The sequence below is a fragment of the Paraburkholderia jirisanensis genome, assembly GCF_054782355.1.
The window spans coordinates 176,485-222,683 of the sequence record NZ_BAAGSQ010000005.1; the positions used below are offsets into that span (position 1 = coordinate 176,485).

General features: G+C 60.9%; 42 protein-coding genes and 1 pseudogene (1 of these 43 running past the window's edge). 18 read left to right on the top strand and 25 right to left on the bottom strand.

Annotated elements, in window-relative coordinates:
• Both ACYVNQ_RS04050 and ACYVNQ_RS04055 read right to left on the bottom strand, forming a co-directional pair.
• Nucleotides 1–1,045: the 5' portion of a UxaA family hydrolase gene (locus ACYVNQ_RS04050; RefSeq protein WP_460900984.1), read on the bottom strand. The gene continues 503 nt to the left of window position 1, outside the view; the window shows 1,045 of its 1,548 coding nt (coding positions 1–1,045); the start codon lies at nt 1,043–1,045; its stop codon lies beyond the left edge, outside the window.
• A 96-nt stretch (nt 1,046–1,141) separates the two neighbouring features.
• Nucleotides 1,142–2,074 carry a 3-hydroxyacyl-CoA dehydrogenase NAD-binding domain-containing protein gene (locus tag ACYVNQ_RS04055; protein ID WP_460900985.1) on the bottom strand — a complete coding sequence of 311 codons (933 nt, stop codon included), beginning with the start codon at nt 2,072–2,074 and terminating at the stop codon, nt 1,142–1,144.
• 196 nt (nt 2,075–2,270) lie between these two features.
• On the opposite strand from ACYVNQ_RS04055, the gene ACYVNQ_RS04060 reads away from it, so the two are divergent.
• Nucleotides 2,271–3,038 carry a hypothetical protein gene (locus ACYVNQ_RS04060; protein ID WP_460900986.1) on the top strand — a complete coding sequence of 256 codons (768 nt, stop codon included), beginning with the start codon at nt 2,271–2,273 and terminating at the stop codon, nt 3,036–3,038.
• Nucleotides 3,039–3,070: 32 nt separating this feature from the next.
• Here ACYVNQ_RS04060 and ACYVNQ_RS04065 read toward each other — a convergent pair whose 3' ends face one another.
• A complete protein-coding gene (locus ACYVNQ_RS04065; protein ID WP_460900987.1) occupies nt 3,071–3,910 on the bottom strand; it encodes an EamA family transporter in 840 nt (279 codons plus the stop codon).
• A 112-nt stretch (nt 3,911–4,022) separates the two neighbouring features.
• Here ACYVNQ_RS04065 and gcvA point away from each other — a divergent pair, with 112 nt between their 5' ends.
• On the top strand, nt 4,023–4,919 hold the full coding sequence (gcvA, locus tag ACYVNQ_RS04070) for a transcriptional regulator GcvA (protein ID WP_460900988.1): 897 nt from the start codon (nt 4,023–4,025) through the stop codon (nt 4,917–4,919).
• Nucleotides 4,920–5,105: 186 nt separating this feature from the next.
• Entirely contained in the window at nt 5,106–6,137 is a 1,032-nt protein-coding gene (pstS, locus tag ACYVNQ_RS04075) for a phosphate ABC transporter substrate-binding protein PstS (RefSeq protein ID WP_460900989.1), read from the top strand.
• A 25-nt stretch (nt 6,138–6,162) separates the two neighbouring features.
• Here the strand turns inward: pstS and ACYVNQ_RS04080 are convergent, their stop codons facing one another.
• Nucleotides 6,163–6,987 carry a TauD/TfdA dioxygenase family protein gene (locus ACYVNQ_RS04080; RefSeq protein ID WP_460900990.1) on the bottom strand — a complete coding sequence of 275 codons (825 nt, stop codon included), beginning with the start codon at nt 6,985–6,987 and terminating at the stop codon, nt 6,163–6,165.
• Nucleotides 6,988–7,194: 207 nt separating this feature from the next.
• On the opposite strand from ACYVNQ_RS04080, the gene ACYVNQ_RS04085 reads away from it, so the two are divergent.
• The 4 genes from ACYVNQ_RS04085 (at nt 7,195) to ACYVNQ_RS04100 (ending at nt 13,262) form a co-directional block, all read left to right on the top strand.
• Nucleotides 7,195–8,265, top strand: coding sequence for a DMT family transporter (locus ACYVNQ_RS04085; protein WP_460900991.1), 1,071 nt, complete (start codon nt 7,195–7,197; stop codon nt 8,263–8,265).
• A gap of 109 nt (nt 8,266–8,374) precedes the next feature.
• A complete protein-coding gene (locus tag ACYVNQ_RS04090) occupies nt 8,375–8,797 on the top strand; it encodes a hypothetical protein (RefSeq protein WP_460900992.1) in 423 nt (140 codons plus the stop codon).
• A gap of 281 nt (nt 8,798–9,078) precedes the next feature.
• Nucleotides 9,079–10,323 (top strand): ABC transporter substrate-binding protein, encoded by a 1,245-nt coding sequence (locus ACYVNQ_RS04095; protein WP_460901028.1) that lies wholly within the window; start codon nt 9,079–9,081, stop codon nt 10,321–10,323.
• Nucleotides 10,320–13,262, top strand: coding sequence for a bifunctional diguanylate cyclase/phosphodiesterase (locus tag ACYVNQ_RS04100; RefSeq protein ID WP_460900993.1), 2,943 nt, complete (start codon nt 10,320–10,322; stop codon nt 13,260–13,262). Before ACYVNQ_RS04095 ends, ACYVNQ_RS04100 begins: the two co-directional genes overlap by 4 nt.
• A 14-nt stretch (nt 13,263–13,276) precedes the next feature.
• Here ACYVNQ_RS04100 and ACYVNQ_RS04105 read toward each other — a convergent pair whose 3' ends face one another.
• From ACYVNQ_RS04105 to ACYVNQ_RS04120, 4 genes are all read right to left on the bottom strand, one after another.
• Nucleotides 13,277–14,062, bottom strand: a complete 786-nt coding sequence (locus ACYVNQ_RS04105) for an SDR family oxidoreductase (protein WP_460900994.1) — start codon at nt 14,060–14,062, stop codon at nt 13,277–13,279.
• Between the two features lie 43 nt (nt 14,063–14,105).
• Nucleotides 14,106–14,426, bottom strand: coding sequence for a non-heme iron oxygenase ferredoxin subunit (locus ACYVNQ_RS04110; protein WP_460900995.1), 321 nt, complete (start codon nt 14,424–14,426; stop codon nt 14,106–14,108).
• 44 nt (nt 14,427–14,470) lie between these two features.
• Nucleotides 14,471–15,475: a 2Fe-2S iron-sulfur cluster-binding protein gene (locus ACYVNQ_RS04115; RefSeq protein ID WP_460900996.1), complete on the bottom strand. Its 1,005-nt coding sequence runs from the start codon at nt 15,473–15,475 to the stop codon at nt 14,471–14,473.
• Nucleotides 15,476–15,593: 118 nt separating this feature from the next.
• Nucleotides 15,594–16,538 (bottom strand): LysR family transcriptional regulator, encoded by a 945-nt coding sequence (locus tag ACYVNQ_RS04120; protein ID WP_460900997.1) that lies wholly within the window; start codon nt 16,536–16,538, stop codon nt 15,594–15,596.
• A 116-nt stretch (nt 16,539–16,654) separates the two neighbouring features.
• Between ACYVNQ_RS04120 and ACYVNQ_RS04125 the strand changes: the two genes are divergently transcribed.
• The 5 genes from ACYVNQ_RS04125 to ACYVNQ_RS04145 all read left to right on the top strand — a co-directional run bounded on the left by ACYVNQ_RS04125 (nt 16,655) and on the right by ACYVNQ_RS04145 (nt 22,125).
• Nucleotides 16,655–17,911 (top strand): aromatic ring-hydroxylating oxygenase subunit alpha, encoded by a 1,257-nt coding sequence (locus ACYVNQ_RS04125; RefSeq protein WP_460901029.1) that lies wholly within the window; start codon nt 16,655–16,657, stop codon nt 17,909–17,911.
• A 3-nt stretch (nt 17,912–17,914) separates the two neighbouring features.
• On the top strand, nt 17,915–18,397 hold the full coding sequence (locus ACYVNQ_RS04130) for an aromatic-ring-hydroxylating dioxygenase subunit beta (protein WP_460900998.1): 483 nt from the start codon (nt 17,915–17,917) through the stop codon (nt 18,395–18,397).
• Nucleotides 18,398–18,426: 29 nt separating this feature from the next.
• Complete coding sequence (locus ACYVNQ_RS04135) at nt 18,427–19,458, top strand: aldo/keto reductase (RefSeq protein ID WP_460900999.1); 1,032 nt, start codon at nt 18,427–18,429, stop codon at nt 19,456–19,458.
• Nucleotides 19,459–19,600: 142 nt separating this feature from the next.
• Entirely contained in the window at nt 19,601–21,001 is a 1,401-nt protein-coding gene (locus tag ACYVNQ_RS04140; RefSeq protein ID WP_460901000.1) for an MFS transporter, read from the top strand.
• Between the two features lie 44 nt (nt 21,002–21,045).
• The gene (locus tag ACYVNQ_RS04145; protein ID WP_460901001.1) at nt 21,046–22,125 is read left to right on the top strand and encodes a porin; all 1,080 of its coding nucleotides are present in this window, start codon (nt 21,046–21,048) and stop codon (nt 22,123–22,125) included.
• Nucleotides 22,126–22,311: 186 nt separating this feature from the next.
• Here the strand turns inward: ACYVNQ_RS04145 and ACYVNQ_RS04150 are convergent, their stop codons facing one another.
• From ACYVNQ_RS04150 to ACYVNQ_RS04175, 6 genes are all read right to left on the bottom strand, one after another.
• On the bottom strand, nt 22,312–22,851 hold the full coding sequence (locus ACYVNQ_RS04150) for a hypothetical protein (protein WP_460901002.1): 540 nt from the start codon (nt 22,849–22,851) through the stop codon (nt 22,312–22,314).
• A gap of 492 nt (nt 22,852–23,343) precedes the next feature.
• Complete coding sequence (gene ppnP / locus ACYVNQ_RS04155; RefSeq protein ID WP_460901003.1) at nt 23,344–23,664, bottom strand: pyrimidine/purine nucleoside phosphorylase; 321 nt, start codon at nt 23,662–23,664, stop codon at nt 23,344–23,346.
• Nucleotides 23,665–23,986: 322 nt separating this feature from the next.
• Nucleotides 23,987–24,298, bottom strand: coding sequence for a DUF4148 domain-containing protein (locus tag ACYVNQ_RS04160; RefSeq protein WP_460901004.1), 312 nt, complete (start codon nt 24,296–24,298; stop codon nt 23,987–23,989).
• Between the two features lie 350 nt (nt 24,299–24,648).
• Nucleotides 24,649–24,972 carry a DUF4148 domain-containing protein gene (locus ACYVNQ_RS04165; protein WP_460901005.1) on the bottom strand — a complete coding sequence of 108 codons (324 nt, stop codon included), beginning with the start codon at nt 24,970–24,972 and terminating at the stop codon, nt 24,649–24,651.
• Nucleotides 24,973–25,134: 162 nt separating this feature from the next.
• Entirely contained in the window at nt 25,135–25,455 is a 321-nt protein-coding gene (locus ACYVNQ_RS04170; RefSeq protein ID WP_460901006.1) for a hypothetical protein, read from the bottom strand.
• Nucleotides 25,456–25,506: 51 nt separating this feature from the next.
• Nucleotides 25,507–26,604: an AbrB family transcriptional regulator gene (locus tag ACYVNQ_RS04175; RefSeq protein ID WP_460901007.1), complete on the bottom strand. Its 1,098-nt coding sequence runs from the start codon at nt 26,602–26,604 to the stop codon at nt 25,507–25,509.
• Between the two features lie 311 nt (nt 26,605–26,915).
• Between ACYVNQ_RS04175 and ACYVNQ_RS04180 the strand changes: the two genes are divergently transcribed.
• Nucleotides 26,916–27,461, top strand: a complete 546-nt coding sequence (locus ACYVNQ_RS04180) for a TetR/AcrR family transcriptional regulator (RefSeq protein ID WP_460901008.1) — start codon at nt 26,916–26,918, stop codon at nt 27,459–27,461.
• A gap of 105 nt (nt 27,462–27,566) precedes the next feature.
• Here the strand turns inward: ACYVNQ_RS04180 and ACYVNQ_RS04185 are convergent, their stop codons facing one another.
• Both ACYVNQ_RS04185 and yghU read right to left on the bottom strand, forming a co-directional pair.
• Nucleotides 27,567–28,433, bottom strand: a complete 867-nt coding sequence (locus ACYVNQ_RS04185; protein WP_460901009.1) for an NADPH-dependent oxidoreductase — start codon at nt 28,431–28,433, stop codon at nt 27,567–27,569.
• Nucleotides 28,434–28,466: 33 nt separating this feature from the next.
• A complete protein-coding gene (yghU, locus tag ACYVNQ_RS04190) occupies nt 28,467–29,342 on the bottom strand; it encodes a glutathione-dependent disulfide-bond oxidoreductase (RefSeq protein WP_460901010.1) in 876 nt (291 codons plus the stop codon).
• A gap of 353 nt (nt 29,343–29,695) precedes the next feature.
• On the opposite strand from yghU, the gene ACYVNQ_RS04195 reads away from it, so the two are divergent.
• Nucleotides 29,696–29,830 (top strand): hypothetical protein, encoded by a 135-nt coding sequence (locus ACYVNQ_RS04195; RefSeq protein ID WP_460901011.1) that lies wholly within the window; start codon nt 29,696–29,698, stop codon nt 29,828–29,830.
• 173 nt (nt 29,831–30,003) lie between these two features.
• Here ACYVNQ_RS04195 and ACYVNQ_RS04200 read toward each other — a convergent pair whose 3' ends face one another.
• The 3 genes from ACYVNQ_RS04200 to ACYVNQ_RS04210 form a co-directional block, all read right to left on the bottom strand.
• Nucleotides 30,004–31,989 carry a PhoX family protein gene (locus ACYVNQ_RS04200; protein ID WP_460901012.1) on the bottom strand — a complete coding sequence of 662 codons (1,986 nt, stop codon included), beginning with the start codon at nt 31,987–31,989 and terminating at the stop codon, nt 30,004–30,006.
• A gap of 208 nt (nt 31,990–32,197) precedes the next feature.
• Complete coding sequence (locus ACYVNQ_RS04205) at nt 32,198–33,781, bottom strand: Na+/H+ antiporter (protein ID WP_460901013.1); 1,584 nt, start codon at nt 33,779–33,781, stop codon at nt 32,198–32,200.
• Nucleotides 33,782–34,140: 359 nt separating this feature from the next.
• Nucleotides 34,141–35,433, bottom strand: a complete 1,293-nt coding sequence (locus ACYVNQ_RS04210; protein ID WP_460901014.1) for an MFS transporter — start codon at nt 35,431–35,433, stop codon at nt 34,141–34,143.
• A gap of 311 nt (nt 35,434–35,744) precedes the next feature.
• On the opposite strand from ACYVNQ_RS04210, the gene ACYVNQ_RS04215 reads away from it, so the two are divergent.
• Both ACYVNQ_RS04215 and ACYVNQ_RS04220 read left to right on the top strand, forming a co-directional pair.
• Nucleotides 35,745–36,725, top strand: a complete 981-nt coding sequence (locus ACYVNQ_RS04215) for a Gfo/Idh/MocA family protein (protein ID WP_460901015.1) — start codon at nt 35,745–35,747, stop codon at nt 36,723–36,725.
• Between the two features lie 50 nt (nt 36,726–36,775).
• Nucleotides 36,776–37,477, top strand: a complete 702-nt coding sequence (locus tag ACYVNQ_RS04220; RefSeq protein ID WP_460901016.1) for a GntR family transcriptional regulator — start codon at nt 36,776–36,778, stop codon at nt 37,475–37,477.
• On the opposite strand, the gene ACYVNQ_RS04225 is transcribed toward ACYVNQ_RS04220, so the two are convergent.
• The 3 genes from ACYVNQ_RS04225 to ACYVNQ_RS04235 form a co-directional block, all read right to left on the bottom strand.
• On the bottom strand, nt 37,474–38,379 hold the full coding sequence (locus ACYVNQ_RS04225) for a LysR substrate-binding domain-containing protein (protein WP_460901017.1): 906 nt from the start codon (nt 38,377–38,379) through the stop codon (nt 37,474–37,476). The two genes, ACYVNQ_RS04220 and ACYVNQ_RS04225, sit on opposite strands and share 4 nt — an antisense overlap.
• A 20-nt stretch (nt 38,380–38,399) precedes the next feature.
• Nucleotides 38,400–39,056: a hydrolase gene (locus ACYVNQ_RS04230; RefSeq protein ID WP_460901018.1), complete on the bottom strand. Its 657-nt coding sequence runs from the start codon at nt 39,054–39,056 to the stop codon at nt 38,400–38,402.
• A 187-nt stretch (nt 39,057–39,243) separates the two neighbouring features.
• Complete coding sequence (locus ACYVNQ_RS04235; protein ID WP_460901019.1) at nt 39,244–40,185, bottom strand: LysR family transcriptional regulator; 942 nt, start codon at nt 40,183–40,185, stop codon at nt 39,244–39,246.
• A 483-nt stretch (nt 40,186–40,668) separates the two neighbouring features.
• On the opposite strand from ACYVNQ_RS04235, the gene ACYVNQ_RS04240 reads away from it, so the two are divergent.
• Nucleotides 40,669–41,532: a DMT family transporter gene (locus ACYVNQ_RS04240; RefSeq protein WP_460901020.1), complete on the top strand. Its 864-nt coding sequence runs from the start codon at nt 40,669–40,671 to the stop codon at nt 41,530–41,532.
• Nucleotides 41,533–41,753: 221 nt separating this feature from the next.
• Nucleotides 41,754–42,956: an L-dopachrome tautomerase-related protein gene (locus ACYVNQ_RS04245; RefSeq protein ID WP_460901021.1), complete on the top strand. Its 1,203-nt coding sequence runs from the start codon at nt 41,754–41,756 to the stop codon at nt 42,954–42,956.
• 561 nt (nt 42,957–43,517) lie between these two features.
• Here ACYVNQ_RS04245 and ACYVNQ_RS04250 read toward each other — a convergent pair.
• The 3 genes and pseudogenes from ACYVNQ_RS04250 to ACYVNQ_RS04260 all read right to left on the bottom strand — a co-directional run.
• Nucleotides 43,518–44,303, bottom strand: a complete 786-nt coding sequence (locus ACYVNQ_RS04250) for a hypothetical protein (protein ID WP_460901022.1) — start codon at nt 44,301–44,303, stop codon at nt 43,518–43,520.
• Nucleotides 44,287–45,687, bottom strand: coding sequence for an N-acetylmuramidase family protein (locus tag ACYVNQ_RS04255; protein WP_460901023.1), 1,401 nt, complete (start codon nt 45,685–45,687; stop codon nt 44,287–44,289). Before ACYVNQ_RS04255 ends, ACYVNQ_RS04250 begins: the two co-directional genes overlap by 17 nt.
• Nucleotides 45,684–46,199: pseudogene (locus ACYVNQ_RS04260) on the bottom strand (hypothetical protein); the annotation flags it as partial. The pseudogene ACYVNQ_RS04260 and the gene ACYVNQ_RS04255, both read right to left, overlap by 4 nt.

Here is a 46,199-nt window from a genome sequence, read left to right on the forward strand (position 1 = left end):
CCGAATACTCCTCTTTCCACCAGCGGATCCGTTCGACCAGCTTTTCGCCGACCGTGCGACTGGCCGCGCGGCGCGTCAGCGTATGTTCGACGCCGTAGATTTCCGGGGTCTCCGACAAGATCGCGGTGCCGCCATGCCGCACCAGAATATCGACCGCAGTGCCCAGCGCAGGATTGGCGGTGATCGACGAGAAGCCGTCGGAGCCACCGCATTGAAGGCCAACTGTCAGGTGGCTGGCGGACACCGTTTGCCGCGTCATGCGATTCGCGTCGGGCAGCATCTCGCGCACCGCAGCGATGCCTGCTTCGATCGTTTCGCGCGTGCCGCCGGTATCCTGCATCACGAAACTGCGCAGCATGCCGCCGATCGGCAAGCGCTCGGCTTCGACCAGGCCGCCGATCTGGTTGCGCTCGCAACCGAGTCCGACGATCAACGCGCCAGCCAGGTTCGCGTTGCGCGCATAGCCGGCGATCGTGCGGCGCAGCAGCGCCATCGGTTCACCGGTCATTTCCATGCCGCAGCCAATCGAATGGCTGAATGCAACCACGCCGTCGACGTTCGGATAATCGGCGAGCCGTTCCGGCGTGAACCATTCGGCGATCTTGCGCACCACCGTCGCCGAGCAGTTGACCGTGGACAGGATGCCGATGAAATTACGGGTCGCGACGCGGCCGTCGGCCCGCACGTATCCCTGGAAGCTTGCGCGTTGCGCGTCGGGCAGCATCTGCACCGGCCGATATTCGCTGGCGTGCGCATAGTCGCGCTCGAACTCGCGGAACTCGGTGTTGTGACTGTGCACCAGCGCGCCGGGTTCGATATCCGCGGCGGCGAAGCCGATCACGACGTTGTATTTGCGGATCGGCTCGCCACGGGCAATCGCGCGCGCGGCGATCTTGTAGCCGGCCTGCACCTGGGCGCGGCTGACGATGTTTTCGCCGGGAATGGCCTCGCCAAGGCCAACGTCGACGCGCGCCACGACAACGTTGTCGTCCGGATGCAGCCGGATTGCGGAGCCGCTTACGCGTTTCTTCGAAGTCTCGATCATGATGGGAAGAGGGTTGCTTGCTGTGGCCTGCGCGGTTTGGGCGCGGAATAGATCTGTTACTGCGAGGTCCGTACTACGAGGTCCGTGCCGCGCGATTCAGGATGCTTCCTCGTCGCGCAGGATCTGCATTGCCTTGCGCAGCGCGGTCTCATACCGGGCACGCGCTTTGGCGATCGACGCGTCGTCCCATTCGTAAAAGCCGCGCCTCGTGGGCGACTTGACGCCGGTGTCGCCGCGTTCGACGAGTTGCTGCATCAACGGCGACGGTGTGGTGTCGGCATTCAGGTACGGGTACATCGTGGCGGCTGCCGCGCAGTGAATGTCGATGCCGGCCAGATCCTTCTGCAATAGCGGCCCCGCTGCGATATAGCGAAAGCCGAAGCCATAGCGCACTGCCAGGTCGACGTCTTCCGCCGACGCGAAGCCTTGCTCGACCAGCGAAATTGCCTCGCGCATCAGCGCATGCTGGATCCGGTTGGCGAGAAAGCCCGGCACATCTCTCTTGACCTGCACGGGTTTCTTGCCGACCCGCCGCATGATGTCGCTGACCTCGAGTGCCACGGCCTCGTCGGACACGTCGCTGCGCACGACCTCGACCGCCGGCACCAGATGCGCCGGCATGAAGAAATGCAGGCCCAGCATGCGCGCGCGCGTTTTGAGTCCTGCGCCGATGCTGCTGATCGGAAAGCTCGACGAATTGCTGGTAAGCGGCAGGTGCGCGGGCGCTAGCGACTCCAGTTCGGCGAACACGCGCTGCTTGATCTCGAGCTTCTCAGGCGCGCATTCGATCACGATCGACACATCGGACCAGACGATATCGCCGAGCCGGGCCAGCACGTCGAGCCTGCCTTGCGGCTCATCGTGACCCAGCGCATGACACGCTTGCATGCAGCGGTTTTGCAGCGTGTTGCGCGCAGCCGCCGCCGGTTCGACGATCTGCACGTCGCAGCCATTCGTCAGAAAGATCGCCGCGACATCGCAACCCATGATGCCGCCGCCGATCACGACCGCGCTGTCCACCTGTTCCATGCCTGGTCTCCACCATGATTGAGCTTGTCGAGATTCTATTGACCCGGCGGTATTTAATAAAATTGAATGATGCGCACACAGTGATCGCGTTTTACGATAACTGATGCCGTCCGCGGCGTGGTTGCGTGTGCGTTGCATTACCATGAGCCGGACGAATGCCTGGTTGCATGATTTCCTTCGATGGATGGGAGGCGACATGAATACCTTCAATGCGCGAAGCGCGCGGCCCGCACTTGCATCGCTTTGTGTGGCCGCCTGTGTTGTGCTGGGCAGTTGCGGGGGCAGCTTCTGTGTCGGGCTCAACGGATGTACGGGGACCTTCGTGCCGCCGAACGTAACGCTCGCCGGTACGGCTGCGACAGGTAAAGCGCTGGCGAGCGCCACAGTAAGTGTGAATTGTGCGCAGGGAGCAGGCTCCACGCTTTCAGATGGTGGCGGCAACTACAGCATTACGCTCAGCGCGACACTGCCTTGCGTTCTGACGGCGGTCTCCGGCGGCACGACGCTGCATTCGGTAGCGTTTGCAGGCGGCACGTTCAATGTGACGCCGCAGACTGACTTGCTGCTGGTCTATCTCGCCGGACAATTGAATACGACAGAAGCGGGCTTGCTCGCGGGTTTTCAGAGCAACTTTGGGTTTGCGCAGGTATTGGCAAATCAAGGCGACGTGCTGGCCGCGCAAGCGGCAGTGGTTGCGAATCTGCAGCAACGCTATGCAGTTACGTTGACGGTGCCCGCCTTCCTGACGACGCGGTTCGTAGTGGGGCAGGCAGGGGTAGATAGCGATCTCGAAGCACTGGCCGCGGCCGGGGCGATCGACGTCAACGGCATGCCCAACGCGGCCGCGGTTTCGTTGCTGGCCGCAGCCGGGGCGGCGCATCCGCTTGCTACGGTGTCGCCGGCGCCTATGCCGTCATCGGGTGGGAGCGGCAGCACGAGTGGGGCAAGCGGCGGCATGATGTGATGCGATGAACACGCGGCGAAAATTTTTGACACTCACGTCAACTTGAGCGTCGCCACTCCCAGCAGGATCACCAGCGCAGCGAGCGGACGGGCGATGCCACTGCGCTCTTTCAGAATCAGCATCGAAATCGCGATGCCGAACAGGATTGCCGTTTCCCGCAACGCGGCGACCATCGCGATCGGCGCTTGCGTCATGGCCCACAGCACCAGCGCATAGGAGGCCACGGTGCAGGCGCCGCCCGTCAATACGAGATGCCAGCGGGCCCGAAAATGGCGCAACGCAGCGGCGCGCCGGCGTATCAGCACCCACAGCAGAACCGGCGGCCCTGCCAGCACGAACATCCACATCGTGTACGAAGCGGGATGCCCCGCGAGGCGCACCCCGGTGCCGTCGACCAGCGTATAGGCCGCAATGATCAGCGCGTTGCACAGGGCAAGACGAGTGGTGCGCGCCGTATTGCCGGTTGCCGAATGCACCAGCAGCAAACCGAAGATCCCGCCGCAGATCAGCAGAATGCCGCCCCATTCGCCCGCCGTCAGACGTTCGCCGATCAACGGTCCGCTTGCCAGCGCGACGATCAACGGCGGCGCGCCGCGCATCAGCGGGTAGGCATGGCTCATGTCGCCGCTGCGATAGGCGGCGCCGATCAGCAGGAAATAGACAACATGGATCACCGACGATGCCACCATGTACGGCCAGCTGGCCATGGCCGGCAAGGGCAAGAACGGCACCGTGAGCGCACATAGCGCAGCCGCGCTGGCGGTGACGAACACGACGTCGAACCAGGTGTCCGGACTCGACTTCACGAGCGCGTTCCAGCTCGCATGCAGCAAGGCCGCGAATAAAACGAGCAGCATCACGCCAGTAGACATCGATAGCCTCCACTTAACATGTCAGCAGAATATCTATCTTGAACCGGCGTGACAAACCAGATAAATTGGCCTGTTAGGTTAATTTAACTATCGTGATGCGTAGAGAGCGCAGATGAAACGCGTATTGCCTCCCCTCAATGCATTGAGAGCCTTCGAGGCCGCTGGCCGGCTCGGCAGCTTCAAGGACGCAGCCGTCGAATTGCACGTCACGCATGGCGCGATCAGCCAGCATATTCGTCAACTCGAAATGTGGCTTGGGGCACCGTTGTTCGAGCGGCACAACCGGCGCATCGTGCTGACGCCTGCAGCCAGACGCTATCTGGGCGAAATTGCGCCGTTGTTCGAGCAGATGTCGCAGGCCACCGCTCAATACGGTGTGCCGGCGGCGGTGTCGCGTACGCTCAACATCAATGCGGTGGCCTCCTTCACATTGCGATGGCTGGTGCCGAGACTCGCCGCATTTCACCTCGAGCATCCCGGCGTGCATGTGAAAGTGGAAACGTCGAGCGAGTCGGTGGAGAGTTTGCAAGGCAACTACGACGTCATCATCCGGGGCGGCCCCGACACGTTCTATGGTTACGCGATGCGGCCTTTCCTCGCGGAACAGCGTGTGCCTGTCTGCAGCCCGGCGCTGGTGCGGCGCGTACCGCTGCGCGAGCCGAACGATCTGCGCATGCATACGCTGCTGCACGCATCGAGTTTGCCCCGGCTGTGGCCGGACTGGTTTGCCGGCGCGGGTATCGCCGAACTCAACCCGGGCGCTGCGCTGACCTTCGATCATTTCTATCTGACCTTGCAGGCGGCCATCGACGGCTTAGGCGTAGCAATGGGCCCGACCGCACTGATCGCCGACGATCTCGCCGCCGGCCGCCTGATCATGCCGTTCGACGCGCCGCGCTTGCCGTCGCGCAGCTACTGCACCTACATTCCGGACGACAGGTCGACGGACCCAATGGTGCTGTTGTTCCGCGCATGGCTCGAGCACGAAGGCGCATGTGCAACGGCATAGCGGTGCCGCGCCAAGCCTGCAGCCGATAGGCCGATTCAATTGGCATCCTGACTTTTGCCCACCTGTAATTTGGACTACGCGAATTCATTTGGGCAGACGGCAGTGACGGGATGCGGCCATGCTTAGGCCACATCGAATGGCACGCCTCGCTCGACGAATCAACAACAATTCGAAAGCGAGGCATTCGTGAGACCATTTCCCGTCCTGATTGCCGCTTTGACCGGCGCGCTTGTCTGCGTCGCGTCTGAAGCCGCCGACATCTCCGGTGCCGGCAGCACCTTTGCCGCACCGCTGTACAACCGATGGGCCGCCGATTATCAGAAGGCCGGCGGCGGCAAGGTCCGCTACCAGGCGGTCGGCTCGTCGAATGGTCTGAAGCTGGTGCTGGCGAAGCAGGTCGATTTCGCCGGCTCGGATGCGCCGCTTACCGATGACGAACTCGCAAGGGAATCGTTGCGGCAGTTTCCGACTGTGATCGGTGCGGTGGTGCCGGTGGTCAATCTGCCTGGCATCAAGGCGGGGCAGCTGACGCTATCGGGCGCGGTGCTCGGCGATATTTTTCTCGGCAAGATTCTCTTCTGGGACGACCCCGCGATTGTTCAGCTCAATCCGAAGCTCAAGCTGCCCGATACGCCGATCGCCGTGGTGCGCCGGCAGGACGGTTCCGGCACTACGCTGATCTGGACGCACTATCTTTCGCAGGTCAGCCCGGCATGGAAGCTCAAGGTGGGCGAAGGCACCAGCGTGCACTGGCCGCTTGGCATCGGCGGCAAGGGAAACGAGGGCGTGGCGACTTATGTCGGCTATCTGCCCGGCGCGATTGGCTACGTTGCGTGGGACTTCACCAAGCAGAACCACATGACCTACATCGCGATGCTGAATGCTGAAGGGGTGAGCGTTCAACCGGGCGTGCCGAGCTTCAAGGCAGCCGCTGCTGCCGCCGACTGGTCGTCGCTGCGGCAGACCGGCACCAATCAGCCGGGCAAGGAGGCCTGGCCGGTGATGGGCGCCACTTACGTATTGCTTCACACCTCGCCAGACGATGCGGCGCAGCGCGCCGCGACGCTGAAATTTTTCGACTGGGCATTCGAGCACGACGGACAGGCTGTGCGCGAGCTGGACTACGTGCCGTTGCCGGAAGCCGTGGTAGCGGGCATCCGTTCGCAATGGCGTGCAAACGCCAGCGATGCCGGCACACACAAGCTGTCGGGCCAATGACGCGCGAACGCGTCACGGCGACGCATTAGCGCGGCCGGTCGCCTTTTAGCGTGATGCGATGCATCACACGTCTGAAGCCGTGATAGTCGTTGACGGGATTGTGCTGCGCCGAGCGGTTGTCCCAGAACGCGATCGCATTCGGCGTCCACGCAAAGCGGCAGGTGAATTCCGGTTTCACCTGATGCCGGAACAGAAACTCGAGCAGCGGCGCACTCTCTTCGCTGGTCATTCCCTTGATGCCGACCGTATGCGCAACGTTCACGTAAAGACCTTTGCGTCCGGTTTCCGGATGTGTGCGTACCAGCGGATGCTCGGCGACATAGACTTCGGCGCGGCTGTCCTTGCCGTCGCTGCGGATACGGTCTTCACGCGTGCGCGACACGTCCGCCTTTGCGGACGAACTGATACCGGTCAAGCCATCGAGCAGGCGCTGCATGGTGCCCGATAGTGCGTCGTACGCGAGCTGCTGATTGGCGAACAGCGTGTCGCCGCCATACGGCGGCACTTCGCGCGACAACAGCATCGAGCCCATCGGCGGCTCGTCGAGGTAGGTCGTGTCGGAATGCCAGATGCCGCCGAAATTGACGCGCTCGTCTTCCAGCTTTTTGACTTCGATAATGGCGGGAAAGCCTGCGATGCCCTTTACGAACGGATACTCGATTGGTTCGCCCATCGTGGTGGCGAAATCGAGGAACTGTTGTGGGCTGAGTGGCTGGTCGCGCAGAAAAATGACCAGGTGTTCGAGTAGCGCCGCGCGTATCGCGGCGGCTTGTGCACGGCTCAATCCGGCGGACAGTTCGACGTTGGAGATTTCAGCGCCGAGTGCACCGGCAATTCTGCGTATCTGCATTTGCGCTCCCTCGCGTGGCGTGCATGCGCCGCGGCTCTATCAGCGGTCAGATCGGAAGAGCCGTCATGTTACGCGCGAATGCGGCGGCGCGTTGCGGAACTACCATGATGTCGTGCGGGTTGCCGGCACGCGAGCGGCAATGGCCGATACACTGTGCGTTCATCAGGTATGCATCAAGCACGCACGAAGCAAAGGTCCCCGTTTCCAATGAACTCCCGGTTCAATGCGATATTCACCGCGCTTGCCGCCGCAGCGCTATTCGGCGCAGCGACGCCGCTCGCCAAGGCGTTGCTTGGGTCGATGTCGGCCTTCATGGTGGCCGGGTTATTTTATCTGGGCAGCGGGCTCGGTCTTGGCGCCTGCATCGTCGTGCGGCGGCTGCGTCAGCCTGCCGCGCAACACGTTGGGCAACACGCCGGGCAGCGGATCGACCGCAGCGGTTTGCCATGGCTGATCGGTGCGATCGCCGCGGGCGGCGTTGCCGGCCCCGCGCTGCTAATGCTCGGCCTGTCGGGTACGCCGGCGGCAAGCGGTGCGCTGCTGCTGAATCTCGAAGGCGTGTTGACGGCGGTCCTCGCATGGGTGGTGTTTCGCGAAAACGTCGACAGGCAGGTGCTGCTCGGCATGCTGGCCATCATGGCGGGCGGCGTGCTGTTGTCATGGCAGCCGGGGCAGGCCGGCATGCCGGTGGGCGCGCTGCTGATCGTCGCGGCGTGTCTGTGCTGGGCCATCGACAACAATCTCACGCGCAAGGTGTCGACCAGCGATGCGATGATGATCGCGTGTGTGAAGGGGCTGGCCGCGGGCCCGGTCAATCTCGCGATCGCGTTTGCCAGCGGTGCGTCGCTGCCCGGTGCCAGTGCGGTCACCGCCGCGATGGCAATCGGATTCGCCGGCTACGGGGTGAGCCTCGTGCTGTTCGTGGTCGGGCTGCGCCATCTCGGCACCGCGCGCACCGGCGCGTATTTTTCCGTTGCGCCGCTGTTCGGCGTGGCGCTATCGCTGATCATGTGGCCTGAGCGGCCGCAGCTGTCGTTCTGGGCGGCTGCCGCGCTGATGGCGCTGGGTATCTGGCTGCACGTACGCGAGCGGCACATGCATGCGCACACACACGAATGGCTGGAGCACGCGCACCGGCACCGCCACGACGAACATCATCAGCATTCTCACGACTTCGACTATGCGGGCGACAAGCCACATTCCCATCCGCATGTGCACCTGCCTATTACACATTCGCATGCGCATTTTCCGGACGTGCATCATCGACATGCGCACTAGTATCCGCGCAATGCACACAGGTCCGCGCACTTGATCCTGCACTTGGAAGCGGCTGTAAAGAAACGTATAGTTTGCGTCTGAACGTCAATCAGGGCGCTTGCAGACAATCATGCCGATGGACTGGAAACGCCGCGTCATGCTGTTTCTCAGGCGGCTGTGGCATCCCACCTGTGCCTGCATGACCTGCATGCCGGGCAGCTGGAGCCACTTTGCGAGTCTTCCGCATTGGACTATCGCCTTCAAGACCGGCATCGCCACCGGGCTGCTCGCCGTTATTCTGACTTTCACGCCGGCCGTCAGGCTGTACGCAAACCGGTACACCAATGCGCTCGTGGTGGCTGTTCTGACGGTGCTGGGCGACGTCTACTCGCATGAAAACCACTACGGCCCGCCTTTTGCCGAGGCTATCGTCACCGGCGTGACCGCAGGTCTGCTGGCAATCGTCGCGTCGTACCTGTTCGAGGACCGCGCGCGGCGCCTGCGGCAGGCGTGGACGCGCGTGTTCGGCGCGCGCCGCAAGCGCGACGCGTGACCCGGCTTCAACTGACACGGCGCTTTCAGCGCGCTACCCGCTGTCGCTAAAGTATTGGCGACGCCTGCCGATATGCCGTACTGGCATTGCCTCGTTTTGTTGGATTTTCCGTCACGGCAGCGACACCGTCCCCCTTGACTATCGGCACCATCGCGATGCAGGTCCCATCGGTTCTCTTCTCCTGCGTGCAACGCACTACGAAGTCACAGCGCGAACCTCAAGTGCGGCGGTGCGCGTTCGTGTCGCTGCTGGCCGGCCTCGTGTGCGCGCTCGTGCTGTCCTTGTGTGGTTGCGGGCAACAGGACGCAGCGTCGCTCGCGTCCGCGCCGGCGGCGACCACCGCGGTTACCACGATCAACGCGCTGATATGGGCGCCCGATTGGCCCGACCAGATGCTGCAGATTGCCGCCGAATTCACCAGGCTCAATCCTGACATTCGGGTCAACGTGCAATTCATGATCGGCAATTCGGTCGAGGAGAATATCAAGCCGCGCATCGCGTCGGGCAACCTGCCCGATGTGATGAGCGTCAACCCGAACGCGTACGCGGCCGATCTCGCCGATCAAGGCGTGCTCGCGGATGTCGGCGGCACGGCGGCATGGCATAACATGCTCGCGCCGCTGAAGGCGGACTGGACCAGCCGCAACGCGAAGAGCTTCGGCATATCGGGCGGCGTGGCTTCGACGCTCGTGTACTACAACGAAGACATCTTCGCGAAGGCCGGCATCAAACAGCTGCCCACCAATTTTGCGGAATTCCTGCGGGTTTGCGAGCAATTGAAGCGCGCCGGCTTTACGCCGGTGATGCTAAACGGCGGCTTTCCGAACATGCTCGGCAACGGACCGTTCAGCTTTGGCTTTGCCGAAGACGTCGTCGCGCGCGAGCCCGCGTGGAAACGGAAAATCGGTGACGGCACGCTGGACCTGAACACGCCGCAGGTCGCCGATATCTTTGCGAGAATGGACACGCTGGTCGAGCGCGGCTACGTGCAGGAAGGCTTTATGGCGACCGATTACGACGGCGGCATTCGGCTTTTCAAGGAAGGCAAGGTGGCGATGGCATTTCACGGCAGCTGGGCAGCGGGTTTGATGCTGCACGGCAACCGGTTTGCAGCCGGCGTGATGATCCCGCCGTGGAACGGGCCCGGCGAGCGGCCGGTGCCGGTCATCGGCAGCGAAACCGGCTTCGCGGTGTGCGAAACGGCGCATAAGGCGGCGGCGCTGCGCTTCCTCGAATTCATCGCCGGCAAGGGCTTCACGATATTGCAGCGTAAGCGCCGCAATATTTCGCCGTTTACGCTGGCCGCGGCAAGCGAGATCAGCGATCCGCAAATCGTCGCCTATACCGAAACGGTGAGCCGCTACCCGGTGACCGCGAGTCCATACTATTCGGCTTTGCCGTCCAACTCGATCGAGCGGTTGCATCGTCTGTTGCAGGACGTGCTGCTGCAAAAGGTCTCGCCGCGCGAGGCGGCAAGGCTTCTGGACGAGTCTGTCAAAAATGAAGCGCGGATGCATTACAAATGAACTCGATCATCGCTGCGCTGTGCCGCGCGTTCGACTATCTTTCGCTGGACCTGCTGCGCCGGCTCGAAATCCGCTATCGGCTGATCGCTGCCTTCATTCTGCTTGCGCTGCTGCCGGTACTGATTTCAGGGTACATCTCGGATGTCGAGTCGACCACGGCGATCAAACGTAATGCCGAAATGTTCTCGCGCGAGGTGGTCAAGCAGGTGTCGAAGAGCGTGTTGCTGCGCATGCAACAGGTCGAAGGCGAAAGCAGCCTGCTGGTGCTGTCCGACCGCGTGCAGAACGGCTTGCTGCGAGTCGCGGCCGGCAGCCCGAAAGAACAGGGCGAGGCGCGCCAGGACATGACGCGGCTGCTGCTCGAGCATTACGGTTCGGCTGATTTCATCAACCAGAAGTATCTGCTCGACAAGAACGACCGGATCATGGACACCCAGGCGTTCGCGCAACTGACGCGTGGTGTGCTGCGTCTCGTGCAGCAAGCGCCCAGCGGCAATGGCCGCCCGTATTGGGGCAGCTACGACAACGGCGCCGGACAACAGAACCTGGGCATGGTGCGGTCCATTTTCGGCAAGAGCAACAACCAGCAGATCGGCACGCTGGTGCTGGTGATCAGCCCCGCGTACTTCTCGACGATCTTCAACGACGTCGCGCTAGGGCGCGGCGCGGAGATTTTCGTACTCGATGCGCGCAACAACCAGTTGATCGTGCGTGCCGACGGTGCGGCGGCGAGCGCCGACGCAGCGGCTGACCCAGGCCTGATCGCGGGCATCGCGCGCAACGGACCGGCGGGTACGCCTGCGGGTGTCATCACGGTGAAGGATCCGCGTCGCGGGCGCTATCTCGCTGCGTATCGAAGCATTCCGGGGACCACGTGGTATGTGGTCAGCACGATTCCTGAAGGCAGGCTGATTGCGGAAGCGCAGTCGGTGCGTGAAGAGATCGTACTGGTGGGCATTTCCGGATTCTTGCTGTCGATCTTCCTTGCAGTTTTTATTTCGCGCAGCATTTCTGCGCCGCTGAAACAACTGGTGCGCAGGATGCACGACACCGGCAGCGCGGCGGGCGCTGAACCGGAAGCCGGCGCGCTCGCGGCCGTGCGCGGCCAGGATGAACTTGGCCGACTGGCTCAACGCTTCGAATCGATGCGCGATGCGATCGGGCAGAAGATCCAGAAGATCAACGAGATCAACGCGTCGCTGGAGCAGGCGGTGATCGATCGAACCGCCGAACTCGTCACGCGCGAACATGATTCACGCACCTTGATCGAGAATTCGCCGGATACGATCACGCGCTACGACCGCGAGTTGCGCCGTATTTACGCAAACCCTGCTTTTTGCGCGTCGACCGGACGTAGTTTCGCTGAACTGCTTGGCAAGCGGCCGTCGGAAATTCCGGGTGGCCCGGAAGCATTGATGTGCGAAAAGAAAATCCGCGAGGCACTGTCGAGCGGCGCAAGCGCACAGTTCGAGCTGAAAACGGTGGGCATGAACGGACGTGAGCACTGTACCCATGTGCGGCTGACACCGGAAATCGACGTGGTGGGCAACGTGACATCGGTGCTGGTGGTAGGGCGCGATATATCGGAGCGGATGGCGTTCGAAGCGACCATCTGGAAGCAGGCCAATTTCGACGCGCTGACGCATCTGCCGAACCGCCAGATGTTTCACGACTGCCTTGAACGCGAGGCGCGCCTTTCGCAGCGCCTGGGTCAGCGGATGGGGCTGATGCTGATCGACCTCGACCGCTTCAAGGAAGTCAACGATACGCTCGGCCACGATACCGGCGATATCCTGCTGATCGAAGCCGCGCGGCGCATTTCCTCCTGCGTGCGCGAAGCGGATACGGTCGCGCGACTCGGTGGCGACGAATTCACCGTGATTCTGCCCAACCTCGACGAGATCGGCTGCATCGAACGGATTGCGAAGGCGATTATCGCCAGGCTCGCCGAGCCTTTCACGCTGGGCCAGGACGAAGCATTCATTTCGGCAAGCGTCGGCGTCACGCTGTATCCGGACGACGCGAGCCAGCTCGACGTGCTGTTCAAGAATGCGGACCAGGCAATGTATGCGGCCAAGAATGCCGGCCGCAACCGCTTTAGCTATTTCACCGCGGATTTGCAGGTGGCCGCCGAAAAGCGCCTGCGGCTCACCAGCGATTTGCGTGCGGCGCTGCCCGGCGAACAGTTCCGACTCTACTATCAGCCGATCGTCGATCTGGTGTCGGGGGAAGTCTATAAAGCCGAGGCGCTGCTTCGCTGGATGCATCCTGAACGCGGCATGATCAGTCCGCTCGAGTTCATCCCGCCCGCTGAGGATACCGGGCTGATCGTGCCGATCGGCGATTGGGTATTCAGGCAAGCCGTGCAGCAGGTGCGGCGCTGGAGGGACCGGTTCCATCCCGCGTTTCAGATCAGCGTCAACATGTCGCCGGTGCAGATTCGTCAGGAAAACCCGGTAGCAGTGCAGTGGTCGGAATATCTGGCTCAAGAGGGCGTGCCGGGTCAGAGCGTCGCGGTCGAAATCACCGAAGGGTTGTTGCTGCACGCCGAGTCGGATATCGACAAGAAGCTGCTGACGTTTCGCGATGCCGGCATTCGTATCTCGATCGACGATTTTGGCACCGGTTATTCGTCACTCGCGTATCTGAAGCGCTTCGATATCGACTACCTGAAGATCGACCGCTCGTTCGTGCAGAACCTCGGCTTTGATCGCAACAGTCAGGCGCTTTGCGAGGCGATTGTCGTGATGGCGCACAAGCTGGGCCTGAAGGTGATTGCCGAAGGCGTCGAGACCGTCGAGCAGCGCGATTTCCTGATTGGCGTCGGATGCGACTTCGCACAGGGGTTTCTGTACGCGCAGCCGGTGCCGGCCGAGCGCTTCGAAGCGCTGATGTGGCCGGGTGTCGATGCGAACCTCGATACGTATGCGACGACCTGAACGCGCGTTACGCATCAGATCGTGTGCGTTTCGCCGCCGTCGATGTCGAGAATCGCACCTTGTGCAAACGACGCCGCTGATGAGGCCATAAACGCCACCGCCTGACCGATCTCGTCGGGCGTGCCGAAACGGTTGATACCGCATTCCTTCAGCAGCATCGCGGTGGCTTCTTCCGGCGTGACGCTCAAGCCCTGCGCAATACGCTGAATGTTGCGCTCGAGACGATCGGTTCGAATCCGCCCTGGGTTGACCGCGCACACGCGAACGCCATCGCGTTTGCCGAGATCGGCCATGGCCTTCGTGAAGTTCATCAGCCCCGCGTTGACCACGCCGCCGATCGTGAATTCGCCGATGCCGGTCCATGCGCCGACGCCGACAATATTGACCAGCGTGCCATGGGTTTTCATCAGATGCGGCCACGCGGCGCGTGTCATGCGCACATAGCCGTGCAGCTTCAGTTCGAGGCCGTCGTGCCAGTCGTCGTCGCTGAGCGTGAAGAAATCGCCGCGTTTAGTCGCGCCCGCGTTGTTCACCAGCAGATCGAGTTGGCCGAACCGCTTGATGGTTTGCTCCACTACTTGCGCGGCGCAAGCGCGTTCGCGCAGATCGCATGCGTGCGTGACGACCGTGCTGCCGCTGTGCTGGCGAATTGCACCGGCCGTTGCCTCGAGTCTTTCGGCGTCGCGTGCGACCAGCACGAGCTGCATGCCTTCCTGCGCGAGCTGACGTGCGACGCCCGCACCGATACCGCGGTTCGCACCGGTAACGAGCGCGACCTTGTGATTCAGATTCAATTCCATGCGCTTTCCTTGTATGGACCTTGCGGACCTTGCGTGCCGCGCGTCAGTCGGCCTGCACCTGAATCAAAACCCGCGCATCGACGATCTTGACCGGGAAGGCTCGCAGATCTTCAGTCAACGGTGCGCACATCGCACGGCCGCTGCGTACGTCGAAGCGCCCCTGGTGTAGCGGACATTCGATCTCGTGGCCTTCGAGAAAACCATCGCACAGGCGTGCATGGCCGTGCGTGCAGATGTTGTCGGTGGCGTACACGTCGCCGTTCACGGTATAAAGCGCGATTTCGCGCGCGCCGATCCTGACGGCAGTGACGTCGTTGTCGGGCAGATCGCTTTGCGCGGCCACGTCGATCCAGCCTTCGCTCATGGGAATGCTCTCCTGGTTCTGGTTAACAAAGTGCGGTGAGGGTGTTATATGGGCTGCGGTGTTGCTTGCTGTTGCGCGAAGAATGCGTCGGCATAGATATGTGCAGTGTCGAGGCCTTTTGCAGCGAGCACGGCATTCACCGCGTCGACCATCGGCGGCGCGCCGCAGACGTACCCGCGAAAATCGCCCAACGCGTACGGATCGGGCCAATCGGCAGCAATTGCATCGGGCACCAGACCGGCGCGGTGTCCGGCGTGCGCCGGCCCGCTCGCAATCACGATATGCACGGTGAGGTTCGAATAACGCTGTTGCAGTTCACCTAGCGTTTGCGCGCCATACAAGTCCGCTTCCGAACGCACGCCGAAATACAGATGCACGGGCTGGCGATTGCCTGCTTCGAGCGTGGCGCGCACGATCGACAGCACGGGTGCGAGCCCCGTGCCGCCGCCGACGCAAATAATCGGACCGGTATGCGTGCGGCGCAGATACGAGGTACCGAGTGGTCCGCTGATGCGCACGGTGTCGCCGCATTTTAGCTTGTGCGCAACATGTTGTCCGGCAGCACCGTCAGGCACGAGGCGAATATGGAATTCGAGCAGCGCGTCAGCTTCCACGGATGCCATCGAATAAGGACGCTCGAGCCCCGGCGCAAACTGGACGGTCGCGAACTGGCCCGGCGAAAACGACAACGGACGATTGGTCCGCATACGCACGATGCGCACATCGTGCACCGGCGCTTCGATCGAGTCGATCGTGCCTTTGAGGATGCGCGCCGGATGCACGACGATTTCGTCGGGCTCTGGAATTTCAATCGTGCAATCGCCGCCGCTTAGCGTCGCCTGACAGGCGAGCACCGTCGGCGTTGCGCGATCCACGGGTTCATCGCCTACCTGCAGCGATCCGTCGACCACCTTGCAGCGGCACGTGCCGCAACGGCCCGCCATGCAGCTGTACGAGATCGGCACATTGGCTTGCCGCAACAGGTCGAGCAGATTGTCGCCGGCTGCGCAGTCGATCGACTGCCCGGTTGGTTGCACGTGCAACTGCATCAGTGTCTCCCGCTTCAAGATCTGTTTTGGGTGATCTTAAGGGGATGAAAGACGTGAAGGAACCATGCGCCGGCAATGGACGATATTGCCGTGCTGAATATCTATGCGACGCGTGAGCTCAGGGAGTGGGTACGGTCATCGCAGGCGGCACGTGCGGCGCGCCTTCGCTAAACGAATCGAACAGCATCGCGCGCAGCCACTGGTTGGCGGGATCGCGGTGATATTTGGCGGACCAGAAAACGTTCAGCGGAATCGGCTCGAGCTTGACCGGCAGCGGCGCCCACGCCAGATTGAACGGCACGATGCTGCGGTTGACGAGGCGGCCCGGCAGCGTGGCGATCAGGTCGGTTTCGCCGAGAATATGGCCCACGGCTGCAAAGTGCGGGATGCGCAGCTTCACGTTGCGGCGAATGCCCATGCGCTCGAGGTCATGCTCGACCATCGTGTGGCCGGTGTTCACGGAAACCACCGCGAGGTGGTCGGCCGCGGTGAATTCGGCCAGCGTGACGTGGCCTTTGTCGAGCGGGTGCCCTTTGCGAAACGCGCACACGTGTTGGCTCGATGTAAGGCGACGCTGGAAGATGCCCGCGTTCAGATCGGGCAGCCAGCCGATCGCGAGATCGACCTCGCCCGATTCGAGTTCGCTTTTCAGGCCGGCCGCGCCTTTGCGCACGGTGCTCAAGGTAACGTCCGGTGCGACGCGCTCGAACGCGCGTGTCAGATTCGGCAGAAAGTCGATCTCGCCGATATCTGTCATTGCAATCGTGAAGTTGCGATTGCTCGACGCCGGATCGAACTCCATCTCCAGATTGACGACCCCGTGAATCAGCCGCAAGGCATCGTTCAACGGGCCCGCGAGCCGCTCCGCGTACGGCGTGGGCTGCATGCCGCGGCCGGTGCGCAATAGCAGTTCGTCGCCAAGCAGCGTGCGCAGCCGGCTTAACGCATTGCTCATGCCGGGCTGCGACATGCCGAGGTTTTCCGCTGCCCTGGACACGCTTTTCTCGCGGATGAGTTCGGCGAATACCAGCAGCAGGTTGAGGTCGAGATCCCGTAGTTCCATGCGTCGTCCTGATATTGCTGGCGATTATATCGTGCATTCGCGTGCCTTTATTGGTCCCGCTCCGCGTCTCGCTGATCATGTGCGCAGCAAGAACGACCTGGAGACAACGCATGAGCATGGAACCTGTTCCGATCTCGTTCGTCCCGAAGTGGAAGGACGAAGGGCAGAGCCGCATCCCATTCTGGGTTTACACCGATGAGTCGGTGTATCGCCGCGAGCTTGAACTGATTTTCTACGGCAAGCACTGGAGCTTTGTCGGCCTCGAAGCCGAACTGCCGAACCACGGCGATTTCAAGCGCACGTGGGTGGGCGAACGCTCGGTGATTCTGGCGCGCAACGAAGATGGCACGATCAGCTGCGTCGAAAATATCTGCGCGCATCGCGGTGCAGCGTTTTGCCGCGAGCGTACCGGCAATCGCAAGGAATTCCTCTGTCCGTATCACCAGTGGACTTACGACCTCAAAGGCAACCTCGCGGGCGTACCGTTTCGCCGCGGCCTGAAGAAGGATGGCGAAGTGCGCGGCGGCATGCCGGCCGATTTCAATCCGGCGAACCATGGCCTGAACAAGCTGAAGGTGGCGGTGCGCAACGGTGTGATCTTTGCGTGCTTCGATCACGAGGTCGAGCCGCTCGAAGATTATCTCGGGCCGCAGATTCTGCCGTACTTCGATCGCACGTTCGACGGCCGCAAGCTGAAAATTCACGGCCATGCGCGTCAGCGCATTCCGGGCAACTGGAAGCTGATGCAGGAGAACATCAAAGACCCGTATCACGTCGGCCTGCTGCATACGTGGTTCCTGATGTTCGGCCTGATCCGCGGCGACCAGAAGTCGCGCATCGTGATGGACGCGACCGGCCGGCACGGCGCGATGGAATCGACGCGCGAAGCGGTGGGCAAAGGCGACGTCAGCGAAGGTCTGTCGAGCTTCAAGGAGGACATGCGCCTGAACGACGAGCGCATCGTCGACATCAAGCGCGAGGAATGGTGGAAGGGCCCAACCGTGGTGATGCTGACGCTGTTTCCGAATCTGATCGTGCAGCAGCAATCGAACAGCATGTCGGTCCGGCAGATCATTCCGCGCGGCACTGGTGCGTTCGATTTCGTGTGGACCCACTTCGGCTTCGAAGAAGACGACGCCGATATGGAGACCCGCAGAATGCGCCAGGCCAATATGTTCGGCCCCGCCGGCTATGTGTCTGCCGACGACGGCGAAGTGCTCGAGTTCTGCCAGGAGTCGTACGACCATGGCGACAGCGCGCGCGTCACGATAGCCGAGCAGGGCGGGCGCGACTGGAGCGAATCGACCCATACGATCACCGAAAACGTGCTGCGCGGCATGTACGCGTACTGGCGCAAGCTGATGGAGATCTGATAGATGCAGCGCACCGATTTGACCCGAGACTTTCTCGACGTAATGGCATTGCACGGCGAATACAGCGCGTGTGTCGACGCAGGCGACTTCGACCGCTGGCCCGGGCTGTTCGTCGATCAATGCGACTACCGCGTGCAGTCGCGCGAAAACTTCGATGCAAAACTGCCGTTGTGCGTGATGTGGCTGGAAGGCAAGGGCATGTTGCTGGACCGCGTGTATGGGATTCGCGAGACGCTTTATCACGATCCGTACTATCAGCGGCACATCGTTTCGGCACCGCGGATTGTGTCGTCGGATGCCGAAGAGATCCGCGCCGAAACGAACTACGTGGTGGTTCGCACCAAGCGCGATTCGTTTTCCGAGCTGTTTAACGTAGGCCGTTATATCGATACACTCCAGCGCACTTCCGACGGCCTGAAGTTCAAGACCCGCGCTTGCATATTCGATAGCGAGTGGATTCGCAATTCGATCATCTATCCGATCTGACCAGACAGAAGTCGAAAGGAAACCTCACAATGAAATACGTCAAACTGGGCGACAGCGGCCTGACGGTGTCGCGTATTGCGTTGGGCATGATGTCGTACGGCTCGTCCGAATGGCGGCCGTGGGTGCTCGACGAGGCCGAGGCGCGGCCGATCGTCGAGCGTGCTGTCGATCTGGGTATCAACTACTTCGATACCGCCGATATGTATTCGGCGGGCTGGTCTGAAATCGTGACCGGCAAACTGGTGCGCGCGCTGTGCCGCCGCGAAGAAGTGGTGGTGGCCACCAAGGTGTTCTATCCCGTCGAAATGGGCTTCAAGGGCGGTGCGGCGGGCGGTGCAAAGCCGCCGCTGCGGCCCAATGCCGACGGCCTGTCGCGCAAGCGCATTTTTCAGGCGGTCGACGACAGCCTGATGCGCCTTGGCACCGACTATATCGATCTGTACCAGATCCATCGCTTCGATTACGACACGCCGCTCGAAGAGACGATGGAAGCGCTGCATGACATCGTGAAGTCCGGCAAGGTGCGCTATCTGGGCGCAAGCAGCATGGCTGCATGGCAATTCGCCAAGGCGCAGCAGATCGCACGCGAGAACGGCTGGACGCGCTTCGTCAGCATGCAGAACCACTACAACCTCGCATACCGCGAAGAAGAGCGCGAGATGATCCCGCTATGCCGCGATCAGGGCGTTGCCGTGGTGCCGTGGAGTCCGCTCGCGCGCGGCTTCCTCGCCGGCAATCGGCCGGCGGATCTTGCCGCTGCATCGCAAGCGACCCTGCGTGCGCAAACCGATGACGTCGCGCGCAAATACTACTGCCGCGACGGCGATACGCGTGTGCTTGCGCAGCTTGGCGAGCTTGCGGTACGCAAGGAGGTCAGCAACGCGACGCTTGCTTATGCATGGCTGTTGAACAGGAAGGGCGTGACGGCTCCGGTGATCGGCGCAACGAAAGCCGCGCATGTGGAAGAAGCCGTGCGGGCGCTGGAGATTGCACTCTCCGCCGAGGACATGCAAAAGCTCGAGGCGCCGTATGAGCCGCATCCTGTGATTGGACATAGCTGACCCATAGCACAAGCAGTAGCAGAAGGAACACTTGCGGGCTGCTCACGCACCTCGTCAGAAGGACGTGGCCCGCGGGTAATAGCGAGCGTTGCACGCCGTTATCGCGCAGCGCGCGGCATTAAAAAAACAAAGGAGACAAACGATGCAACAACCCGCAGGCGACGCCGGCCGGAATGCGCCCGAGATTGCGCCGCTCGCTGCAGAAGCGGCATCGGCAGCAGGTGCTTCGCAGGCCTGGTATCGCTCACTCAATCGTCAGCAGTGGAACGCGTTGTTCGCTTCCAATCTCGGCTGGCTGTTCGACGGCTACGAAACCTATACGCTGATCCTGACGGTAGGCATCGCACTGCGCCAACTGCTCGTGCCGGAGCTGCACGCGCAGATTCCGTTTTATGCGGGGCTCGTGATCGCACTGACGCTGCTCGGCTGGGGCGTCGGTGGGCTGGTCGGCGGCGTGCTGACGGATTACATCGGCCGCAAGCGCATGATGATGTTCGCGATTCTCGCGTACTCGCTGACCACTGGCCTGTCCGCGTTCGCGTGGAACTGGGAGTCGTTCGCGGTGCTGCGCTTTATCGTCGGCCTTGCGATGGGCTCCGAATGGGCTACCGGCACTGCGATGACCGCTGAACTATGGCCTGATCGCCATCGCGGCAAGGGCGCGGGCCTGATGCAATGCGGGCTCGGTATGGGCTTCTTCGTCGCCTCGCTGGTGTGGTTGTTCATGAGCCAGACCGGCGAACTCGCATGGCGCTACATGTACGTGCTGGGCGTGTTGCCAGGCCTCGTCACGCTATGGATGCGCTCCGGCATTCCCGAGTCGGAACAATGGCAGCGTGTGAACCAGGACCGTCGCAAGATTCGCGCGCTCAAGCGTAACGGCGCGGCATTGTCCGGTCATCAGCAGGCCTTGAGCCGCTTTACGCTGGTCGATCTCTTCTCGGAACCTGCGCTGCGCCGGCGCACGCTGCTTGCCGTCTTCATGTCGTTGACGACGACGCTTGGCTGGTGGGGTATTTCGACGTGGGTGCCGCCGTACATCGGCGCGGTCGCTGCGCATGCGGGGCTATCTGCGCCTCGCTGGGCCAGTTTTGCTGGTATGGCCTACAACGTCGGGGCCATTGCCGGCTATATCGGGCTGGGCTTTCTCGCTGACGCTTTTGGCCGCAAGCGTGTGACGTTTGCGTTTTTCGGCATGGCGCTGCTGATGACACCCGTGTTGTTCCTGTGGACGCATGACATTGGCATGTTGCTGCTGGTGTCGGCCGTTACCGGTTTCTTCAGTCTCGGGCAATACACGTGGATGCCGACGTGGCTGCCGGAACTGTATCCGACGCGTATTCGCGGCACCGCGATCGCGTTCTGCTTCAACGTACCGCGTTTGCTCGCATGGTCCGGCCCGCTCGTCGCCGGCACGTTGATCGCGCGCTTCGGCGGTTATGGACATGCGGCGGTGACCGTCGGCTTTATCTATCTGATCGGTTTGTCGCTCACGCCGTTTTTACCGGAGACCAATGGCAAACGGCTGCCGGAAGACGTGTGACGCACGTGCTGTGAAGGAAAAAAATAACAAGGAGACGGTCGACCATGAAAAAGCATGTATCTGCAATGCTCGCCACGGCGCTGCTGGCAAGCGGTGCTCAGGCGCAAAGCAGTCTCACGTTCTACGGCAGTATCGACGAAGGTGTGACGTACAACACCAACAACCTCGGCAGCGGCACTGCTACGGCAGGACCGGTTGCGGTGCCGGACTTCTATGGTATGCGCGGCACAGAGGATCTGGGCAGTGGCCTGAAGGCGGTTTTCGCGCTGCAAAACGGCTTTAAGTCGAATACCGGGCAGGGCACCGTTGCAGGCGAGATGTTCAGCCATTTCGCGTGGGTCGGTTTAACGAGCCCGAGCTACGGGACGCTGACGCTCGGGCGTCAAGTCGATCTGGCCACGGATGCGTTGCGCGTCAATTCGAACGGTAGCCTGCAATTCACGTTCTATCTGTTTCATCCGGCGAATCTCGACAATCTGGGCATCGTCGGCGATTCGATCAACAACTCGGTGAAGTACACGACGCCTTCGCTGCATGGATTGACTGCCAGCGCGCTGTACGGATTCGACGATACGACGACGCAGCCCGGGCGTGTCGTGAGCGCGGATATCGCTTATGCGCAGGGACCTGTGCGCGCGTCGGTGGTGTACAGCAGCTGGCGCAATCACGCGATTCCGCTGGTGTCGGGGCTTGGCTTGAGCTCGTTCGTCGGGCAGTCGTTGGCGGGCGGCGCGACGTTCGTCGCGCGTACGCAGGACATTTTCGGTTTGTCGGGGTATTACCGCGCTACGTCGCAGCTCGAATTGCACGGTCTGCTGACGCAGGTGAATCTGTCGACCGATGTCCAGTCCGCGCGGATGCGTACCGCGGAACTCGGTGTCGATTATCACGTGACAGTGGCCAATACCGTGAACCTTGGCGGCTTCGTGTCATGGCTCGCGCACGCGCGCTATGCCGAATTGGGAATCGGCGACACATATGCGCTATCGAAGCAGACCGTCGTCTACGCGCAGGTGACGTGCGAGCATACGGATGGCGCAGGCAAGGCGGCTATGCCATTGCTTGCGCCTTCGGACGGTCCGAATCAGACTGCGTTTCGCGTCGGGGTGCATCACTATTTTTGACGCTGATGCCGGTATGTGCGGCTGAGCGGATGGGCTGCCGGCGAAAGCCGTGGAAGTGGAGCGGGTTCGGCCCAGCGCAATCGTCGGGCCGGCGCCGAGCGGCCAAGATACTTACGGTCTCCCTCGCGGATCGGAGCGTCGCGGCGCATTCCAGCACGCGACGGCAATGATGCTTTTGCGACTACGCTAGTCAGAGACCGTCAATACCGCCTGCGGTATCGGCTTGCCACTGGCGAGTCCGCGCATCACCGCTATTCGGTGTGCCGCTCGCGCGCAGCCGAGCCCTGCTGCCGAATAACTTCCGCCACAGAAGAGTTGCGCGGATGCGCAGCGCAAGTCCGGCACGTCTATAACCTGTCTGGACGCGCGCAGTATGCGGGTCGCGAGCAGCATCGGTGCGGACAAACCGTAACCTCGCCATTCGGGCGCGAGACTCACGACGTCGCAGCCCTCAGGTTTGCGCGCAACGAACCCGACGCGGCTTGTGCCGCTCATCAGCACGGTCGTCAGGCGGATATGTGTTGCATCCGACTTCAACAGATGAAGCGTCAGGCTGCTGTCGCACGGCAGCGTTGCCGCCGCGAACCGGTCGATTGAGAATCGTTGATGTTCGCGCTTGAGGCGCTCAAACGGATCGAAATCCGCGAGGCGTACTTCGCGGGTACCGAGAAAGTCGTTCAGGCTGACACACCAGCCCTCTGCCACCTCTTTCCAGGAGTACGGCATGATGCGTTCCCACGCTAATCGACGGAAAGATAGCGTAGGCGTGCGCACATAAACTTCACGCAAAAAGACAGCCGGCAAGCGAAAACGCCGTGTAATGAAGCGCTTTGTATCGGCGGTCACAACGAGTAACACGTGTAAGCGGTACGGAAACCCAGGCCAGTTAGCCGCGCACTACACTCGATTCACCGTTTGCAATGCGCATCGACGCCTGACCGGCGTGCGTGCCGCTTGTGAGCGCTTACCTGTTCATTACGTCAGGGCAAATCGATGAAACGAGTGTTCATTACTGTCGCTTTGATCAGCGGCTTGTGCGGTTGCGTGGTCGCTCCGCCGTATGGCTATGCGCCTGCCTACTACGGTTATGCGCCGGGATACTACGCACCACCGGTTAGCGTGGGTATTGGCGGGTCGTTTCATATTCGCTAGCGGTAGACGAGCCGCTTCGCATTGTGCGATGCCGCTGGCAGCCCGCGCGCGGGTTGCCAGCAGTCGTTACAGATAGCTGCAGACGTAGTCGAGCGTCTCGAGCACTTCGATGTCGAAACGGCTCTTGCCCGGCACCGAGAACGACTCGCCCGCGCGATACGTTTTCCACTCGTCGGTGCCTTCAATCCGGATACGGCACTGGCCTGCCTGCACTTCCATCAGTTCTGCCGCGTCCGTGCCGAAGTTGAGCGTACCGGGCAGGATCACGCCAAGCGTCTTGCGCGAGCCATCGGCGAACAGGACGGTGTGCGACACACACTTGCCGTCGAAATAGACGTTGGCTCGTTTGACAACAGAAACCTGATCGAATTGCGTAGCGGCCGTCATGGCGGTGTTCCTCTGGATCATCGTGAATGGTTGTGCTGGGGCCTGCAGCACTGCCGTGGACGGTGCGGCAGTTGGGCAGACAACCGGCGCGAACTCGCGGCCTGGCGCCGGACCGCCATGATACAGGCAGTCGCGTGGCGCCCGCCAACCCGCCAACCCGCCAACGATGCAGCAACTGCAACACGGCGCGGGGTTCTCGCACGTTGTGCCTGCGAGCAATACACCGGAGACAAAACAAAACAGGCTCACGTTAAAAACGTGAGCCTGTCGGCGGGTTTCGATCAACGAGCTCCAGTACATTACACCGCTGAAGCTCATCAACTTACGAATGGTTATACGGTGAACCGAGAAACTGGTTGTACACCGGCGCGTGCGAAATCGAACCTGCTTGCGATGTGCCTGCAGTCGACGGGCCGTAGCCGGTTGTATCAGCCGCTACGCGTGCCTCGGCTTTCTGGATCGCTGCAGGGTAATGCGCGTCGCTCGAATCGGTCGGGTTGTAACCGTTCTTTTCCAGTTGGATGAGTTCGGCGCGGACTTGTGCGCGGGTCACCGGCTGGTTCGATTGTGCGAACGACACGGCCGGGATAGCGAGAACAGCAGCAACAGCGACAGCCTTGATGAGCGACTTCATGGTGTTACCTCCGGTATTGGTTTCTGTTTTGTTGCGAGCTGCTTGTTTGCAGCCAGTAATGCGAGTCTAGGCGCCTCGGCCGACCGGAAAAACCCTGATGTAAGGAAATGATCATTCCAGCTGAAGCGACAATTTCGGTGGAATATGTCGCCGCTCCAGTGCACAGGCGAAAAAAAACCCAGTCGTGCAGGCTGGGCGGGGAAGTCGCCGGCGAACCGGCGATGGGAGGTTCTTTAAACGGTGCGTGTGCGCAGGAGCCGCACTTACGCGCAACTGCCAATGCGTAGCATGTGTGCTTCAACCGGATGACGTGTGCGATTCGTCGCGATCACGCCACCCGTTGCAGCAACTCAGTGATGTTCGAAGACCGGGCGCGACACGTTGCTCAACGCCGCGTCGCTATGTTGGCCGGATTGCGACGTGCCGTTTGTCGAAGCCCCATAGCCGCTGTCTTGCGCCTTCGCATGACTCGCGGCCACCCGTGCCTCAGCGGCCTGAAGTTCTACGGGATACGTGGTTTGATCCGATTCACCGGGGTTGTAGCCGGCCTTTTCCAGTTGAACCAACTCTGCGCGCACTTGAGCACGCGTGACAGGTTGATTCGATTGAGCGAACGACAAAGCGGGGATAGCAAGAACAGCAGCAACTGCAACAGCCTTGATGAGCGACTTCATGATCATTACCTCCAGAATTGATTTTTCGTATCTGCAGGCCTTGGTGCGTCTGGTTGTCTGCAGCGGGTGAATGAAGTCTAGGGGGCTAGTGAATCCGGGTAAACGCTCGAATCGCCAAATGTTTGTTGCGCTGGTTACGACAATAGGCTCAGTTGCGATGTGTCAGTTTGCACGTGGCGCACTTCGCTCGCGTTGCACGCTGCCGAAATGAAGCGCAAGGTAAATGCCGATCGCCAGCGCGCCTGCGAGCGCCGCGACTGCGTGTCCGTCGAGCACATTCATCTGTAGATGGTGAGCGGCCAGCAACACGCCAATTGCGAGGTTGAAAAAGCCCCACAGCACGTTGATCAGCGGCGAAGAATTGCCGACGCCTCGCGGCTTCGCGAATGGCGTTGGAAACGCCAGCCCCTGCAAGCCTGAAGCGAGATGCGGAATACTGTTGCATAACAAGGCGCCAGCGAGGAAAGACCAGACGTATGGCATTTGAAGACTCATGTGGGTAAGGAAACGGATGGACGTGCGAAAGCGCCGCAATCAATTGCGGTGGAGGGGCTCGATACGTCGTGCAAGGAATCGTGAAGCCACAGGCCCGACGATCAGAACGACAACGAAACGGATCATCTGCATCGACATCACAAAGCGGACGTCGACGTTGCTCGAAGCCGCAATGATTGCCACGGAATCGGCCCCGCCGGGACTGGTGGCGAGGTAAGCAGTGAGCGGGTCGATTCCAGCCAGCGCAACGAACATCGCGCCGATGCCTGCGCACGCGGCGATCAGCGCAAGCGTGCACATGAGGATGCGTGGCAAGACCCGTAGTGCGTGCGCGAGCAGCGGCCGCGTAAATCGAAGGCCGATTCGCCAGCCGACGAACGCATAGGTGATGGCGAGCAACCAGCGCGGCAACTCGATGGTCAGCCAACCATGGTGGGCTAACAGCACGCCGGCCACGAGCGGCACGATCATCGGGCCCATCGGAATACGCAGGCGCGCGCCGATCAGCGCGCCGCCCAGCGCAAGGACGAGCGTTTCGATCAATGGCCGCCAGGCAAGCGCGGGAAACCAGGTGGCGATCGCATGATGTGCGCTGACGCCAAATGCCTTTGCTATGACCGATGCAATCGCGGCAACCAGCAGCACGCGCAGATACTGCATAACCGCGACCAGTTGCGCATCCGCACCGTGGGCCTCGGCCATCAACGTCATGGCGGTGGCTGCGCCGGGGCTGACGCCCCACAGTGCGGTCGTGCCGGGCAACACGCGCATGCGTACCAGCATCCATCCAACGACGATGCTTGCCGCGATAACCGATATCACGCCAGCAGCGAGCAGCGGCCAATGGACCGCGACCCCGCCCGCGGCCGACGCCGACGCCGGCAACATTCGCGCAATCATGCAGCCGATCAGTCCTTGCACTGGGACGAAGGCGCGACGTGGGATCTGCAAGCGGGCGCCGGTACCGCTCACGACGATGCCGGCAAGCAATGGCCCGATCAGCAGCGCTGCGGACACACCAAGCCAATAGAAGAACGCGCCGAAGGCGAGTGACAGTGCGATCAGCCCGATCCATTGCGCTGCTGGCGGCGCGCGTTCGATCCATCCGGGCTGGTGGTGAAGCGTTTGCTGGGTCATGTTTCCGGTGAATCGTGCGTGTACCGCCGTGCAGCAGGTGGGCTGCATGCTGACGTGGCCGCTCTGAGTTTTGAGAGGATGTCCTCGCAAAAATACTAGAGGACACCCTCTCATAAGTCAACGATAAAGAAAAGCATAGCGCCTACGGAGCGCTAGATTGGCTTCAATACAGCTTGTGATAATATTTGAGGAATTGCTTTCAAATCCTCGCATTTTTGACCATCACGGTAACCTTGCTCATGCCGACCGAAGATTCCAGCGGCGCAAACGCGCCCAAACGGGAAAGAGGGCGTCTGCGCGTCGCGGCCATCATGAAGACCGCTGTTGAGGTGTTTGCGGAAAAAGGCTACGACGTCGCCACCATGACGGAGATTGCAGCGCGCTCGGGAACCGCGATCGGTTCGCTTTATCGGTTTTTTCCGTCCAAAGAGGCGCTGGCCGATGCGCTGTTGTTGCAGTATGCGCAGCACGTCAAGCATGCGCTTGCGGAGCTCGAGCAACAGGTGCCACACATGAAGCCCGACAACGTTGCCGATGCATTGGTCGATTTCATGCTTGCGCTGCAGTCGCAACGCAGCTTCGCGGTCTCGCTGATCGATGCGCGCGGGCTCGAAGCGAACGAGCGCAAGCGGTTTCGCGAAATGATGCGTGGTGCGATAGCGGATATCGTGCGCAAGACGATTCCCGGCGTGACCACGGCAAAGGCGAAGGTGATGGCGGCGGTGCTGCTTCTGATGTTAAAGGGGCTAAGCGGAGCGATGAGCGAAGAGCCCGCGGTGCGCGCAATGCTGATTGCCGAAATGCGCGAACTGGTCCGCATGTATCTGGCGTCGGCGGCAGGGCGCAAGCGCGCGTAGGCTGCGCTGCAGATGCTGGCTGACGCAATCCCGCATCAGCCAGCCAGCCAGCTAGCTTGCCAGCCACAGCAGGCAATACGAACTGCTTTACTTCAATTACTTCAATTACTTCAAGCCAAAGCCAAGCGTTCGCAAGGCTTCAACCAGCCGGTCGCGCCCCGACAGTGCCTCGGGCCCGCGCACGCGGCGCGATGCCTGCGCAGACCACTTCCATTCCTGCATCTGCTGCAGTCGCTGGAATTCGTTCATCGTTGCGTCGTAGCTGGCCAATGCGGCGTCGGATTCCGCCTGATAACGCTCGCTGTGCAGCACGACCTGGGCAGGCAGGCGTGGTTTGACATCGGTGACCACGTTGGGGTCGGGATACCCGACCGTCAACCCGAACACTGCGAATGCCTCAGGCGGCAGTTCGAGCTCCTGTGCGACCGCCTCCGGCTGGTTGCGCATGCCGCCGATATAACAGCAGCCAAGCCCGAGCGATTCGAGCGCAACCACCGTGTTTTGCGCGGCGAAAGCCGCATCGGTGAGCGCGACGAGGAAGGCTTCGAGGTAGCCGAGCCCGAGCCCTTGCATGTCCTGCGCATTCGAGAGCCGCCGCAGACGCGACAGATCCGCGATAAACACCAGCAGCAGCGGCGCATTGGCCACATGTTTCTGATTGCCCGCGTGTACGGCAAGACGCGCCTTGCGTTGCGCGTCGCGCACGGCAATCACGCTCCACGCCTGCAAATTGGACGACGTCGATGCCGATTGCGCCGCCGCGGCGACGATTTGAAGAATATCGTCCGGTAACGCGCGGTCTGCGAATGCTCGCACCGAGCGATGCTTCAGCATCGTCCCGATCACGTCGTTGACGGTGGTATCGGCGGCGTCGGCCGCTGGCGTCCACGATGCACCGTAGCGCTGGCGCAGCAGCGCATGCAGTGTGTCGCAAGACGTCGCATCGACGCTTGCCGTGACAGGCTCACTCATGTTCGGATTTACCTTTGGTTTTTTGTTGTTGGCTTACGCCTGAGCGGACAATTTGTCCTGCGTGCGGGTCTCGAAGTCGCCGGCATCGTGACGTTCGTGCAACTGGCTCGACAGCTCACCTGCCACGCGGTTGACCATCCGGCCGCGCTGCACGGCCGGGCGCTTGCCGATCGTATCAGACCAACGTTGCACGTGCCGGTAGTCCTGCACCGAAAGGAACTCGCCGGCCCCGTAAATCAGCCCTTTAACGAGAATTCCGTACCATGGCCAGATGGCGATATCGGCAATCGTGTATTCGTCGCCGGCCACGTATTCGCTGACGGATAGGCGCTTGTCGAGGACGTCGAGCTGGCGCTTGACCTCCATCGTAAACCGGTCGATTGCGTATTCCATTTTCGACGGCGCGTAGGCGTAGAAATGGCCGAAGCCGCCGCCCAGATACGGCGCGCTGCCCATTTGCCAGAACAGCCACGATAAACACTCGGCACGTGCTGCGATATCGCCCGGCAAGAACGCGCCGAACTTCTCGGCCAGATACAGCAGAATGGCGCCGGATTCGAATACGCGCACGGGCTTGTCGCCGCTGCGATCCACCAAAGCGGGAATTTTCGAATTCGGATTGATGTCGACAAAACCGCTGCCGAATTGATCGCCGTTGCCGATCCGGATAAGCCATGCATCGTACTCGGCGCCGCTGTGGCCGAGCGCCAGCAATTCTTCGAGCATGACCGTGACTTTCACGCCATTAGGCGTGCCCTGCGAATAAAGCTGCAGCGGATGACGGCCAACCGGCAATTCCTTGTCGTGCGTCGCGCCGGATACCGGCCGGTTGATGCTGGCAAATTGCCCGCCGTTGCTCTTGCTCCACGTCCATACCTTCGGCGGCTCGTATGTTGATGTCTCGCTCATTGTCGGTCCCTTGATTGAACTTGCACGTGGAGCAAGCTTAACAAATAGACGGATAACATACTGAAAGCCGCTTTTCTGCATCGGCCGTAATTGCGCAATAAGAAAGCAAAACGTAATAACGTGGGCGCGCGATTTGCCGATGTTGCTGCTGCGCGAAACCAGCGCGAGCTAGTCGCGCGACGTTGCGCGCGCAAGCTTTTCGACCAGCTCGTCGAATACGACGCGAATGCGCCGCGGCACCGGTCCGCGCCGCGGACGGGACACATAAAGTTTCCACGGCTCGGGTTCGAAACGCGACAACACACGTACCAGCCGTCCGACTGGACGATAATCTGGCCGCCGTCGACATCGTATTGACCGAAGGCGAACTGAAGGCGCTCGACGAAGCGAGCAAACTGCCGCTCGAATATCCGGGCTGGATGCTGGATACGCAGGGTGCGGATCGCCTCGGGCCGGTCAATCTCTGGGCGAACAAGACCCGTGCTTGACGGCCAGTGCACCGCGCCGTCGATTCAATGCATCACACCGTGCACCAACGTATCGGCGCACGGTGTTTTCTCAGACCCCCCAGCCTGCGAAGCGATGCAGACAATACCGGCGATACGGGAAAAAAGAGTCACCCCTCGCGGCGTGACTCAACCCCAATCGCCTTCAAATCACTTCATAGCTTGACGGCCGTCAGATCCGCGGTCAGATAACCGACCGATGCGCCAAAGCCGTCCTTGTAATTCGCGCGTACCAGCGGATCGAGCGTCGTTTTCACCTTGCTGTGAATACCGCCCCAATCGCCCGCATGCTGGAAGTTGCTCATCACGTAGGTCCAGCCATTGATTTCGTCGACCGCATGCAGCCCCGTCGATTCCGCGGCAGCCGGCGTCGACAGCACGCGCGACAGCGTTTTCGTATCGACGTGGTACGCCCACAGGAAATTGTTGACGTGCATGCTGCTATCTTCGCCGATGAAGAGCGTGCGCAGCTTCTCCGAGAACTTCAGGTTGTCCGGATTGGCGACCTTGTCGACATTCGCCGTGTTGCCGAGCGCATCCGCTGCCGCCAGGTCTTCGCCGACCAGCGCCGCCGGTGCGCCGATATCGACGGGCACCCATTCGCTGTCGATCGCGGAACCGTCGCTGGCCTGCTGGCCGCCGCGCAGATTCATTGCGTACACCGCGCCGGAGTTGATCGCCTTGTCGAGCGTAATGTCGGTGGCATGTGCGTTGCCGCGCACCATCGAGCTGACCACCTGCGACATCGCCGAATAGAGCACCTTATCCTTCGCGTTGACGGTGGTCCCTTCGAGCTTCGTAAAGCACATGCTGCCGCCGGCGAGCGCGGCGTAGCGGTGCGTCTCCAGATACGTCGCGGCCTTTTCCATGTTGGGCTTGATCTTCACCCAGTTGAACTTGCCGCCGAAGTTGATCTTGCGGAAGTCCGGGTCGGCCGGCACGGTCGTATCGGTGTCGCTGACGGCGATCACTTCCATGATATCCGCGGCCGTGAGCTGGTTCGCGAGGGCTTCGATTTCCGCGCTGGTTGCATGGCCGAGCTTGATCCATGTCAGCGTCGCGGCGCCGGCGCTCGCCGACGAGGTCTGATGCCACTTCGCCACAAATAGCGTGCCGGCGGACAGATCCGCGGCAGTATCGGCGATGAACATGAACAGGCCGCCGTTGGTTGCATCGTCGCCCATCAGCACGGTGCGCTTGTCGGGCATCACCTGAATCAGTTCGTGCGAGATGCGGCCGAGACAGTAGTGCTTTTTTACGCTGCCGGTGCCATCCGGGTTCACGGTGATTTCCGGCAGATGGCCATAGTGATACGGGTTGGCGCGCGCCGGATCGCCATACAGGTTCTGGCTATAGGCGCGCAGTTGCGCATCGGTGGCCGCGAGCGTCGCGTCCGGTTCGTACTCTTCGCTCGACAGGTGCGTATTCCACGGCGACAGGCTCGCGCCGCAGGTGATCCACAGGCCGTGCGCCGCAGACGTATCCACGTTCGCATAGCTGACCAGCGACAGCTTGCCGGTGGTCTGATCCTGATCGAGCGTCAGCACCGCGATCGGCGAAGGCAGTCTGCCGTACATATCGGCGTTCACCTGATCGAAGCGCGTGTATTCGAACTGCACCACCGCGAACACCGGCTTGCCCTTTACACCGGCAACGCTCGCATTGTCGAGCTTCAGCAGCGACGTGCCGTCAGGGCAGTCCGAGAAGAATTGCCGCTCGCTGCCCGGCTTCGAGCGGTCGATGATCGGCTGGTTGTTGATGTCGAAATAGCTGCCCGCGACGATCGTGCCGCCGCCGGTCTTCGGTACGAGGTCGCCGGTGGTGAAGAACGATTGATAGGCGAGCTTGTATTCGCGGCTGCTGCCGTCGTTAAAGCGCGCGGTCAGCGTCGAGCCGACGGTGGTGCGGGCCATCGCGGCGGGATCGGCGAGGCTCGGCGCTGCCATGCTGTTGAACGACGCCGACTCGAAGGCGGCCTGGGCGGCGGGAGTGGCTGGCGCAGCGGCGCTGGTCGCCGGATTGTCGCCCGAGCACGCAGCAAGCAAGGACGAGCTCGCCAGCGCGCCGCCGAGCGGAAACATCGGCATACCCGTCAGCAATTTGAGGGCGCGGCGGCGGGACGTGTCGGTGGGCTTTTCCATATTGTTCTTTGTGGTCCGTATTGAAGGTTGACGGTCGACGAGCTGCGCGCCGGCAACGACCACAAAGGTCGATGCATCGCGCAGATAACACGCGATGCATGCTAGTGAATGAATATGAAATTATTCTGACAGTAATTAGTAATATTTGGGCGGCATGGCTCAGTGACGTGTCAGTACACGCTGCCGCGGGCCGCTGCGCCTGGCTGTATCAGCCGCGCGCGAGCCGTGCCGAGATCTCCTGCAGATCGAGATCGCGTTCCAGCACATGCAGCAGTTCGTCGTGAATCAGCCCATTTCGATGCATGCGCAACAATTCCGCGCGGCCGGCCGCGATCGCCGCCAGCACGATGTCGTAGTGTGCGGCACGCACCTCGGTTGGGAAGTTGACGGCATTCTCGAACTTCTTTACCAGCTGGGCGCGATAGGTGTACTGCTCGAGCAGACGCGGATGAATCACGCTGCCGTCGGGTGCGTGAACCAGCGGAATGATCGCTTCGAGCTGCGCCGCCTCGATTCTGCCCCACGCCTGCGGTTCGCCCAGATAGTCGGCCTGCTGCTGGTCGCGGGCAGGATCGACCAGCCGGATCAGCACGCCGAGCGTGGTTCCCTGTAGCAGCACCGTGACGAGAATCGTGCAGAACGCGGCGAAGATCGTCAGGTCGCGACCCGGCATCGTCTCAGGCAGCGATAGCGCAATCGCGAGCGTCACGACGCCGCGCATGCCGGCCCAGCTCACCACCGAAGCGGAACGCCAATCGAGCCCCTGGTATGGGCGCCGCAAGATCAGGCTGGAGAGTCGCTCGAGCGCCGCGCTGCCGAAGGTCCACACACCGCGCGACAGCACGACCGTCACCACTACCACAAGCGCCGCGGGTCCCAGCAGTTCGATCGCGTTCTCATAACCGCCGAGGCGCACCATCACGCCGCGCAGCGACAGTCCCATCAGCACGAACACCAGCGCTTCGAAGACGAACACCATCACCTGCCAGAACGACGAGCCGCGGGCACGCACGGTGGCGGAGAAGACCTCGTGCTGATGCCAGCCGAGCAGCATGCCGGTGGTCACGGTGGCGATCACGCTCGATACGTGCAGCAGTTCGGCGACGATATAGCTGATCCAGCCGCAGATTGCGCCGAGCGTGATGATCAGATAGTCGTCGTCGATCAGACGCATCAGCCGGATCACGATATGGCCCACCAGATAGCCGACCACGATGCCGCCTACCGCGAGCCCGGCGAAGCTCGCCAGCGCGTGCGGTACGCTGAAGGCGCCAGTCAGTGCGGCGGCGACCGCGAAGCGAAACAGCACGAGGCCGGCTGCGTCGTTGAGCAGGCTTTCTCCTTCCAGCAGCACCATCAGCCGCCGCGGCAGCGACAGCCGTTCGAGCACCGCTTTGGCCGCGATCGCATCGGGTGGCGACACTACCGCGCCTAGTGCAAAGCAGGCGGCCCACGGCAACGACGGCACGGCCAGATGCACGGCCACGCCGACGATCCACGTGGTGAATGCGACCGCGCCGATCGCGAACAGCAGGATCGGTTTCAGATAACGCTTGAAGTCGTTCCAGACGAAAAAGTACGCACCGTCCATCAGTAATGGCGGCAGAAACACGATCAGCACGAGGTCCGGGTCGAACACGACGGGCGGCAGCCCGGGCGCGAAAGCCATCGCCGCGCCGCCGATCAGCAGTGCCGCGGACGGCGGCAGACGCAGGCGCTTGGCCACCAGTTCGAGCGCGATGATCGCAATCAGCGAAAGCAGGACCAGCTTGAATGCCGATACGGCTGACATGAGACCTCCTCCGGAAATGCGATACCTGGCGCATGCGGCGCGGTGTCCGCGCAGTGGCGAAAAACGCGTAGCGTTCGGCGTATGAAGAGCGAAGGATGCCGGCCTGAGCGGAATCGTCGAAGCCGGCGTGAGCACCGGCATCTTAGCAATGAGACGTGACGGCGGCTATCGAGGTGGTGTGAATACCGCCCGGATGTGGTCCGGATGCCGCGCGAATGCGGCAGGCCAGCAACGATGCGCGGGCTGATGCGTGCGCTATCGGCATGAGCGCCGCAGCGTGAGCGTAGTAGGGCAAAACATCTGCGATGCGCATGCCGGTCGCATTGCACGACCGCGGCGAGCGCACTGCCGAGCCTGCTTCAATCGAGCGGCCGGCCTCTCGTCTCGCGAAACGCCAGCACGGCCGGCAGCGAAACCAGTGCACCAAGAATCACATAGTACGTGACCGAGATCGGGCTATTGGTGCGCGCGATCAGCCACGTCGCGATGAACGGCGCAAAGCCGCCGAACACCATCGACGCGAGGTTGTACGACGTGCTCAGGCCAGTCAGACGCCGGCGCGTCGGAAACATTTCGACCAGGGCCGCCGCCATACTGCCGATAAACAGCCCACAGTTCGCGCTAAGCGCGGCCTGAATCGCAACCGATAGCGCGAATGGCGCGCCATGCACGATCAGCCACACCAGCGGATACGACAGCAGCAGAAACACCACGCAGCTGAACAGCAGAACCGGCTTGCGTCCGATGCGGTCCGACAGCGCGCCCGACGAGACCACCGCCACCCCGGTGGCCACCGTCGCGAGTGCTGTCGACCACAACGCGCGGCTCGCGCTCCAGCCCACATAGTGCTGCAGGAAAGTCGGAAAGTACGACAGATAGATGTAGATCGCCACCGACTGCACCGCGGCAAACGCAAACGCGAACAGCATCGTGCGCGCCGGCAGCCGCGTGGGTTGCACCGCACTGCCTTGCGCGGCGCGCGCGAACACAGGGGTTTCGTCGACCTTGTTGCGCACCAGCAGACCGAGCGGGCCGATCAGCGCGCCGGCCAGAAACGGGACACGCCAGCCCCAGTCCGACATGGTCGCCGACCCGAGCGATGAACTGAGGATCGCGGTGACAGCCGTGCCGACCATCTGGCCCAGAAAAATGCTGCCGGGGTGCAGGCTGCCATACAGCCCACGCCGATGCGTAGGCGCCCACTCGACCAGAAACGATGCCGAGCTGCCCCATTCGCCGCCCGCCGAAAAGCCCTGAAACGAACGCGCGACCACCAGCAGCACCGGCGCCCAGATACCGATGCTGTCGTAGGTCGGCAGCAGGCCGATCAGGCCCGTGCCGCATGCCATCAGGCCGATCGTCAGCAGCAGCGCGGGCTTGCGGCCCTTCGCGTCGCCGAACAACCCGATCAGCACACCGCCGATCGGCCGCGCGATAAAGCCGACGCCGAATACCGCGAAAGTCGACAGCAAGGCGACGCTCGGTGTCGAGTTAGGGAAGAAGTGCTTGCTGATGATGGTGGCAAGAAAGGCGTACACCGTGAAGTCGTACCACTCGAGCGAGTTGCCGAGAATCGACGCGATGATCACGCGCGCGCGCATCGGCTGCGCCGTGCTCATCGGTAGCGCGGTGGTGGACGAACTGACAGTCATCGGGCGTCTCCTGTTGTCTCCAGCGGGGCTTATGGACTGGGCTTACAGTTGCGCCGCCGCGCCGCGCGCGATGGTAGCGGCGGTTCGACTTCGCGGTGATGCGTGGTGCACGGGTGCCTCGGCGGGTGCGTCGTAGCGCAGCTCTTGTCGACCAGATTATTAATAATCGATGCGGGTCGCGTCAACGGATTATTGGAGATATCCGTAAAAGCCGCGGGTAAACGCTCGAAAAGTTGACCATTCGATGCTCCATTATTAATAATGGCCGTGCTTCTGAAGCGGGATCGACCTAACGAGCGAGGAGAGTACGGATGTTCAGAATCGGGCTGATCGGCGCAGGCTGGGTGACGCAGCATCATCTGCTTGCATGGCAGCGGCAGGGCGCACGGGCGAAAGTCACGGCGATTGCCGATCCGGCACGCGAGCGCGCCGAACAGCGCGCGCGGGCCTTTGCGATCGAGCATGTGTACGACGATGCGCTTGCGATGCTCGATGCCGGCGCGCTCGATGCGGTCGATATCGCCGCGCCGCGCGAATTTCATGCGCCGCTGGTACGCGCGGCCGCCGCACGCGGCTTGCCGATCCTGTGCCAGAAGCCGCTCGCGCCGACTTATGACGAGGCGTGCGAACTGGCGCGTGACGTCGCGGGCCAGACGCGCCTGATGGTGCACGAAAACTGGCGGTTCCGCGCGTACTACCGGCAGATCGCCGCGTGGTTGAAGGCGGGTCGCGTGGGGCGCGTGCTGCAGGCGCAGATGACGCTGTTCACGTCCGGCCTGCTGGCCGACGCGCATGGCAAATATCCGGCGTTGGAGCGTCAACCGTTCATCGCGACCCTCGAACGCGCGTTGGTGATGGAAGTGCTGATCCACCACATCGACGCATTGCGCTTTCTGCTGGGCGAACTGACGCTCGAACACAGCCGCATCGGGCACACGTCGCGCGCGATGGCCGGCGAGGACCGCGCGTCGCTGACCATGAGCCGTGCGGACGGCGCCGTGGTGCATCTGATGGCCAGCTTCACAGTGCATGGTGCGGAGCCGGCGCAGAGCGACAAGCTGATGATTGTCGGCGAGCGCGGCACCATCGTGCTGGATGGCCCACTGCTGACGTTGCGCGGTGCCGAACCGGAAGAGCTGCGTTACGACCTGCAAGCGTGCTACATCGATTCGTACGCCGGCGCCATTGCGCATTTCGTCGATGCGCTGGCTGACGGTACGCCGTTCGAAACAGCGCCCGAAGACAATCTGCGCACGCTGGCGATTGTCGAGGACATCTACGCGCGCGGCTAAAAATCGATGCACGCGCATCGAATTCTGCGGCGACCCATTGGCCCATTCGCATGAAAGCCCATCACGACCCCACGCCGCGTGCAAGACCGAGCCCCGTTCAGGTTCAGGTCGCCGACATCGCCGAAGCATTGCGCGAGGACATCATCTTCGGGCGGCTCGCGCCGGGCACGCGCCTCGTCGAAGACTCGCTGATGGCGCGCTTTTCGGCGAGCCGGCATTTCACGCGCCAGGCGTTGTACGAACTCGAGCGGTTGGGCGTGGTGGTGCGCGAGAAGAACAAAGGCGTTTCGGTACGGATGCTGACGCCCGACGAAGTGCGGCAGATCTACGAAGTGCGCGAAATGTTGCAGCGCCAGGCGGCCTTACGCATTCCGCTGCCCGCCGCGCCGGCGTTGATCGATGCGCTCGAACAGATCGAGGCGCGTTACGTGAAAGCGCTGCGCGTGCGCGATTTCAGCGCCCTGCATGAAGCTAACGACGCGTTTCACGTCACGCTGTTTTCGGCATGCGGCAACCGGTATCTGGTCGAATCGATCCAGCACTACATGCTGCTCAGCTTGCCGGTACGCGCGACCAAGACCACAGATATCGCCCACGCGCAGCAGTCTGCGCATCATCACAACATCATGATCCAGATGCTGAAAGGCAGCGACAACTGGGCGTTGGCGCAGTTGTGCGTCGATCACCTGCAAGGCGCGAAGAACGATTATTTGCGTGACCGGGACGGCACGCAGGCTGCGCTTGCGGGCTAGCTGAATGCAGTCAGCTTCGGTACTTCCGCGGCGAGAAAATCCACCAGCAGGCGCACCGCGGGCAGCAGGCCGGTGCGGTTGGGCATCAGCGCGGACAGCCATGCATCGGAGGCGATCCAGCCGGGCAGCAATTGCCTGAGCGAACCGGCATACAGTTCGGCGCGACACAGAAAACCCGGCAGTGCGGCAATGCCGAGATTCGCCAGAGCGGCCTCTTTCAGCGACAACAGGTTGTTGCTCTGGTAGCGCGGCACGATCGGTACTGCAATCGCCTCGCCGTCCGGCCCTTGCAGATGCCATTGCGGCGGACCGCGACGCACCATCGAGATGATCGAGTGGCTGCTGAGCTCGGCGGGATGCCCGACGCCGGGCCGCCGCTCGAGATAGTCCGGACCTGCGAACAGGTGCCACGGCATGCGGGCGATCGGCCGCTGGATCAGATTCGAGTCCTGCAGCTTCGACGTGTGGCCTCTGAGCGCAAGATCGAAGCCTTCACCGACGATGTCGACGAAGCGGTCCGTCGCGTGCTCCTGGATCGCAACCTTCGGGTGCTGATTCAGGAAGGCCGGTAGCACGTTGCGTAACAGGCATTGCGAAATTTCCACCGGCACCGTCATGCGGATCACGCCGCTCGGCTCGACGACCCGCTTGCGCATCGCCTGTTCAGCGGCGCTTGCGCTTTGCAGCAGCGCAAGTGCGTGCCGATAGAACTCGCTGCCTACTTCGGTCATCGCGAAGCGGCGCGACGTGCGATTGATCAGGCGCACGCCGAGTGTCGCTTCGAGCACCTTGATGCGATGGCTCAACGTGGACTTCTGAAGTCCCAGCAACTCCGCTGCTGAGGTGAAGCCGCCGCGCTCCACGACGTGCACGAAGAAGCTCACATCCTTTAGATCCAGCATCGGCCTGCCTTGGGATTCCTTTACTTGCTGTCGTGCGCGCCGAACATCTGCTTCACGTACTGGATGCCGATGCCGAACGCGCCGCCAAAGCGCATCGCGATGCCGGTGGTGAGGTCATACGTCTCGGCACGCGCCCAGTCGCGCTGCAGTTCGAGCACATAGATCAGTGCGGTGATCGGGCGGGCACCCGCCTGGATCATGCGCTCGACCGCGCGCTCGTGTGCTTCGAGTGTGCAGTCGCCGCAGGCATCCGTGACCACATACACTTCGAAGCCTTGCTCGAGCGCCGACAGCACCGGGCCATTGCAGCAAACCGAGGTCCACAGGCCGGCGACCACCAGCCGCTTCTTGCCGATCGCATTGACTCGCGCGATGAAATTTTCGTCTTCCCATGCATTCGACGTGCTGCGGTCGATCGGTTCTGCATCCGGAAAGGCTTCGGTGATTTCGTCGAATAGCGGGCCGGCGAAAGAATCACGCGAAATCGTCGAGATGATGGTCGGCACCTTGAAGCCCTTGGCCGCATGGGCAAGGATGCCCACATGCGCACGCAGGTTCGTGATGTCGATCGATTTCGTGTTGAATGCCATCTGCGACTGGTGGTCGACCAGAAGCAGCGCGTGATCGGTGGGGCTCAAAAGCGAACTGGCGGGTTTAGCAATTGCTTTGATGCTCATGAAGCGGGCCTCATCGGGTTCAGTGACTGCATGAGTGCGGGCCAAAAAGCCTCGCAACATGCCGGTGATCAAGCTAACGGGAGCAAGCTGAGGTCATCGGCATGCGACGCATTCTAAGTGTGCAAGTGCGCGCGGAATGCCACATTTGCGCGGAATCGGGTTGGCAAAATTGCGGACGCGAAACCGCTTATCGATCGAGTCCTATCGGATGTCCGAAACGCAATTCCCGGCCTTCGATAAACTCGCGATGCCGTACGATCGCTTCAGCGCAATGCTGCATGAACGCGTAGATGCGGCCGGATCTGCGGATGTCGGGATGGGTCAGCACCCACAGTTCGCTATACACCTCTGACTCGATCGGGCTGATCCGGATCAGACTGCCGACCAGATCGCCATGCATGCAAGGCAGAAAGCCGATACCCAGGCCGGCGGCGATGGCCGACGCAACACCGGCGACGGAATCGCTGCGATAGACGATCTTGTCGGACGGCACGCGGTCGTTGACGAACCTGAATGCCTTGAGGCCCGATAGCCCCTTGCCGTACGACACCCATTGACGCTGGTAGAGCGCGCTGGTTTCCGGTGCCGCGCCAACGTAGTCGATCCTGCGCCCGTAAATCGCCCACGCAACGGTACCGACCTTGCGGCCAAACAGATTTTCAGGCGGCTCGGTCGTGGCGCGAAAAGCGATATCCGCGTCGCCGCGTGCAAGATTGAGCGCCTTGTTACTGACGATCATTTCGATTTGCACGCTCGGGTTGCGGACCTGGAAGTCCGCGATGATCGGCGTGAGGAAGTCCAGTAGCAGCGCGTCGCTGGTCGTCACGCGCAGATCGCCTTTGAAGCTTTGGGCCGGACCGGATACGCGGCGCACGACGCTCAGAATGTCTTTTTCGACGCGCTCGGCCAAATCGATGATGTCGGCGCCGGATCCGGTAGGTGCATAGCCGCTGCGGCGCCGGTCGAACAGCACCGTGCCCAGCATTTTTTCAACTAACGCAAGGCGCCGCGAAACCGTCGAATGATTCAAGCTGAGCGTAGTGGCCGCGGCAACGAGACTGCCGCTTTCACCGATTGCCTTGACGATGCGCAGATCGTCCCAGGATAGCGTCTGGAGGGGATCGCTCATGATGTTCCTTGTTTTTAGCTTGATGTCGATCTTGAGGGGAGAGGCAATACGTACAAATTAAAGCAGGAAAGAATGCTGCCAGCGCCGCTTGATTGACGTTCCGGCGATGCCATGGCAAAGTGAGGCCGAATCGTTGCTTGATCAGCGTTGTTTAAGCAACTGGGCATTGCAGCATGCCCGGGTCTTCAAATCCAGCTAGTTGCAAATCCATCATGTTTAAAGCGCCGCATTGCACGATTGGCATCGCCACAGCCTCGCAGGCTGCCGGTCGCCCGCGCGCGCTTACGCCCCCAGTAGCAGCACTCGTCGGGATGACGGGTGGTGCTGCGCAAGCCGCTTGCCCTCCGCCACCGGCGTCGTTCGCTCAGGACTAATCGGTCCATCCGGCGGTTTCCGCGTTAATCCGTAGTGTTTTGCATGCTGCGCATGCATGCGCCTGCGCGCGGAAGCCTGTTCGATTTTTTTCGACAGGGCATCGACATCATGTCTTTAACCAACTCGCGTTGGGCCGCACACGGCTCGACGACGCTTTTCGTTTTGCTTTGGAGTAGCGGCGCAATCTTCACGTCGTCGGGGCTCGCACATGCGAGTGCGCTCGCTTTTCTCACGATGCGCTTCGCGCTGGCGTTACTGGTGATGCTGGGCATCGGCGTGCGGCGCGGGCGCTGGCTGCCGCCGCGTGGCGCCCGCTTGCCGGCAGCCGTTGCGGGCGTGTTGATGATAGGTGGCTATTCGCTCAACTACTTCATGGCGATCGCGCATGGCGTCAATCCAGGCGTGCTGGGCGTCGTGCTTGGCGCGCAACCGATCCTGACGTTGCCGTTGCTCGAGCGGCGCTTTGCCGCGCGCCGCATCGCGGGTCTTGCTGCTGCGTTGTGCGGGCTCGCGCTGGTGCTGGGCGAAAGTTTTGCCGGCCCGAGTCTCGGAGGTGCGGGTACCGCGTTTGCTCTGGGTGCTTTGCTCTGCATCACCTTTGGAGCGATTTTGCAAAAGCGCATAGCGTGCGCACCAACCGACGTGCTGCCGCTGCAATATGCGGTTGCATTGCTGATGTGTGTGGCATGCATGCCGTTCGTGCCTTTTACGTTCGAATGGAATGTGGGCTTTGTCGTGCCACTGTTGTGGCTTGCGCTCGTCATTTCGGTCGCGGCGCAACTGCTGTTCTATGAACTGATCAGGCGCGGCAATCTTGTAGACATCACGAGTCTGTTCTATCTCGTGCCGGTCGTTACCGCGCTGATGGATTACGTTTTTCTTCATCATGCGCTGGGCTGGCCCGGGATGGCGGGCATGGCTTCGATCGTGGCCGGACTGGCGCTGGTGTTCGCCAGGCCTCGGGTTCGGTGAGGTTCGTTGGCAGGGTGGGGCGGCTTGTGCAGCTATACAAGCCGCATCAATTGCAGATGCCGCGAAATTTCCGCGCTGCGCGCGGTTAGAATCGGGCGGTTCCACTGATCGAGGCGATGGAGACGACGACCTCGAAAGGAATGACAGCTTCGGCGCAAGCGCTCTTCGCCAGCTTTGTACGCGGCGCATTCATCGATTCGAAATCATAAAGAGGATGCCTGATGACAACAGATTCCCATCAACTTGAATTACGTCGGCGCGTGCTCGCGTCCATCGGCGCGGGCCTGCTCAGCAGCACGCTCGGCATAGGCGCGTGTGCCAACGCGCTGGCCGCGGCGAGCGCATCATCCGCGCCTCGTTTGCCACGCCTCGAAACCGTCGCGACCTTTGGCGACGATTTTCGGCTGGTCGGCATCGGCGTCTCGCGCCATGGCCGCGTGTTCGCCACGGCGCCCGCGTCGGTCAAGCGGTCTCGCTACAGCATGGTGGAAGTCAACCCGTCGACTGGCGCATTGACGCCATTCCCCGATGAAAGCTGGAACGTCTACAAGCCGGATCAGGATGGCACGCAGCAGTGGATTTCCGTGCAGGCGTTATGGGTGGATGAGCAGGATCATCTATGGGCGCTTGATTCTTCGTTGCCGTCGGTGGACCAGAGCCGTCAGCCGCCGAAGCTGATCGAGTTCGATCTTGCGACGCGCAAGATCGTGCGCCAGTTCGACTATGGCAAGGTCGTCACGCCTAAAGATTCGATCAACGACATCCGCGTCGACCTCAAACATGGCTACGCGTATCTCAGCAATGCGGGCAATCAGGGCGGCGTGGTCGTGACCAACCTGCAAAGCGGCGAGTCGCGTTTGCTACTGGCCGGCGATCGATCGAGCGTGGCCGATCCCGATGAGCATCTGATGTTCGGCGACCGGATTGCGCGCAAGATCGACGGCGGCGTGCTGGTGCTGCAGACCGACGGCATTGCACTTTCACCCGACCGGCAGTGGCTTTATGCGCGGCCGTTGACTGACCACCACTATTGGCGCATTCCGACTGCGGCGCTGATCGATACTTCGTTGTCGGCGCAGCAGTTGTCGCAACGGGTGCAGTCGCTTGGTGATGGTGCGCTGACTGGTGGTCTGATTATGAGTGGGGCAGGTGAATTGTATGGTGGGGACCTGGAGAAACGCACGGTGGTTGCGTTCGATGTGGTGGAGCATAACGGCAAGCCGGGGCTCATCGAGAAAACCTTCGTTGCGCCGCATCCGCAGTTGTCATGGGCCGATGGCTTTGCGATCCAGAATGGCTACCTGTATATCGCGGACTCGCATTTGCATGAGCTGAACTTTTCGAATGGGTATCCGCGCGAAGGGAAGTTCGCGATTTTCAGGGTGCGGTTGCCGCATCAGCCGGCGGGTAGTTTGGCGGGGTGAGTGAAGCAGGCGCGAGTGGCGTGTATGCTAAAGCTTGTGCGGTCGATGTCGATGAGATGCCGGACGACCTTAACCTGGGCGGAATCAATAACATCTACTCGCCAGTTTGCACCTCTACGCCACTTTCGCCGCGAGTGTTCGCATGTGGGTGAGGCGGCCAGCATAGTGCGGAAATCCATGTGATGAGGTATGACATCGCGCGGCCGCGTGCCTCCGTGCATAGCGAACCAGTTTTCGAGCAGCCGCACCGCCTGGAAGGAGCCAAAGCGGTAGGGTTCGTCGAATAGGCGCGCGAGAACGCGGGGATTTTGACGTCGGGGGAGCATTGGGCCGTTTGATTTTTTATCCCTTGGCATCTGGCGTCGGGACATGTGTAAAGCGGATTCTTGCCACATGCGCACCAGACGCGATCGACGCCGAGCACTCGGGCGTGGCCGTCTTTGCCCATGTCCGCGCTCGTTCCGTCGACTAGATGCTCGTCGAGATTATTGCCGCAGGTTGCTGTTTCATAATCGAGTGCGACGCGGAGTACGCCGACGAACATTGAGAGCGCAGACACGGTTATCTTGCCACGGTCGAGTCGCCTGGGCGGACGGATGACTTGTTCATTTCAGAGACGTCCAAAGACTTCTCAGAGATTCGTGGAAAGACCTTATTTCGTCTCTTCGCGATTGTCGGAAATGGATTGACGAGATCATTTGAATGGATCCAGCCCGTGGTAACCCGCCCAAACGTTTTTTCATCGGCTCGAGCATCAACAAAGCGAACGTAAGAAAAATCATCTTGCGTTTTTATCAGAACAACTCCATTCCATTTCGTGAGGTATTGTTTTAATATCTTATATTTCCCATTATTGTAACGATAGAAATTTGACTTAGCTTTTACAAGCCGAATTCCCTTGGCAGGTATTGTATGGGAGAGTGAATAAGTCGTTGCGTTGGCACTGTAACGGTCAGACATGAACGACCCTGCGGAAGACTCGCACCCTGCTTGCCCCTCCACGGTTTTTATAATCCAATCTCCATCTCTTCGATATAGATTGCCATCGATATCAAACATTTTTTCTCTGTTTTCGAATAGAAATGATTTGCTTCCTGGCGTGAAGGTGATTATTTTTGTATCTGAAAAGCCATCTTTATCAATGCTGGTGGGTGACGATTCTTTCTGAATAAATAAGAAGATGCATGAAAATCTCCCGCTGCGTAATGCATGCATCCCAGAAATCACATTGCCTTCCTTGTAACCTGTGAGACTTGGATCGTCAAAAATAATTGCCTCGCCAGCGTTTGCCAAAGCGCTGAAAAAGCATAATGCCAATGCTGTCGCAAGGCTATTTAAATAAATCATAATATTCCTTCAAATTATTTGCGTAATCAGGATTTGTAATTTCCCAATCTGCGCCGTTGTAGGACGATGCGACCATTTCCCAGTCGTGATTTCTTAATCCGTGAATTGCTTTCCGTTTTGTGTTTTTCATAAATTCAACAAATATTGCAACCTGTCCATCTGTTCCCGATATGGATTTATTGACAAAATCGTGGATCGTCGAGCACCCGCATTTCAGAAAATTTTCACCGAGGATCTGAAACCCTCCCCACGAACATGCCTGCAAAGCAACTTCGAGGTCGAGTTTTGTCGCGCGAATCAGTCTTTCGTATTGGTGAAATCCGCCCGGACCATAGCTGCCAGGTTGTGGGAAGCATAAGTCGGGATAGCCTGGGTATGGGTTTCCAGAGGCCAACTTTCTTGAGGATTGTCCGTCTTTGTGTGCTGCCGACTTGTTCAACTCAATGCGCTTTTTTATTGAAAGAACATAAAAATGCGTTCTTTCGTAGAGGATTGGAGGTAGACCATTTTCTAGAAAGGGATGCCCTTTTGATTCTTGCTGAACGATAGCTTTGATGGCCGCAACTTCGACATCAAGTTGCTTTGCCATATTTTTAAATTGTTCTTCTGAAAAATTCTCAGGAGATGGGTAGTTCAGCCGAGAGCCAAGTAAATTGAGTAAAATGGTCCTCGGTTTGCCGTGATCGATCACCCGGTAATGATGCTCAACCGTGATGTGGGTTTTCTTTTTATGGTTTTGTGGATTCTCAATTGTCTCTTTGCGCTTGACAGGAAAGTCCTTTATGACCTGACCTTGCTCGGTCACCTTATGTGACCATCCCACATAAGGCCCAAAATCCTTTAAAAACCGCTCAATCGTCATCACCTCCCCGTGCTTTACCAAAGGAAGATCAAGGTTCTGCTCCAGTGCTTCCTTTGAATCGAGCCTTGTTGTTGCTTCAATGTGGTATTCCGGGCTGACGATCGTGAACGCACTAATATCCTTTTGAGGCGTGACCGTTGCCTTCCAGACGTATTCTCCCCGCCGATTCTTCACCAGCACATCGACAGGCTGGCCACGTGCGGCATTCTGAATCGTCGTCGCGACACCATCCTTGTCAGTGATGACCTCAACGATATTCTGAGCGGAAGGTGGCGCTGCCTCATTGGAGGCGGGCATCTGCGACGCGTTGTCAGACACCCGCATTACGGCGCCCGAATCTGCGACGTCTGCGGGGTTCACGTCTGTGATGATCCACGCGACGGCAGCCTGCGTTCCAGCACTCGGCTTTATTTGAACAGCAAGTCCTTCGATAGGCTTCTGAAGCACATCTCGAAAAAGGAAGGTTGCTTTTACGAAAGGATTTTTCGGCGCTGGTGGTGAATGCTTGGAGGAGGCGGTCATGTTCGCTCTTCGTTAATGGCTAAGTTCTCTGGAGTTGCAGCTAATTCATGTATCGCATCGTCTTGATCAACTTCATCGTGATCAAACGCGTCTTCCATGGCGCTCCAGTCGCCATCCCCGATCTCGCACCTGGTCTTGACTGATTGTTCCGTGTGGACGGGAACCGTGGCTCCGTCAGCCAGCATGCCCTGCTGGTGGATCGAACCGTCAGGCAGGTATATCCGGTACGGCTGACCGTCCAGTACCGCGCCTGTCGCCCTGTTTCCAATCACCGTACTCACATCAAAGGTTTGGCTATACAGATGGTTCGGCTGCTGATCCATCGGTGCCAGTGGCATGACAGGCAGCGGCAAACGTGCCGTAGTCGCAGTGGACTTACTCCACCGTGGCGTCTTTTCTAGAATCGGCCCCGACGACCCGTTGATGATCCCGTTCGCGTTGATCTGGATATAGGAGCCGCCCGCGCCAATCCAGACTTCCTTAGCCGCATTGAGAATGACCTTGCCATCCGA

What these genes read in the sequence shown, in the direction of transcription:
- ACYVNQ_RS04165 (WP_460901005.1), bottom strand. Translation starts at nt 24,972, where the DNA reads ATGAAGTCGCTCATCAAGGCTGTTGCAGTTGCTGCTGTTCTTGCTATC.
- ACYVNQ_RS04120 (WP_460900997.1), bottom strand. Translation starts at nt 16,538, where the DNA reads ATGGAACTACGGGATCTCGACCTCAACCTGCTGCTGGTATTCGCCGAA.
- yghU (WP_460901010.1), bottom strand. Translation starts at nt 29,342, where the DNA reads ATGAGCGAGACATCAACATACGAGCCGCCGAAGGTATGGACGTGGAGC.
- ACYVNQ_RS04235 (WP_460901019.1), bottom strand. Translation starts at nt 40,185, where the DNA reads ATGAGCGATCCCCTCCAGACGCTATCCTGGGACGATCTGCGCATCGTC.
- ACYVNQ_RS04255 (WP_460901023.1), bottom strand. Translation starts at nt 45,687, where the DNA reads ATGACCGCCTCCTCCAAGCATTCACCACCAGCGCCGAAAAATCCTTTC.
- ACYVNQ_RS04135 (WP_460900999.1), top strand. Translation starts at nt 18,427, where the DNA reads ATGAAATACGTCAAACTGGGCGACAGCGGCCTGACGGTGTCGCGTATT.
- ACYVNQ_RS04245 (WP_460901021.1), top strand. Translation starts at nt 41,754, where the DNA reads ATGACAACAGATTCCCATCAACTTGAATTACGTCGGCGCGTGCTCGCG.
- ACYVNQ_RS04125 (WP_460901029.1), top strand. Translation starts at nt 16,655, where the DNA reads ATGGAACCTGTTCCGATCTCGTTCGTCCCGAAGTGGAAGGACGAAGGG.
- ACYVNQ_RS04175 (WP_460901007.1), bottom strand. Translation starts at nt 26,604, where the DNA reads ATGACCCAGCAAACGCTTCACCACCAGCCCGGATGGATCGAACGCGCG.
- ACYVNQ_RS04230 (WP_460901018.1), bottom strand. Translation starts at nt 39,056, where the DNA reads ATGAGCATCAAAGCAATTGCTAAACCCGCCAGTTCGCTTTTGAGCCCC.
- ACYVNQ_RS04200 (WP_460901012.1), bottom strand. Translation starts at nt 31,989, where the DNA reads ATGGAAAAGCCCACCGACACGTCCCGCCGCCGCGCCCTCAAATTGCTG.
- ACYVNQ_RS04220 (WP_460901016.1), top strand. Translation starts at nt 36,776, where the DNA reads ATGAAAGCCCATCACGACCCCACGCCGCGTGCAAGACCGAGCCCCGTT.
- ACYVNQ_RS04080 (WP_460900990.1), bottom strand. Translation starts at nt 6,987, where the DNA reads ATGCAGATACGCAGAATTGCCGGTGCACTCGGCGCTGAAATCTCCAAC.
- ACYVNQ_RS04055 (WP_460900985.1), bottom strand. Translation starts at nt 2,074, where the DNA reads ATGGAACAGGTGGACAGCGCGGTCGTGATCGGCGGCGGCATCATGGGT.
- ACYVNQ_RS04110 (WP_460900995.1), bottom strand. Translation starts at nt 14,426, where the DNA reads ATGAGCGAAGGCTGGATCGACGTGGCCGCGCAAAGCGATCTGCCCGAC.
- ACYVNQ_RS04150 (WP_460901002.1), bottom strand. Translation starts at nt 22,851, where the DNA reads ATGCCGTACTCCTGGAAAGAGGTGGCAGAGGGCTGGTGTGTCAGCCTG.
- ACYVNQ_RS04225 (WP_460901017.1), bottom strand. Translation starts at nt 38,379, where the DNA reads ATGCTGGATCTAAAGGATGTGAGCTTCTTCGTGCACGTCGTGGAGCGC.
- ACYVNQ_RS04065 (WP_460900987.1), bottom strand. Translation starts at nt 3,910, where the DNA reads ATGTCTACTGGCGTGATGCTGCTCGTTTTATTCGCGGCCTTGCTGCAT.
- ACYVNQ_RS04105 (WP_460900994.1), bottom strand. Translation starts at nt 14,062, where the DNA reads ATGGAATTGAATCTGAATCACAAGGTCGCGCTCGTTACCGGTGCGAAC.
- ACYVNQ_RS04210 (WP_460901014.1), bottom strand. Translation starts at nt 35,433, where the DNA reads ATGACTGTCAGTTCGTCCACCACCGCGCTACCGATGAGCACGGCGCAG.
- ACYVNQ_RS04180 (WP_460901008.1), top strand. Translation starts at nt 26,916, where the DNA reads ATGAAGACCGCTGTTGAGGTGTTTGCGGAAAAAGGCTACGACGTCGCC.
- ACYVNQ_RS04100 (WP_460900993.1), top strand. Translation starts at nt 10,320, where the DNA reads ATGAACTCGATCATCGCTGCGCTGTGCCGCGCGTTCGACTATCTTTCG.
- ACYVNQ_RS04215 (WP_460901015.1), top strand. Translation starts at nt 35,745, where the DNA reads ATGTTCAGAATCGGGCTGATCGGCGCAGGCTGGGTGACGCAGCATCAT.
- ACYVNQ_RS04140 (WP_460901000.1), top strand. Translation starts at nt 19,601, where the DNA reads ATGCAACAACCCGCAGGCGACGCCGGCCGGAATGCGCCCGAGATTGCG.
- ppnP (WP_460901003.1), bottom strand. Translation starts at nt 23,664, where the DNA reads ATGACGGCCGCTACGCAATTCGATCAGGTTTCTGTTGTCAAACGAGCC.
- ACYVNQ_RS04085 (WP_460900991.1), top strand. Translation starts at nt 7,195, where the DNA reads ATGAACTCCCGGTTCAATGCGATATTCACCGCGCTTGCCGCCGCAGCG.
- ACYVNQ_RS04205 (WP_460901013.1), bottom strand. Translation starts at nt 33,781, where the DNA reads ATGTCAGCCGTATCGGCATTCAAGCTGGTCCTGCTTTCGCTGATTGCG.
- ACYVNQ_RS04060 (WP_460900986.1), top strand. Translation starts at nt 2,271, where the DNA reads ATGAATACCTTCAATGCGCGAAGCGCGCGGCCCGCACTTGCATCGCTT.
- ACYVNQ_RS04240 (WP_460901020.1), top strand. Translation starts at nt 40,669, where the DNA reads ATGTCTTTAACCAACTCGCGTTGGGCCGCACACGGCTCGACGACGCTT.
- ACYVNQ_RS04250 (WP_460901022.1), bottom strand. Translation starts at nt 44,303, where the DNA reads ATGATTTATTTAAATAGCCTTGCGACAGCATTGGCATTATGCTTTTTC.
- ACYVNQ_RS04090 (WP_460900992.1), top strand. Translation starts at nt 8,375, where the DNA reads ATGCCGATGGACTGGAAACGCCGCGTCATGCTGTTTCTCAGGCGGCTG.
- ACYVNQ_RS04145 (WP_460901001.1), top strand. Translation starts at nt 21,046, where the DNA reads ATGAAAAAGCATGTATCTGCAATGCTCGCCACGGCGCTGCTGGCAAGC.
- ACYVNQ_RS04185 (WP_460901009.1), bottom strand. Translation starts at nt 28,433, where the DNA reads ATGAGTGAGCCTGTCACGGCAAGCGTCGATGCGACGTCTTGCGACACA.
- ACYVNQ_RS04115 (WP_460900996.1), bottom strand. Translation starts at nt 15,475, where the DNA reads ATGCAGTTGCACGTGCAACCAACCGGGCAGTCGATCGACTGCGCAGCC.
- gcvA (WP_460900988.1), top strand. Translation starts at nt 4,023, where the DNA reads ATGAAACGCGTATTGCCTCCCCTCAATGCATTGAGAGCCTTCGAGGCC.
- ACYVNQ_RS04130 (WP_460900998.1), top strand. Translation starts at nt 17,915, where the DNA reads ATGCAGCGCACCGATTTGACCCGAGACTTTCTCGACGTAATGGCATTG.
- ACYVNQ_RS04160 (WP_460901004.1), bottom strand. Translation starts at nt 24,298, where the DNA reads ATGAAGTCGCTCATCAAGGCTGTCGCTGTTGCTGCTGTTCTCGCTATC.
- ACYVNQ_RS04170 (WP_460901006.1), bottom strand. Translation starts at nt 25,455, where the DNA reads ATGCCATACGTCTGGTCTTTCCTCGCTGGCGCCTTGTTATGCAACAGT.